54 protein-coding genes, 2 tRNA genes and 2 pseudogenes (1 of these 58 cut by a window edge) are annotated in these 57,088 nt (G+C 64.0%); 11 read left to right on the forward strand and 47 right to left on the reverse strand.

The window, feature by feature from the left end; translation table 11 throughout:
* From GO707_RS02570 to hpf, 3 genes are all read right to left on the reverse strand, one after another.
* A partial coding sequence (locus GO707_RS02570; RefSeq protein ID WP_157011945.1) for an IS3 family transposase occupies positions 1–1,110 on the reverse strand: 1,110 nt, incomplete at its 3' end.
* Between the two features lie 392 nt (positions 1,111–1,502).
* Positions 1,503–1,721 carry an acyl carrier protein gene (locus tag GO707_RS02575; protein WP_016309287.1) on the reverse strand — a complete coding sequence of 73 codons (219 nt, stop codon included), beginning with the start codon at positions 1,719–1,721 and terminating at the stop codon, positions 1,503–1,505.
* Positions 1,722–1,724: 3 nt separating this feature from the next.
* Positions 1,725–2,309 (reverse strand): ribosome hibernation-promoting factor, HPF/YfiA family, encoded by a 585-nt coding sequence (gene hpf, locus GO707_RS02580; RefSeq protein ID WP_157012052.1) that lies wholly within the window; start codon positions 2,307–2,309, stop codon positions 1,725–1,727.
* Between the two features lie 372 nt (positions 2,310–2,681).
* Here hpf and nhaA point away from each other — a divergent pair, with 372 nt between their 5' ends.
* Positions 2,682–4,274, forward strand: a complete 1,593-nt coding sequence (gene nhaA / locus GO707_RS02585; RefSeq protein ID WP_157011947.1) for a Na+/H+ antiporter NhaA — start codon at positions 2,682–2,684, stop codon at positions 4,272–4,274.
* Between the two features lie 99 nt (positions 4,275–4,373).
* Here the strand turns inward: nhaA and GO707_RS02590 are convergent, their stop codons facing one another.
* Positions 4,374–5,687 (reverse strand): bifunctional folylpolyglutamate synthase/dihydrofolate synthase, encoded by a 1,314-nt coding sequence (locus GO707_RS02590; protein ID WP_335878670.1) that lies wholly within the window; start codon positions 5,685–5,687, stop codon positions 4,374–4,376.
* Between the two features lie 125 nt (positions 5,688–5,812).
* Between GO707_RS02590 and GO707_RS02595 the strand changes: the two genes are divergently transcribed.
* The gene (locus GO707_RS02595) at positions 5,813–6,736 is read left to right on the forward strand and encodes a magnesium transporter CorA family protein (RefSeq protein ID WP_117283908.1); all 924 of its coding nucleotides are present in this window, start codon (positions 5,813–5,815) and stop codon (positions 6,734–6,736) included.
* 16 nt (positions 6,737–6,752) lie between these two features.
* On the opposite strand, the gene GO707_RS02600 is transcribed toward GO707_RS02595, so the two are convergent.
* From GO707_RS02600 to GO707_RS02620, 5 genes are all read right to left on the reverse strand, one after another.
* Positions 6,753–7,319 (reverse strand): uracil-DNA glycosylase, encoded by a 567-nt coding sequence (locus tag GO707_RS02600; RefSeq protein ID WP_114548633.1) that lies wholly within the window; start codon positions 7,317–7,319, stop codon positions 6,753–6,755.
* A 223-nt stretch (positions 7,320–7,542) separates the two neighbouring features.
* Positions 7,543–9,021 (reverse strand): alanine racemase, encoded by a 1,479-nt coding sequence (gene alr, locus GO707_RS02605; protein WP_157011949.1) that lies wholly within the window; start codon positions 9,019–9,021, stop codon positions 7,543–7,545.
* Positions 9,022–9,246: 225 nt separating this feature from the next.
* Complete coding sequence (locus GO707_RS02610; protein WP_335878672.1) at positions 9,247–9,780, reverse strand: MogA/MoaB family molybdenum cofactor biosynthesis protein; 534 nt, start codon at positions 9,778–9,780, stop codon at positions 9,247–9,249.
* 179 nt (positions 9,781–9,959) lie between these two features.
* On the reverse strand, positions 9,960–11,213 hold the full coding sequence (locus tag GO707_RS02615) for a molybdopterin molybdotransferase MoeA (RefSeq protein WP_114539675.1): 1,254 nt from the start codon (positions 11,211–11,213) through the stop codon (positions 9,960–9,962).
* 194 nt (positions 11,214–11,407) lie between these two features.
* Entirely contained in the window at positions 11,408–13,204 is a 1,797-nt protein-coding gene (locus tag GO707_RS02620) for an ABC transporter ATP-binding protein (protein WP_157011953.1), read from the reverse strand.
* 280 nt (positions 13,205–13,484) lie between these two features.
* Here GO707_RS02620 and GO707_RS02625 point away from each other — a divergent pair, with 280 nt between their 5' ends.
* Complete coding sequence (locus tag GO707_RS02625; protein ID WP_157011955.1) at positions 13,485–14,621, forward strand: putative NPN-dependent ornithine cyclodeaminase; 1,137 nt, start codon at positions 13,485–13,487, stop codon at positions 14,619–14,621.
* A 4-nt stretch (positions 14,622–14,625) separates the two neighbouring features.
* Entirely contained in the window at positions 14,626–15,153 is a 528-nt protein-coding gene (locus GO707_RS02630) for an FAD-binding protein (protein WP_227070364.1), read from the forward strand.
* Between the two features lie 140 nt (positions 15,154–15,293).
* On the opposite strand, the gene GO707_RS02635 is transcribed toward GO707_RS02630, so the two are convergent.
* The gene (locus GO707_RS02635; RefSeq protein WP_157011957.1) at positions 15,294–16,229 is read right to left on the reverse strand and encodes a LysR family transcriptional regulator; all 936 of its coding nucleotides are present in this window, start codon (positions 16,227–16,229) and stop codon (positions 15,294–15,296) included.
* 221 nt (positions 16,230–16,450) lie between these two features.
* On the opposite strand from GO707_RS02635, the gene GO707_RS12820 reads away from it, so the two are divergent.
* The gene (locus tag GO707_RS12820; RefSeq protein WP_367891215.1) at positions 16,451–16,657 is read left to right on the forward strand and encodes a helix-turn-helix domain-containing protein; all 207 of its coding nucleotides are present in this window, start codon (positions 16,451–16,453) and stop codon (positions 16,655–16,657) included.
* Positions 16,658–17,071: 414 nt separating this feature from the next.
* On the opposite strand, the gene eno is transcribed toward GO707_RS12820, so the two are convergent.
* Together eno and GO707_RS02650 are read right to left on the reverse strand one after the other, a co-directional pair.
* A complete protein-coding gene (eno, locus tag GO707_RS02645) occupies positions 17,072–18,364 on the reverse strand; it encodes a phosphopyruvate hydratase (RefSeq protein ID WP_114539655.1) in 1,293 nt (430 codons plus the stop codon).
* A 207-nt stretch (positions 18,365–18,571) separates the two neighbouring features.
* Positions 18,572–20,497 carry an oleate hydratase gene (locus GO707_RS02650; RefSeq protein ID WP_114539654.1) on the reverse strand — a complete coding sequence of 642 codons (1,926 nt, stop codon included), beginning with the start codon at positions 20,495–20,497 and terminating at the stop codon, positions 18,572–18,574.
* Positions 20,498–20,646: 149 nt separating this feature from the next.
* Here GO707_RS02650 and GO707_RS02655 point away from each other — a divergent pair, with 149 nt between their 5' ends.
* Positions 20,647–21,633, forward strand: coding sequence for a DMT family transporter (locus tag GO707_RS02655; RefSeq protein WP_147272692.1), 987 nt, complete (start codon positions 20,647–20,649; stop codon positions 21,631–21,633).
* On the opposite strand, the gene GO707_RS02660 is transcribed toward GO707_RS02655, so the two are convergent.
* From GO707_RS02660 to GO707_RS02725, 14 genes and pseudogenes are all read right to left on the reverse strand, one after another.
* Positions 21,630–22,511 carry an energy-coupling factor transporter transmembrane component T family protein gene (locus tag GO707_RS02660; protein WP_114539652.1) on the reverse strand — a complete coding sequence of 294 codons (882 nt, stop codon included), beginning with the start codon at positions 22,509–22,511 and terminating at the stop codon, positions 21,630–21,632. The genes GO707_RS02655 and GO707_RS02660 overlap by 4 nt on opposite strands.
* Positions 22,512–22,729: 218 nt before the next feature.
* The gene (locus GO707_RS02665; RefSeq protein ID WP_114539651.1) at positions 22,730–22,954 is read right to left on the reverse strand and encodes a hypothetical protein; all 225 of its coding nucleotides are present in this window, start codon (positions 22,952–22,954) and stop codon (positions 22,730–22,732) included.
* A 664-nt stretch (positions 22,955–23,618) separates the two neighbouring features.
* Positions 23,619–24,053 (reverse strand): annotated as a pseudogene (rplQ, locus tag GO707_RS12825) (50S ribosomal protein L17); the annotation flags it as partial.
* Between the two features lie 13 nt (positions 24,054–24,066).
* Positions 24,067–25,017, reverse strand: coding sequence for a DNA-directed RNA polymerase subunit alpha (locus tag GO707_RS02675; RefSeq protein WP_022740413.1), 951 nt, complete (start codon positions 25,015–25,017; stop codon positions 24,067–24,069).
* A 29-nt stretch (positions 25,018–25,046) separates the two neighbouring features.
* Entirely contained in the window at positions 25,047–25,643 is a 597-nt protein-coding gene (gene rpsD, locus GO707_RS02680; protein ID WP_022740414.1) for a 30S ribosomal protein S4, read from the reverse strand.
* Between the two features lie 18 nt (positions 25,644–25,661).
* Positions 25,662–26,060, reverse strand: a complete 399-nt coding sequence (gene rpsK / locus GO707_RS02685) for a 30S ribosomal protein S11 (RefSeq protein WP_022740415.1) — start codon at positions 26,058–26,060, stop codon at positions 25,662–25,664.
* Positions 26,061–26,075: 15 nt separating this feature from the next.
* Entirely contained in the window at positions 26,076–26,444 is a 369-nt protein-coding gene (gene rpsM, locus GO707_RS02690) for a 30S ribosomal protein S13 (RefSeq protein ID WP_022740416.1), read from the reverse strand.
* A gap of 22 nt (positions 26,445–26,466) precedes the next feature.
* The gene (gene rpmJ, locus GO707_RS02695) at positions 26,467–26,580 is read right to left on the reverse strand and encodes a 50S ribosomal protein L36 (protein ID WP_016309305.1); all 114 of its coding nucleotides are present in this window, start codon (positions 26,578–26,580) and stop codon (positions 26,467–26,469) included.
* 135 nt (positions 26,581–26,715) lie between these two features.
* Positions 26,716–26,934: a translation initiation factor IF-1 gene (gene infA / locus GO707_RS02700; RefSeq protein ID WP_016309306.1), complete on the reverse strand. Its 219-nt coding sequence runs from the start codon at positions 26,932–26,934 to the stop codon at positions 26,716–26,718.
* Between the two features lie 364 nt (positions 26,935–27,298).
* Positions 27,299–28,570, reverse strand: coding sequence for an MFS transporter (locus GO707_RS02705; protein WP_114539649.1), 1,272 nt, complete (start codon positions 28,568–28,570; stop codon positions 27,299–27,301).
* A gap of 51 nt (positions 28,571–28,621) precedes the next feature.
* A complete protein-coding gene (locus GO707_RS02710) occupies positions 28,622–29,554 on the reverse strand; it encodes an alpha/beta hydrolase (RefSeq protein ID WP_198160992.1) in 933 nt (310 codons plus the stop codon).
* 81 nt (positions 29,555–29,635) lie between these two features.
* Positions 29,636–30,934, reverse strand: a complete 1,299-nt coding sequence (locus tag GO707_RS02715) for an MFS transporter (protein WP_114539647.1) — start codon at positions 30,932–30,934, stop codon at positions 29,636–29,638.
* A gap of 62 nt (positions 30,935–30,996) precedes the next feature.
* Entirely contained in the window at positions 30,997–32,079 is a 1,083-nt protein-coding gene (locus GO707_RS02720; RefSeq protein WP_114549675.1) for an ornithine carbamoyltransferase, read from the reverse strand.
* Between the two features lie 45 nt (positions 32,080–32,124).
* Positions 32,125–33,426 carry an agmatine deiminase family protein gene (locus GO707_RS02725; RefSeq protein WP_335878677.1) on the reverse strand — a complete coding sequence of 434 codons (1,302 nt, stop codon included), beginning with the start codon at positions 33,424–33,426 and terminating at the stop codon, positions 32,125–32,127.
* Positions 33,427–33,646: 220 nt separating this feature from the next.
* Between GO707_RS02725 and GO707_RS02730 the strand changes: the two genes are divergently transcribed.
* On the forward strand, positions 33,647–34,213 hold the full coding sequence (locus tag GO707_RS02730; protein WP_114539644.1) for a TetR/AcrR family transcriptional regulator: 567 nt from the start codon (positions 33,647–33,649) through the stop codon (positions 34,211–34,213).
* 9 nt (positions 34,214–34,222) lie between these two features.
* Here GO707_RS02730 and GO707_RS02735 read toward each other — a convergent pair whose 3' ends face one another.
* Positions 34,223–35,515, reverse strand: a complete 1,293-nt coding sequence (locus tag GO707_RS02735; RefSeq protein ID WP_114539643.1) for a hypothetical protein — start codon at positions 35,513–35,515, stop codon at positions 34,223–34,225.
* Between the two features lie 245 nt (positions 35,516–35,760).
* On the opposite strand from GO707_RS02735, the gene GO707_RS02740 reads away from it, so the two are divergent.
* Both GO707_RS02740 and GO707_RS02745 read left to right on the forward strand, forming a co-directional pair.
* Positions 35,761–35,836: transfer RNA gene (locus GO707_RS02740), tRNA-Lys, on the forward strand.
* A gap of 110 nt (positions 35,837–35,946) precedes the next feature.
* Positions 35,947–36,020: transfer RNA gene (locus GO707_RS02745), tRNA-Gln, on the forward strand.
* Positions 36,021–36,103: 83 nt separating this feature from the next.
* Here GO707_RS02745 and GO707_RS02750 read toward each other — a convergent pair.
* From GO707_RS02750 to GO707_RS02835, 18 genes and pseudogenes are all read right to left on the reverse strand, one after another.
* Positions 36,104–37,507 (reverse strand): MFS transporter, encoded by a 1,404-nt coding sequence (locus GO707_RS02750; RefSeq protein ID WP_157011960.1) that lies wholly within the window; start codon positions 37,505–37,507, stop codon positions 36,104–36,106.
* Positions 37,507–37,938, reverse strand: a complete 432-nt coding sequence (locus tag GO707_RS02755) for a universal stress protein (RefSeq protein ID WP_157011962.1) — start codon at positions 37,936–37,938, stop codon at positions 37,507–37,509. The genes GO707_RS02750 and GO707_RS02755 overlap by 1 nt, the downstream gene beginning before the upstream one ends.
* Positions 37,939–38,217: 279 nt before the next feature.
* Positions 38,218–38,820 (reverse strand): HD domain-containing protein, encoded by a 603-nt coding sequence (locus GO707_RS02760; protein ID WP_114539640.1) that lies wholly within the window; start codon positions 38,818–38,820, stop codon positions 38,218–38,220.
* A gap of 476 nt (positions 38,821–39,296) precedes the next feature.
* Complete coding sequence (locus GO707_RS02765) at positions 39,297–41,048, reverse strand: carbon starvation CstA family protein (RefSeq protein WP_157011964.1); 1,752 nt, start codon at positions 41,046–41,048, stop codon at positions 39,297–39,299.
* Entirely contained in the window at positions 41,045–41,743 is a 699-nt protein-coding gene (locus tag GO707_RS02770) for a DUF8052 family protein (RefSeq protein ID WP_157011966.1), read from the reverse strand. Before GO707_RS02770 ends, GO707_RS02765 begins: the two co-directional genes overlap by 4 nt.
* Positions 41,744–41,868: 125 nt before the next feature.
* A complete protein-coding gene (locus tag GO707_RS02775) occupies positions 41,869–42,831 on the reverse strand; it encodes a putative manganese transporter (protein WP_157011968.1) in 963 nt (320 codons plus the stop codon).
* Positions 42,832–42,835: 4 nt separating this feature from the next.
* A pseudogene (locus GO707_RS12830) lies at positions 42,836–44,249 on the reverse strand (uracil-xanthine permease family protein).
* On the reverse strand, positions 44,246–44,824 hold the full coding sequence (locus GO707_RS02785; protein ID WP_022740429.1) for a xanthine phosphoribosyltransferase: 579 nt from the start codon (positions 44,822–44,824) through the stop codon (positions 44,246–44,248). Before GO707_RS02785 ends, GO707_RS12830 begins: the two are co-directional and overlap by 4 nt.
* 373 nt (positions 44,825–45,197) lie before the next feature.
* On the reverse strand, positions 45,198–46,832 hold the full coding sequence (gene groL / locus GO707_RS02790) for a chaperonin GroEL (RefSeq protein ID WP_022740430.1): 1,635 nt from the start codon (positions 46,830–46,832) through the stop codon (positions 45,198–45,200).
* 49 nt (positions 46,833–46,881) lie between these two features.
* Positions 46,882–47,169: a co-chaperone GroES gene (locus GO707_RS02795; RefSeq protein ID WP_114539634.1), complete on the reverse strand. Its 288-nt coding sequence runs from the start codon at positions 47,167–47,169 to the stop codon at positions 46,882–46,884.
* A 247-nt stretch (positions 47,170–47,416) separates the two neighbouring features.
* Positions 47,417–48,118: a response regulator gene (locus GO707_RS02800; protein WP_114548775.1), complete on the reverse strand. Its 702-nt coding sequence runs from the start codon at positions 48,116–48,118 to the stop codon at positions 47,417–47,419.
* A complete protein-coding gene (locus GO707_RS02805) occupies positions 48,111–49,346 on the reverse strand; it encodes a sensor histidine kinase (RefSeq protein ID WP_157011972.1) in 1,236 nt (411 codons plus the stop codon). The genes GO707_RS02800 and GO707_RS02805 overlap by 8 nt, the downstream gene beginning before the upstream one ends.
* A 137-nt stretch (positions 49,347–49,483) precedes the next feature.
* Positions 49,484–50,320, reverse strand: a complete 837-nt coding sequence (gene nadE, locus GO707_RS02810) for an NAD(+) synthase (RefSeq protein WP_157011974.1) — start codon at positions 50,318–50,320, stop codon at positions 49,484–49,486.
* A gap of 98 nt (positions 50,321–50,418) precedes the next feature.
* Positions 50,419–50,775, reverse strand: coding sequence for a hydrogenase maturation nickel metallochaperone HypA/HybF (locus GO707_RS02815; RefSeq protein WP_114548778.1), 357 nt, complete (start codon positions 50,773–50,775; stop codon positions 50,419–50,421).
* Positions 50,776–51,555 carry a twin-arginine translocase subunit TatC gene (gene tatC / locus GO707_RS02820; protein WP_157011976.1) on the reverse strand — a complete coding sequence of 260 codons (780 nt, stop codon included), beginning with the start codon at positions 51,553–51,555 and terminating at the stop codon, positions 50,776–50,778.
* A 2-nt stretch (positions 51,556–51,557) separates the two neighbouring features.
* Complete coding sequence (locus GO707_RS12020) at positions 51,558–52,238, reverse strand: Sec-independent protein translocase subunit TatA/TatB (protein WP_114548780.1); 681 nt, start codon at positions 52,236–52,238, stop codon at positions 51,558–51,560.
* 22 nt (positions 52,239–52,260) lie between these two features.
* Positions 52,261–52,473: a CASC3 protein CASC3 gene (locus GO707_RS02830; protein WP_114548781.1), complete on the reverse strand. Its 213-nt coding sequence runs from the start codon at positions 52,471–52,473 to the stop codon at positions 52,261–52,263.
* Positions 52,474–52,624: 151 nt separating this feature from the next.
* The gene (locus GO707_RS02835) at positions 52,625–53,986 is read right to left on the reverse strand and encodes an amidohydrolase family protein (protein ID WP_157011978.1); all 1,362 of its coding nucleotides are present in this window, start codon (positions 53,984–53,986) and stop codon (positions 52,625–52,627) included.
* 178 nt (positions 53,987–54,164) lie between these two features.
* Here GO707_RS02835 and GO707_RS02840 point away from each other — a divergent pair, with 178 nt between their 5' ends.
* Both GO707_RS02840 and GO707_RS02845 read left to right on the forward strand, forming a co-directional pair.
* Positions 54,165–54,908: a class I SAM-dependent methyltransferase gene (locus GO707_RS02840; RefSeq protein ID WP_157011980.1), complete on the forward strand. Its 744-nt coding sequence runs from the start codon at positions 54,165–54,167 to the stop codon at positions 54,906–54,908.
* An 11-nt stretch (positions 54,909–54,919) separates the two neighbouring features.
* Positions 54,920–55,870, forward strand: coding sequence for a DUF5685 family protein (locus tag GO707_RS02845; RefSeq protein ID WP_157011982.1), 951 nt, complete (start codon positions 54,920–54,922; stop codon positions 55,868–55,870).
* A 24-nt stretch (positions 55,871–55,894) separates the two neighbouring features.
* On the opposite strand, the gene GO707_RS02850 is transcribed toward GO707_RS02845, so the two are convergent.
* Both GO707_RS02850 and GO707_RS02855 read right to left on the reverse strand, forming a co-directional pair.
* Positions 55,895–56,686, reverse strand: a complete 792-nt coding sequence (locus GO707_RS02850; protein WP_157011984.1) for a TorD/DmsD family molecular chaperone — start codon at positions 56,684–56,686, stop codon at positions 55,895–55,897.
* Between the two features lie 115 nt (positions 56,687–56,801).
* A protein-coding gene (locus GO707_RS02855) for a prolyl-tRNA synthetase associated domain-containing protein (RefSeq protein ID WP_237974325.1) crosses the window boundary here: on the reverse strand, positions 56,802–57,088 show its 3' portion. 223 nt of this gene lie beyond the right edge of the window; only the last 287 of its 510 coding nucleotides appear in the window; its start codon lies off the right edge, out of view — the gene reads right to left on this strand; its stop codon occupies positions 56,802–56,804.

The following is a 57,088-nucleotide window of genomic DNA, read 5'->3' on the forward strand; positions in this document are numbered from 1 at the left end:
CGCCATCTCGAGGGACGACTCGGTGAGGCGCGCGTCGGGGCTGGTGCCGACGGCCCAGCCGACGGGCTTGCCGTCGAACAGGTCGACGACGGGCGACAGGTACACCTTGCGGCCGTCGTCGGGCAGGCGGAACTCGGTCACGTCGCTGACCCACGCCTCGTTGGGGCGCCCGGCGGAGAAGTCGTGGGTGCCGTCCGCCCTCAGCAGCAGGTTGGGCGCGGGCGCGTCGATCTCGCCGGCGTAGGAGCTGTAGCGCCCCCTGCGCGCGTAGCACACGCGCAGCCCGAGCCCGCGCATGAGCCGCCGCACCACCTTCTCCGACACCGGCCGGCCGCGCCGGCGCGACACGACCTCGCGCACGAACCGGTAGCCCCTCGACGAGTTGCCGTCGACGCGGAAGGCCCGCTCGACCTCGCCCGCCGTCCCGTCCGGCGGCGCGGAGGGCGAGGTCAGGGCGTCGAGCTGGTAGTAGTAGGTGGAGCGGGCCAGGCCCAGGGCCGCGCAGGCGGCCGCGGCGCCGAAGGCGCCCTCGAGCCTGGAGGCGCAGCCGGCCGCCTCAGCGTTGGTGAGGGCCGGCGCCCCTGCTTTTAGGACGGCCAACACCTCCCTGAGCGCGGCGTTGCTGAGCTCCAGGTCGGCGATGATCGCCTTGAGCGCCGCCGGGTCGTCGGGCAGCTCCTCCGGCAGCCCCGGCGGCTGCTCGCAGGGCATCGGGCGGGCCGGCCGGCTCGCCCGGCGGGTCTTCCCCTCGTCCACGGCCTCTCCCTTCCTCCTCTTCCTCGCGGGCGCCGGCAGCAGCGCCGCCGTGCCCCCTCGGGCGTACCTTCCCACGCTGTAGCGCACCTGCTGGGGGGTCAGCCCCGTCTCCCGGGCCGCCTGGGCGGCGGTCGCCCCCTCGGCCACGCGCCTTATCGCCTCGAGCTTGGGGAGCACGGGCTTGGAGCGGTACTGGCACTTGTCGGGGTCGTGCCTGGGATCCGCCTTGATCCAGTTGCGCAGCGTGCTGCCCGAAGGGTACCCCAGCTCGGCGGCGAAGTCATCCACGGACATCTCGCCGGGCATCGAGAACCACAGATCCAGCGCATCCTGCTTGGCCCTCTTGTCGTACATTCGAACTCCCTTCCGGACACCTGGGTGTCCAACTTGGAGTCCGCACCCCCAAGTTCACTCGAAATTATCAATTATCGTTAATTCTAATCACTATAGCTGCCCTTCAGACGCTCATAACCGTCAATCTCATGCAGCGACAGGAGCCTTCACCGACTGAGCGAGACGAGATGAAGCGCGAAGCGGCCATTACCGGAAAGGCCGATCGGAATCGGTTCCCATAGAAGTGGAGCGCAACCGCTCTTATCGAATGGGGCTCAGACACGTTTCCTCCGGCAGAGCGGCACGAGCCCACACGGGGCCTCTTTCGGCACAGACGCAGGGAACTAGGCAACAAAAAGGCCCCGCAACCTGATGGCTGCGGGGCCCCAGTTCTGCTGAAACGCGACGGGCGCTTACAGCGAGTCGATGTAAGCGACCAGGTCGCCCACGGTGACAAGCCCCTCGGGCTCGCCGAAGTCGACCTCGCAGGCCTCCTCCAAGTCGCAGATGAGCTCGACCATGTCCAGCGAGTCGATGCCGAGGGACTCGAAGGTCGCCTCGGGGGTGACGGTGGCGGGGTCGATGTCGAGGTTGCTCTCGAGAACGCCGGCGATGGTGTCGATAGTGGCCATGAACTAATCCTCCTTTTGGGTGAGCAGACCGTAGCCGCCGTCCTCGCGGCGGTACAGGATGTGCACCAGGTTGGTGTCGCGATCAGTGTACGCGAAAAAGTCGTGACCCAGCAGATCGATCTGGATGAGCGCCTCTTCTTCGGTCATGGGCGTGAACTCCGTCTCCTTGCGGCGGATGATCTCGTCCTCGGACAGCTCGTCCATCAGACGGTCGAGATCCAGCTCGCTCTCCGGACGGGCGTCCTCGTGGGCGTAGTCGACAATGCGCTCGGTGGCGCGAACCTTCTTGTCCAGCACGCGGGTCTTGTACTTGCGCAGCTGGCGGGCGACCTTGGCGGCAGCCACGTCGATGGCGGCGTACATGTCCTCTTCGCTTTCCTCCACGCGCACGATGTGGCCCTTGACGCGGACGGTGACCTCGCAAATAGCCGGCAGCGGGTTGGCCGGGTTCTTCTCGGTGTAAAGAACAATTTCCGTGGAGACGGTGTCGGCGTCCACAGCCTTGATCGCGTTACCGACCTTCTCCTCAGCGTACTGACGAAGGGCGTCGGTGACGGGCATTTTGCGTCCGGACACGGTGATCGTCATGATTTCCACCTCTTTTACCTCGTTGCTTGCACAATCAGCGTGGAAGGTGCGAGCCCGCTGGGGCACCTGAGCGCACCATGCGTAAAACGCACCCTTCCAAACTGGAAGAAACAGCATAGCGCACTTTTCGCGAGATTGACCGAGCAATTTGAGGTTGCAAGAAAACGATTGCCGTCTGAGGACTGTTTTCGGAATGCAGCGCCTTTGAAGTCGAACGGTTCTCGTTTTCGTGTGAAAAAGGCTGCTACGGGGACTTTACAGATAGGGATTTTCGCTGAAGCGAAAGGGAAAGCGGTTACAATTAACGGATATCTGTGAAGCCGTCTTGCTCGCAGGCGGCTGAGTCGGTAAGAGAAATTGAGGATATAAGGCATGGAACCCACTGCGAAGAATCCCGATCCGCATCATATCTTCATTGATGAAGTCCAGGGGCATCAGCGTCGCTGGTTGAAAGTCATCCAATTTACGAGTTCGTCCACGAAGGCGGCGGCCATCATGCTGGCGGCGGCTATTGTGGCCCTCGTTATCGCGAACTCGCCGTTCTTCGAGCCCTTTGAGGAGTTCTGGCACACCCATGTAGTGGTGGGCGTCGGCGGCTTTATCGGCGAGATGTCGCTGGCCCATATCATCAACGACATCTTCATGGCGGTGTTCTTCCTGCTCGTAGGGTTAGAGATCAAATACGAGATGACCGTCGGCGAGCTCACGAACATCCGCCAGGCGGCGCTGCCCATCATCGCGGCCTGCGGCGGCGTTCTGGCCCCTATCGTCATCTACTCCATCTTCAACGCCACCAACCCTGAGACCTCCCACGGCTGGGGTGTGCCCACGGCGACCGATATCGCCTTCGCCTTGGGCATCATGGCGCTGCTCGGCAACCGCGTGCCCAACGGCGTGCGCGTGTTCCTCTCCACCTTGGCCGTGGCCGACGACATCATCGCCATTCTCGTCATTGCCATCTTCTACGGCCAGAGCCCCTCGCTCATGTGGCTTGCCATTGCTGCGGCCATTCTCGTGGTGCTCGTACTGATGAACCGGGCGCACGTGTACGCCCTGACGCCTTACATGCTGGTGGGTTGCCTGTTGTGGTTCGCTGTGTTCATGTCCGGTGTTCATTCCACCATCGCTGGCGTGCTGCTCGCCTTCACGATCCCCACGGGGTCGCGCGTCGATCTGCAGAAGTTCATGACCTGGTCGGGCGACCGGGTTCGCGAGGCGCGCGCCGCCTATGTGGAGACCGAGCCGGTGACGCTTCAGAAGGATTACATGTTCACCGTCACCCGACTCTCCAGTGTTGCTCGTCAGGTGGTACCCCCGGCCACGCGCTTGGAGCATATGCTGTACCCGTGGGTGTACTTTGCCGTGCTGCCCCTGTTCGCGCTGACCAACGCTGATGTGAGCTTCCTTGGCGGCGATGTTCTCGCCATGGTCTCGAGCCCGGTGTTCTTCGGCGTGTTCTTCGGATTGCTTCTGGGCAAGCCCATCGGCATCCTGCTCTTCAGCTTCTTGACGGTGAAGCTGAAGATCGCCAACCTGCCCGATCATGTTAACTGGATCCATATGCTGGGTGCCGGCATCCTGGGCGGCGTGGGCTTCACCATGGCCATCTTCGTGGCGAACCTCGCCTTCCCCGAGGCGGTGCTCATCGCCGATGCGAAGATCGGCATTCTGTCGGCCTCGCTTCTGGCCGGCGTGATCGGCTTCCTCTTTCTGTTCATGCAGGCGAAGGCGGCCGAGCGCCAGGGCATCTCGTACGTGTCCGCCTCGCTGGATGAGGTGGTGCGCCAAACGGCCGGGGAAGAGGCCGCCGACATGGCCGACGACGTGGTGCTCGGCGCTGGCGACGAGGATCTGGTCGACGATGTGCGCGAGGTGCTGGAAGCCGAGGGCGGCGTGGCAGAGTTCGTCGTGCACGAGATCCGCGACGAGGCCGAGGCCGAGGACGTCACCGGCACGCGACCCTAGGGGACGCGTCGGTCCGCGGGCTTTTCGTACTTTCGGAGGGCGCTCTTTCGGGGGCGCCCTTTTTCATGCATCAAGTCGTTTTCGCAAACAGCAAGCTCGCTACAGCGCGCCCATGAGGTCGGCGATGGCGTAAAGGGTGCCGAAGGCGACGACGCAGCCTTCCGGGCCGGCGGCGTCGTGGGCTGCGCGCAGGGCATCGGCGGGAGCGCCGCACGTGCGCACGGGCACGTCATCGGCCCGGCCCTCTTCCACCATAATCTCGCGCACGCAGCCCTCCAGCTCGTCGGCCGCCAGGGCGCGAGGGCTTTTCGGGGCATACACCGAGAAGCTGCGGGCCCACGGCGCCACGGCGCGCACCATGGCCGGGTAGTCCTTGTCGGCCAGCACGCCCAAAGCAAAGTCGACTGAGGCGCGTCCCTCCTCCCCCAGAAGATCGGCGAGCGAGGCGGCCAGGGCCTCGGCCCCCTGAGGGTTGTGACCACCGTCCACAATGGTAAGCGGCGCGGTATCCACCACTTCGAAACGGCCGGGCCAACGGGCGGAGGCGATGCCTGCGAAAGCGGCCTCGGCGGAGATGGCCCACCCGCGCCCGCGCAGCACGTCGACCGCCGCGAGGGCCAGCGCCGCGTTGAAGGGCTGGTAGCTGCCGAGGAGACGCGTCTCGAATCCCCTCCCCTTCCATGAGAACCGGCGCAGGGCCGCTCCCGCGAGCGGCTCCACGGACAAGTCGCCGAAGTCGGGCACGAAAAGTTCGCAACCGCGCTCGGCGGCCACGGCCTCGATGACCGCCATGGCCTCGCTCTCCTGGGGCCAGCTCACCACGGGCGCTCCCGCCTTCACGATGCCGGCCTTCTCGCCGGCGACGGCGCCCAGGGTATCCCCGAGCAAATCGGTATGGTCGAGCCCGATGCGGCAGATCACGCTCACCTCGGGGGCCTCGATGACGTTGGTGGCGTCCAACCGCCCCCCGAGCCCCACTTCCAGCACCACGATATCGCAGCCCACGGCGCGGAAATGCTCGAAGGCCACGGCGCCCATGAGCTCGAACTCCGTAGGATGATCCCCACTCGCCGCCTCCACGGCTTCGGCCGCCGGGCGCACCGCCGCCACGGCCCGGGCGAGCTCCTCGCCCGTGATGTTCTCCCCGTTCACGCGGATGCGCTCCTCGAAGCAGAGGATGAACGGGCTCGTGAACAGGCCCACCTTGTAGCCGGCCGCCTGCAGCACCGAGGCCACATACGCGCACACCGACCCCTTCCCGTTGGTACCCGCCACGTGCACGAAGCGCAACTCGTCCTGGGGGCGCCCCAAGCGCTCCAGCAGATCCACCATGCGCGAGAGCCCCAGGCGCGAGGCCTGCCAGCGCGGGGTGTTTATCCAGGCTACGGGATCGAAGTGGCGCGCATCTTCCACGGCACGTTCTCCTTCAAGGACGCGGCTACCGTTTTCTTACAAACCCGGTAACCGATGGGGCATATCACGGCTCCATTCTATACTAGGTTCCGGGCACGAGAGGCCGCGCGACGAGAGGAGGAGCCATGGCAGCCATTTACGACCTGAACCGGCCGAACCCGCTGGCAGCGCCCTGCGACGAGGAAAACTGCAAGCCGCCCCTGGTCAAGATCCTCACCTCCCACGAGTTCAGCCAGCTCACGCATATCGCGCCGGAGGCGCGGGCAGAGCTGGCGGCGCTCGAGCTGGCGGCGGCCAACTTCGTCGAGCTGTACCCCTCCTACATCATCGGCTCGTTCTCGGTGCCGGACAAATCCGACCCCACGGGCGATCCGGACACCATGTCGTTCTACCTGGAAGCCGACCACCTCATCCTCATCGACGACGGCGACATCGCGCAGAAGACCCTGGACAAAGTGGCCGCAACCGGCATTCTCACGAAGCCCACCACCTCGCATACCCTGTATGCCTTCATGAAGACGCTCATCGCCGACGATTTCAGCTGGTTCTCCTCCATGGAAGACGCCATGGAAAGCCTCGAGGACGCCATGATCGGCCACCATGCCGACATCTCGTCGCAGACCATCATGAGCTACCGGCGCGCCGCCATGCGCATGGGCTCCTACTACCAGCAGATCGGCGTCATGGCCGACCTCATCGCCGACAACGAGAACAAGGTGATGAGCCGCGAGGAGGCCCGCACCTTCGGGCACATCACCACCCACGCGAATCACCTGTCCGACCGCGCCGACATGCTGCGCGAGTACAGCCTGCAGCTTTACGAGCTGCATCAGACGCAGATCGACTTGAAGCAGAACTCCACCATGCAGATTCTCACCATCGTCACGGTGATGTTCGCGCCGCTCACGCTCGTCACCGGCTGGTTCGGCATGAACCTCACCGTGCTGCCGGGACTCGATTGGCCCTATATGGCGGCCACGATCATCACCCTGGCCCTGGTCATGATCGTGGTGATGGTGCTGTTCTTCAAGCGGAAGAGATGGCTCTAGGCGATTTTGGGTCGCCTTAGACCTCGCCGCGCAGCAGCTCGCCTAAGGTGGCGAAGTCGTTTTCCAAGGCCTCGCGCTTCTTGCTGTCGTAGAGCGCGGCCGCCGGGTGGAAGATGGGGAACACCTTGAAGCGCCCCGCCCGCTGCAGCGTGCCGTGCAGGCGCGTGATGCCCACATCGGTTTTCAGGATGAACTTCGTGGAGAAGTTGCCCAGGGTGACGATGTACTCCGGGTTGATGGTGCGCGTCTGCTCGCGCAGAAACGGCGTGCAGGCCTGAATTTCCTCGGGACGCGGATCGCGGTTGGAAGGGGGACGGCACTTCAGCACATTGGCGATGTAGACGTCCTCGCGAGACAGCCCGGCGATGGCCAGAAGCTCGTTGAGGTACTTGCCGGCGGCGCCCACGAAAGGCTCGCCCTGCAAATCCTCGTTCTTGCCCGGAGCCTCGCCGACGATGAGCACCCGGGCCTCGGGATTGCCCACGCCGAACACCGTCTGCGTGCGGCCATCGCACAAGGGGCAGCGGCGGCAGGCGGCCACTTGGACTTGCAGGTCTTCTAGCGGAATGTGGGGGTGCTCCATCGGGCGTCCTTCTTTCTTGAGTTCCTTTTTGGGACTCGCCTCGGGCGAGCGCCGGGAGGGGGTGCCGTGCTCAAACAGCATTCTATGGCATTTCCCGCCGAGAGTCGCGGCATTTTCGTATGCCATAGAATGAACTGCGCGCGGCACCCCCTCCCGGCGCTCGCTGCGCATTGCTTTCGTTTCAACCTGCTGCACGGCCTTGATACTCGCTGACCGCCGCTTTCTACACGTACAGTCTGGGCAGTCTTGAGCAGCCGAAGCCGATGGCCACCTCGTGCTGGATGGTGCCCAAGGTCTCAGCCATCTGGTCGATGGTGACAGACGCTTCGCCCTGCTCTCCCACAATGGTTACCGTATCGCCGATCTGCGGGGCGAGGTCGTTGCGCTGGCGCAGGTTCACTTCGAACATGGACTGGTCCATGCAGATGTTGCCCACCTGGTGGAAGCGGCGGCCGGCCAGCAGCACGTCGGTGCGACCGGAAAGGCCCCGGCGGAAGCCGTCGGCGTAGCCGATGGGCATGGTGCAGATCTTCACGGCGCCGGGGCTGCGGTAGTTCAGGCCGTAGCTGACGCCCTCGCCCACCGGCAGCGTCTTCACATCGGTGATGCGGGCCTTCACGCTCATGGCCGGCTTCAGATCGATCATCGGGTAGGCCTCGGGGCACGGGTAGAATCCGTACAGCGAAATGCCGAGGCGCACCATGTCCAGCTGCACCTCTGGGTAGCGGATGGCGGCCGCGGAGTTCGCCGCGTGCACGATGCCCGGGTTGATGCCGGCCGCGCGCAGGGCGTTCACGGCTTCCGAGAAGCGCTTGACCTGCCGCTCGAAATCGATGGTGCCGGGGCAGTCGGCCGTGGCAAAGTGGGTGAAGGTGCCCACCAGATCGAGCGCCCGATGGAACGATATCTGCCGCGCGAATTCCACGACCTCGTCCCAACGCACGCCGATGCGGTTCATGCCCGTGTTCACCTTCATATGGAAGGGCGCGGACACCCCGAAGGCGTCGGCGGCCTCGGCGTAGCGGATGGCGAACTCGGCGGTGTAGACCGCCGGCATGATCTTGTAGGCCAGAAGCAGCGGGATGGCCATAGCCGGGGGCTCGCCCAGAATGAGGATAGGGGCGTTCACGTAGGCCTCGCGCAGGGCGATGGCCTCGTCCACCGTGGCCACGCCCAAGTACTCGGCCCCGGAGTTCAGCGCCGTTTTGGCGCACTGCACGGCGCCGTGGCCGTAGCCGTCGGCCTTCACCACGGCCATGAGCCGGGTACCCGGATTCAGGCGCTGCTTCACGGCCGAGGCGTTGTGACGGATGGCGTTCAGGTCGATCTCCACCCAGGCCCAGCGCCGATCCACCTCGGGAATGCGGGCGAGCTTGTCCGGATCGAAGCGCGGAGCGCCGGCAGCCGCCGTGCCCTGCTCAGCGAAGCGCAGCACATCGCTGGCCGCCGAGGACAGCTGGGACAGGGGGCGCACTCCGGCCCCGCGAGCGACTGCATCGGAGCCGCCCTCTGCAGCAACGCCCGCGCCGACGCGCTCGGCGCGGGCCGGCGACCAAGCCTCGGCCAGATTGCGGGCCTGGGCCTGCTTGCGCGCCGCGAACGGCGTGTCGTCGTACCGCGAGCCGCGCAAGGCGTCGCCCGCGGACACGAAGTTCGGATCTCGGTGCGAAAACCCCGTGAACCCGTTGGGAAGATCAGTCATAGTGCTACCACCTCAAACAGCCGCGCCCTATCGAGCGCGGCCGCATCTAGAACACGTTCCTCATGAAGTATAGCGCAGACCCGACGCACGGGAACGCGCTCTTTTGGCACGGGACAAAGACTTCCGACCGCGAGAACCCAGTCCCGGAAAGCCATACGGCAAGCACATCCGCAGCCAACCCTCCATCGCGACTTCGAAGCCAAAGGCCCTTGCGCGCCCGCTGCCTTACCCGAGCTCGCCCCGGGCCGCGGCGGCGGCGAGTTTCTCCGAGAGATCCTTCTGCGTGCTATGGCCCTCGCCGGCCATCATCTTCACGGCATGGGGAAGCGCCTCCACGATACCTTCCCAGTTCTCGGTGGCCGCCTTAGTGGAGCCGGGCAGGTTGATGATGAGCGTGTGCCCGCGCTGGGCGCAGATGGCGCGCGAGAGCATGGCGAAGGGCGTGATGGCGACGCTGTGGGCGCGCATGGCCTCGGCGATGCCGGGCACCTCGCGGTCGGCCACGTCGCGGGTAGCCTCGGGGGTCACGTCGCGCAGCGAGAGGCCCGAGCCGCCGCAGGTGAGCACGATATCGGCATCGGTGTTGTCGCAGGCGTCGATGAGTGCGCCGGCGATAAACGGGCGCTCGTCCATTTCCACAACGCGGCGGATGCACTCCCAACCCTGCTCGGCAATGAGCTGCTCCAGTTTCTGCCCCGCCTCGTCGGTTTCCAAAGTGCGGGTGTCGGAACACGTGATGATAGCGAATTTGATGGTCACTTTTACTTCCTTTCTTAGCAGCTCCCTTGAAACCCCCAGGGGCGATGCGGGGGCACAAGTGCCGTGCTCAAACAGCATTCTATGGCATTTCTCGCCGGGGGTCACGGCGTTTTCGCATGCCATAGAATGAACTGCGCGCGGCACCAGCGCCCCCGCCTCGCCATGCACGGTTGCCTCCGCTACAGCACGACTTCCTCGGGAATATCGAGCAGCAGGCAGTCGACGATGGAGCCGGCGGGCTGGGGCGCAGTGCCCTCGGGCATGACGGCCAGGCAGTTGGTTTTCTGGATGGGACCGAACAGCCCCGAGCTCTGGTTCTTGGCCGGCGTCACCTCATAGCCCTCGGCGGTACGCGTCAGGTTCGCCCGCAGATAGATGCGGCGCGGATCGCGGTTCTTCTCGTCGGCGGTAAGGCGCGCCTTCACCACGGGATGATCCATGAAGCGATAGCCCTGCATGGTGCGCAGCGCGGGGCGGATGAGCAGCTGGAAGCCCACGTAGGCCGCCGCCGGGTTACCGGGCAGTCCGAAGACGGGCGTGCCCTCCACCATGCCGAAGGTCTGGGCCTTGCCGGGGCGGATGTTCACGGTGGTCATCATAAGCTCGCCGAGCTCGGCCACCACCGGCTTGATGAAGTCGAAGTCGCCGTTGGCAGCCCCTCCCGTAGTGACGACGAGGTCGTACTCGCGGGCCGCAGCGGCCACGGCGTCGCGCAGGGCCTCGAAGGTGTCCTGGACGATGGGCAGCATCACGGCCTCGGCGCCGGCCTCGCGGGCGCAGGCGGCCATGGCGTAACTGTTGGAGTTGCGGATCTTGCCGGGGCCGGGCACCTCGGAAGGCGGCACGAGCTCGCTGCCCGTGGCGATGACGGCCACGCGCGGACGGCGGTAGACGGGCACCTCCAGCACGCCGCAACCGGCCAAAAAGCCGACGCCGGCGGCGGTGAGCACATCGCCCGCTTCCACGACCACGTCTCCCGCATGGGCCTCCTCGCCGGCGGCGCGGATGTTGGAGCCCACCTTCGTCGGGGCGGCAAACGACACCACCGAGCCCGGCTTGCCGTCGCCTTCCACGACGCCCACGATCTCGTACTTCACTACAGCGTCGGCATCGGCGGGCAGGCAGGCGCCGGTCATGATGCGCACGCATTCGCCGTCGTCTATGGTTCCCTCGAACACATCTCCGGCACCGATCTCGGCAATGACCCGCAGGGTCGCAGGAGCCTCCTCGGTAGCCTCGGCGATCTCGGCAGCGCGCAGGGCGAAGCCGTCCATGGCCGAATGCGCGAAGGGCGCAACATCGATGTCGCTTGTCTGATCGGCCGCCACCACACGCCCGACGGCATCGAGCAGCTCCACCGTTTCCACGGGCAGTTTCTCCACGGCCCCGCACACGAGCGCGCGGGCCTCTTCCAACGGAATCATTTCTCTCACAGGATCGGTCCTTCCCTTCCGCCCCGCCGCGCCATGCTCGGCACCATCGCGCCACAGCAGCACCGCGAGCACGGAATCCAACCGTCGTCGTTTCACTGGGGATCATTATAACTATTGCAGGATAACTACGGTCGAAAAGAGCGACGTTTTCACCGTCGCCGCAGATGCCTTCTCCGAAAAGATTCGCGCAATTCCTAGTCGCCGAACTGCATGCGGTAGTAGCGGGCGTAGACGCCATCGCGGGCCAGCAGCTCCTCGTGGGTTCCCTGCTCGAGCACACGGCCGTCCTCCACCACGGCGATGAGGCTCGCGTTGCGGATGGTGGACAGGCGGTGCGCGATGGTGATGGTGGTGCGCCCGCGGGAGAGCTCCGCCAGCGACGCCTGGATGGCGTGCTCGCTCTCGTTGTCAAGGGCGCTCGTGGCCTCGTCCAGAATGAGGATGCGCGGATCGCGCAGGAACACGCGCGCGATGGAGATGCGCTGCTTCTGGCCGCCGGACAGCCGCGCGCCGCGCTCGCCCACGAGCGTGTCGTAGCCGTCGGGCAGCGAGCAGATGAACTCGTGGATGTTGGCCTTGCGCGCCGCCTCCTCGATTTCGGCCTGGGTGGCGCCGGGGCGGCCGTAGGCGATGTTCTCCCCCACCGTGCCGCCGAACAAATACACGTCCTGCTGCACGATGCCGATGGCGTCGCGCAGGCTTGCCAATGACACGTCGCGCACGTCCACGCCGTCGATGGTCACCGCGCCGCCGGCCACGTCGTAGAAGCGCGGCAGAAGCGAGCAGGTGGTGGTCTTGCCGCCGCCCGAGGGCCCCACGAGCGCCACCGAGGTGCCGGCGGGGATGGAAAGCGTGAGCCCGTCGAGCACCGGATGGGTGCCGTCGTAGGAGAACGTCGCGTCGCGATAATCCACAGCGCCGCGCACCTCGCCGCCGCAGGCCTCGGCCAAAGTGGGCGCGCCGGGCTTGGTGGCCACGTCGGGCCGCTCGGCCAGCACCTCGATGAAGCGGCGGAAACCTGCGTAGCCCTTCTGCAGGGTCTCGGTGAAGTTGATGAGCTGCTCTACCGGTGCCATGAAGATGCCCACATACAGGGCGTAGATGGCCAAATCGGTCACGGCGAGCGTTCCTGCGGCCACGAAGTAGCCGCCGCCCACCACGACGATGGTGTACAAAAGCCCCGTGAACAGCGAGTTCAGCCCATGGAAGGCGCCCATGAACTTGTAGGATCGGTTCTTCGTGTCGAGAAATGCCTCGTTGGCCGCGCGGAACTTCTCGCGCTCGGCGTCCTCGCCGCCGAAGGACTTCACGACGCGGATGCCGCCGAGGGAATCCTGCACCGCCGCGTTGATGCCGGCCATGCGCTCGCGGTTCTCGCGGAATATGCGGCGGCGCCAGTAATTCAGCGCGAAGGACAGCGCCGCCATGACGATGGTGACGACAAGCATGATGGCGGTGAGCGGCCCGTTGATCATGAACAGCAGCACGAAGGAGCCGACGATCTTGAGCGTGCAGATGAACAGGTTCTCCGGCCCGTGGTGCGCGAGCTCCGATATGTCGAACAGATCGGTGGTGATCTTCGACATCATGACACCGGTGTTGTGGCGGTCGTAGTAGCCGAAGGAGAGGCGCTGGTACTGCTCGAACAAATCGCGGCGCATGTCGGCCTCCATGCGCGCGCCCATGACGTGACCCCAATAAGTGATGAACCACTGGCAGCCCGTGCGCGCGGCGTACAGCGCGATGAAGAGCAGCGCGATGAGCCCGAGGCTGCCCAAGATGACCGAGGGCGCCTCCGTGAAGAACTCGCGGGTGAAGAAGTTCAGCAGCTGCGGAAAGGCCAGATCGACCCCGGCCAAGATGCAGGCGGCCACGAGATCGGCAAAGAAGAGCGCCTTGTAGGGCTTGTAGTAGCCGGCGAACCGCCGCAGCACCTCGGCGGCGGCGACGTCGGCGTGTGTTTCCTTGGATGTGTCGACAGCAGTGGCCATAGGCCCATTCTAGCCCTCTGGGATTAATTTCGATGCCGAAGTCATCACGCTTTCACAACCCTTCGACGAATCGTCGCTCCCCGTCCTCCTTCATCTCCGCAACCGGCCCCGCAACCGCCCAAACATCCACTTTGGAACCCGAACCTTCGCTGGCATAACTTCGGTCGACGAACTACCGCTTTTCTGCATGAGATCTCTTGCCTGCAGAGTTTCACATTCCTTGGGAACCGGAGGCCGAAGCGCTACAATGGCCTCAGCCACCCAGAGAAAGAAGGCGACTATGCCGTTTTCGCCCGCGCCGTTTACACCCACGCCCTACACGCCGCCCGACTTCACGCTCCCCCACCTCGCCGCCGCGCCCGATGTGACGCTCGTGCCCGCGCCGAAGGATTTCGTGGCCCCGGAGGGCTACCACGCCATGTCCATTTATCCGGAGTATCTGAAGATCGCAGGGCAATGGACGCTCGCCCGCGATTCCCGCATGGATTGCGTGGCCGTCGTGGAAGGCGGCAACGTGTTCGTGCGCGAGTTCCGCCACATCCGCGCCGGCGATCTCATCGCCTGCGGACGCACGGAAAACGGCGAGGAGGGCATTCTCGTCTACACCGACGGCTTCCGCGGTCTGGCCACATCGGAGGACGGCGCTCCGCACCCGGGCGGCCACGACAACTTCGCCTTCCGCCTGGGCCGCTCTCGCGAGACCGCGTTCTCGCGCGACTATGACGAGCTCTACGAGCTTCTGCGCCACGACCGCGACCACGGCTCCATTGTATGGGTCATGGGGCCGGCCTTCACCTTCAACGGGTACTCCCGCGAGGCCTTCGCGAAAATCATCGACGCCGGCTATGCGGACGCGGTGTTCGCCGGCAATGCTCTCGCCACCCACGATTTGGAAGGGGCCTACTTCCACACGTCCCTCGGTCAGGACATCGACACCCAGGAGAACCGCCCCAACGGCCACTACCACCACCTGGACACCATCAACCGCGTGCGCTATTGGGGATCCATCGAGCGGTTCATCGAAGAAGAGGGCGTGCGCGACGGCATCATGAACGCGCTGGTGCGCAATGGCGTGCCCTACGTGCTGGCCGGATCCATCCGCGACGACGGCCCTCTGCCCGGCGTGTACGGCAACGCCTACGAGGCGCAGGACGCTATGCGCGACCACATTCGCAGCGCCACCACCGTCATCTGCATGGCCACCATGCTGCACACCATCGCCACGGGGAACATGACCCCCTCCTACCGCGTGCTGGCCGACGGCACCATACGTCCCGTGTACTTCTACTGCGTGGACATCGCCGAATTCGCCGTGAACAAGCTGGTGGATCGTGGCAGCCTCGCCAGCCGCGGCATCGTCACCAACGTTCAGGACTTCATCGCCAACATCGCCAAAGGATTGGGGCTTTTGGGTTAGAAGGTTGCGCAACATCGGAAAGGTCATCCCCGACGACGACCCTCTTATCGACCGCGTTCCCGAATGGCAGCGCGATTGGCGCAATGCCTTCCAGATGATGGTCGATGCCGGCGCCGTCAAGGAATGCGACACCATCGAGGAGTTGGAAGAGGCCCTCGGATTGCGCGAAGACGTGCTCGTGCAGGCTGTTAAGGACTGGAACGCCGCCTGCGAGGCCGGAGAGGACACTGTTCCCACCTACAAGTACGATCCCTCGTGGCTCATCCCCATCAGCGAGCCTCCCTATTACGGAGCGAAGCTCGGCGGCAACCTGTTCGCCACCAAGTGCGGACTGCGCATCAACCCCAAGATGCAGGTCATCGATACCGAAGGCGCCGTTATTCCCGGGCTTTACGCTGGCTGGCACACCGCCGGAGGCTCGAACGGCGAGAACAACCTCGCCGGCAAGCCCTTCAACGGCCTGTACGGTGATGTGGGACTATCGTTCCTCGGTGGGTACATGGCCGCAGGCTCTATCATCGGCGAGATCTAGTCAGCCATCTTTCGCCACAACCTATCATTAGCCCTCCCCTGGCGCCCCGTCCAACCGACGGGGCGCCGTCATGTTGCACCGCCGACAGAGGCGCCAGCGCACCCTGCCACCAGCCGAGGCATCATCACCCCCAGAAGACATTATTCCAACGAAGAAATGCTCTCCTTCAGGCAGTCGACGAACAGCTTCCCGTTCTCCCCGATGCGCTCCTCGTTGTAGATCACATAGAGATCGCAGGGCACCGTAAAATCGTCGACCGCGAATATCTTGATGTCGGAGCTCGCCCGCAGACCCGAGCGCACTCCCCCCAGCGCAATGCCGAACGTCTCGCCCGTTCCCGACAGATACAGGTCAAGATAGTTCGAGCAAGGCTGATTGTCGGGCTCCACGGCTACCCCGACCCCTGCAAACCATTCGATGAGCACGCGGCCCGCGCGTTCCATATTCGCGGAATTCCCCAAGAGCATCGTGAAGCCGTCCAAGTCGGCCGCCGTCACGCGATCGCACTCAAACAGAGGACAGGAGCGGTTCATCCAAAAACGACATTCGCCCTCGCTAAAGCGAAAAGCCCCCACTCCGGCAGGCAGCTCATCGGGCAGCGCCTCTTCCCCGCCATCTCGTCGCCTCACTTGAACGAAAATGGAAAGATCCGCCTTGCCGCTCTCCACCGCTTCCATGTTCGCGTAAGCGCCCGACGCCATGAGCATTTCGAGGCATCGGTCAGGATGATCCCGTCGGAAAGCGTGCAGCGCACGCGTCAGCAACTCCTCGAAGGGAGCGTAATCGAGGGTGCCCACCACTATGGACGACGAGGCTTCCGCCAGCGCCCGGCACTCTTCCGCGCTTTCCTCTACCAGCTTCACTATGGCACGAGCACGCTTCAGAAAAAGACGGCCGGCTGGCGATAGCTCCAACTGACCGACGCGCTTGACCGTAAGAGGCGCCCCTACCTCCTCCTCGAGTGCGTGAATATGGGCCCGCAGCGTCGGTGGCGACACGAACAGATCAGCAGCCGCCTGGGCGAAATTGAGAGAGCGCGAGAATTCGATGTACTCGCGCAGATATGCGGTGTCCACGGACAGCTCCTTCCCCACCCCCGAATCGCGGAACGCAACCTGCAACCAGTATACCCCATCAGCTCCTCGCAGCAGGTCAGCAGCCGCTGGGGCCAAACTCAACCGATGTTGCGCAAATACGGCTTTTCTGCTACCGCTCCTTCGGGGTTTCAGGGCTCCTCGACCCTGAATTCGCTGAGGCTAGCCACGAGCTTCAGCCCGAAGCTGCTCTCATGCGCGCTATGATCGAGGCCCGGCAAAGCCAAAATCTCACGCAAAAGGAATTGGCCGAACGATGTGGCATAGCTCAGACCGAAATCAGCCGCATAGAACGCGGAATCCGCAACCCTTCGATACGCGTCCTTCAGAAAATCGCGGAGGGAATGAACATGTATCTGCATATCTCCTTCCTCCCCCGCGACCCGCAACCGGGCACCCGCTCCGCATAGCATAGCAACGCGAAGACGCCGCCGGCGTGCTTTTGGGCTCCCCAAGGCCGTTCTGAAGAAATCTCGGTCAACGAACTACCCGTTTTCTGCATGAGATCTTGAGTTATCAGCGTCTCTGGGGGCACGCCCGCAACCCGATGCCGGGAACTCCCTTACCAAGCGCAACGCTTTGACCAGGCGTTTTGTAAAAGCCGTTCTCAGCCGCGAGCCCTTCTGCGGATTCCGGACGCTTATAACTCGAGATTTCGTGCAGAAACAGAGGGGTTCGTCGACCGAGAACAGGCAAAAGCGATCCCAGCTGGCTGCCGCGAAACAGAAGAAGGGCCGCCTCGTTATGAAGCGGCCCTTCTTTAGTCGTTTGTGCGCTCGCCTTCCAAGGCGAACCTTGTGGACTGCGAGCCCCTGCTCGGCCCTCTAGCGCTTGATGTTGTAGAAAGCTTTCATACCGGCGTACTGGGCCTGGCCCTCAAGCTGCTCCTCGATGCGGATGAGCTGGTTGTACTTGGCCACGCGGTCGGACCGGCAGGGGGCGCCGGTCTTGATCTGGCCGGTGTTGCAGGCCACGGACAGATCGGCGATGGTCACGTCCTCGGTCTCGCCGGAGCGGTGGCTCATGACGCAGGCGTAGCCGGCCTGCTTGGCCATCTCGATGGCCTCGAGCGTCTCGGTGAGGGAGCCGATCTGGTTCACCTTGATGAGAATGGCGTTGGCGCAGCCCAGCTCGATGCCCTTGGCGAGGCGCTTGGAGTTGGTGACGAACAGGTCGTCGCCCACCAGCTGCACGCGATCGCCGATGCGGTCGGTCAGCTTCTTCCAGCCGTCCCAGTCCTCCTCGGCCATGCCGTCCTCGATGGAGACGATGGGGTACTTGTTCACGAGCGCCTCCCAGTAGTCCACCATCTCGTCGCTCGTCAGCTCGCGACCCTCGCCGGCCAGCACGTACTTGCCGGTCTCGGCGTTGTAGAACTCGGTGGAGGCGGGATCCATGGCGAACAGGATGTCGGTGCCCGGCTTGTAACCGGCCTTCTCGCAAGCTTCCACGATATAAGCCAGCGGCTCCTCGTTGGTCTTCAGGTTGGGAGCGAAGCCGCCCTCGTCGCCCACGCCGCCGCCAAGGCCCGCATCATGCAGCACCTTCTTCAGGGTGTGGTAGATCTCGGCGCACCAGCGCAGAGCCTCGGCGAAGGTGGGGGCGCCCACGGGCATGATCATGAACTCCTGGAAGTCCACGTTGTTGTCGGCATGCACGCCGCCGTTCAGGATGTTCATCATGGGCGTCGGCAGAAGATGCGCGTTCGCACCGCCCACGTACTTGTACAGCGGCAGCTCGGCGGCCTCCGCGGCAGCCTTGGCCACGGCCAAAGAAGCGCCCAGGATGGCGTTGGCACCGAACACGCCCTTGTTCTCCGTGCCGTCGGCCTCGATCATGGCGGCGTCCACCATGCGCTGATCCTCGGCCTCGAGGCCGATGAGCACGTCGGCGATCTCGTTGTTCACATGGGCCACGGCATCCAGCGTGCCCTTACCCAGATAGCGGCTCTTGTCGCAGTCGCGCAGCTCCACGGCCTCGAAAGCGCCCGTGGAAGCGCCCGAGGGAACCGCCGCGCGGCCGAAGGCGCCGTCTTCCAGCACGACTTCCACTTCGACGGTGGGGTTGCCGCGAGAATCGAGAACCTCGCGCCCGTACACATCGATGATGACGCTCATGTAGTGCCTCCTTGAAGGTTGGTTGATGCTTCTAATCAGCGTTCACCATCATAGCACGAACGACGCAAGCGCAAGCGCCCCGCGCGGGTTCATTCCGCACGGGGCGCATAAAACAGGGGTCGCTGCCGGGCCCAATCGGGCACCGCAACCAACAAGGACGACGGCTCTCGCCCTCAGACAGAGCCCCAACAACGGCGCAGAGGCGGGTTAATGGATGCCCGGCCACACGGCACCCGTGGCGGGCACGGGCACATCGCGGTTCTCATCGGTGGTCGGAATGACGCCGAACTCCTTCAGAAGGCCGTAGATGTCGGTATGCTCGATCTCCTTCAGGCCGCGCGACAGCAGAAGCTTCTCCAGCACGTTCATGTTCATGTCTGTTGCCGGCTTGCCGTCGCGCAGAAGCACCGTCGCGTTCAGCAGCACGCGCAGGTCGAACACGCTGCCCCACACCTCAGGCACGCCGCGGTCGATGTCGAGCAGCGTATATACCGCCTCCATGCCAGTGCGCATGGAGTACTCAGTGGTGAAGATGGTGTCGCGCGGCGTCTCGGCGAACTGGCCAATGAAGGCGAAGTTCACGGCGCCCTCAGGCACGACGAGCGGACGGTCGCCATCGGCGCGGGGCATGAAGAAGGCCGTGATGTAGGGCATCATGCAGGGCACCGTGTTCGCGGAATGCTCGGCCAGCTCCTCGATTTGCTCCTCGGGCACGCCCAGGTGGTACAGCCACTCCTCGCAGATTTCCTTGCCGGTGCAATCGCGCATGGGCTTCTTCACGTAGTCGCCGGGCACGTCGGTGAACAGGCCGTAGAGCCACACGCACACCTGCCCCTCGGGCTGGGCGCGGAACTGCGGCTGGCGGTTGATGGTCCAGGAGAGCAGCCAGCTGGAGTCCTTCACCGACACGATGCCGCCCGTGACAACGCCGCCGGAAAGCGGGTCGCGCTTGCAGATGGCCTCGATATAAGGCAGGATCTTCTCGTCCAGCGTGGTCACCGTGGCGCTTTCCCAGTTGCTCTTCTCCGGGTCGCCGCAGAACTTCTCGGGACGGCCGAACTCCGGCGACTGGGCCGCGATCCTCTTCCACAGATCCCAGCCATCGCCGGGAGTGAGCTCGGGGGCGAAACGGGCGGGGGCGTCCTGGCTGCCGAAGGAGGAGTGGGCCACCAGGCTGCCGGGCGTGATGAAGACGAGGTCGTTTTCCGTGAGCGGAATGGTCTCCTCGCGCGCGAGGTCGACCGCCGGGGCCGTCTTGCCGTCGGGCTGCACGCCCTCGGCCGCGTCCACCGCCGCCGGGCCGTCCTCGCGCACCAGCCGAATCTCCGTAGCCAGCTTCCGGTCATCGTCCTTAGCGTCATCGCAGCTGAAGCGCACATCAGTCACGTGGGTGTTGAACTGGAAGTCGACGCCGTGGGACTCAAGATAGTTCACCATGGGCAGGATCATGGACTCGTACTGGTTGTACCGGGTGAAGCGCAGAGCCGAGAAGTCGGGCAGGCCGCCCAAATGGTGCACGAAGCGGGTGACGTAGCGCTTCATCTCAAGGGCCGAGTGCCAATTCTCAAAGGCGAACATGGTGCGCCAGTACAGCCAGAAGTTCGAGTTCAGCACCTCATCGGAGAAGTACTCGGTGATGACCTTGTCCTGCAGCTCCTCTTCCGGGGTGAAGAACAGGTTCATGATTTCCATGCAGGCTTTGTCGGACAGGTTGAACTTGTTGTCAGTATGGGCGTCCTGGCCGCGATCCTGCGTGGCGCGGCACAGCGAGTAGTTCGGATCGCGCTTGTTCAACCAATAGTAGTAGTCGAGCACCGATACCGACGGATCCTCGATGGAGGGAATGTCGCGGAACAGATCCCACATCACCTCGAAGTGGTTGTCCATCTCGCGGCCGCCGCGCATGGTGTAGCCCAGCCCCGGGTAATCCCAGCCGTCGCAGCCGCCGCCGGCACGCGGGTCGCGCTCCAGGATGTGGATCTTCTCGCCGGGCATCCGTCCGTCGCGCACGAGAAAGCACGCCGCCGCCAGGCCTGCCAGGCCGCTGCCGATAATGTAGGCCTGCTTGTTTTCCACGCCCTCGGGCGGAAGCGGATGGGCGAAGGCCTCGTAGTTGCCGCTGGAATAGTACATAGCGCACGTCCTCTCTGGTCGGGTTCAATGCTTACCTTCCATCATGCGGCCGCTCCGCGCGCCCGCATCCGTCAACAAGATTCCGTTGCGCCCCCGTTAGCTGGCAGTAACCTGGCGAAACGCGAAAGGCCGTACTATAATGGCTCGCTGTGACTGAGAAGAGACATATCCCGGGCTTCGTGTACAAGCTCATGCTGCTGGCGGCCACCATTATTTGGGGGTTCGCCTTCGTGGTGATGAAGGACGCCGTCGACGTGCTGCCCCCGGCCCAGCTCATCGGCGTGCGCTTCTTCCTGACGGGACTGCTCATGGCCGCTGTGTTCCATCGGTCGCTTAAGGGCGCGCTGAACGGGCCGTGCCTTAAGGCGGGGCTCGTGCTGGCCGTCGTGACCTTCCTCGCGTTCTGGGTGCAGACGGTGGGGCTCGCCGACACCACGCCGGGCAAGAACGCCTTCCTTACGGCCACTTACTGCGTCATTGTTCCCTTCATGCTGTGGGCCGTCGCCGGCAAGCGCCCCACCTTCGCCAACGTGGGCGCCGCCGCTCTCTGCATCACGGGCATCGGGCTCGTGTCGCTCACCGCCGGCTCGCTCGCCTTCGAGTTCGGCGATGCCATGACGCTTCTGTGCGCCGTCTTCTTCGCGGCGCAGATCATCGCCATCGCGCGCTATTCGAAGCGCTTCGACGTGCTCGCGCTCACCGTGTACCAGTTCCTCTTCGGCGGCATTGCGGGACTTGTCGTCGGCGCTCTCACCGAGCCGGCGCCGAACCTGGCGGCCCTCACGCCGGAATTCGCCTTCAACCTGTTCTACCTCGTGGTGTTCGCCTCGGGGCTGTGCTACCTCTTCCAGAACGTGGGGCTCGTCCACGTGTCGCCGGCCCAGGGGTCGCTTCTGCTGTCCCTGGAATCGGTTTTCGGCGTGCTGGCCAGCGTGCTGTTCTACGGCGAGGTGGTCACCGGGCGCATGGCGGTCGGTTTCGTCCTCATTTTCGCCGCCATCCTGATAAGCGAGCTGGCACCGACACGGGCAAAGCGCGAGAAGCACCCGAAGACGAGCGAATCGTCCGATGCCCCTAAGTCGCGCAGCATTCCGATAGTCGACGAGGACGACAGCGACCTTGTCGCAAGCTCCTAGGGAATAAGCGCGAAGGCAGCGCAGGCGACAACGCCGACGAGGAGGGCCGCCCCGTCGCCAAAGGCGAAACGGCGCCCGTCAAGCGACGTCGGCACGCCGGAAGCTCCGTAGCAGCGCGCCTCCATAGCGGATGCCAGGCGATCGGCCCGACGGAAAAGCCCCACGAACAGCGGCACCATGAGGCCCCCATAGGCTCGCAGGCGCCGCACGAGCCCTGCGCCCTCGAAGGCAGCTCCCCGCGAGGCCTGGGCAGCCCTCACGGCCCTCAGCTCCTCGGAAAGCAGCGGCATGAACCGCAGGGCGATGGAAAGCGACATCGTGAAGTCGCGTACGGGCAGCCCCAGACAGCCCAGGGGGGAGAGCAGCCGGCGCAGCGCCTCGGAAAGCTCTGCAGGCGTGGAAAGCGCCGTGAGCAAAAGACTCGCCCATACCAGCAGAAGCAACCGGAGGGCCACCGCGATTCCCGCAAGCCACCCAGAGGCTGCAACATTGTAGACGAGCAGGAAGCCGACAAGGAGGTAGGCGAAGGCCCCTTCGCGCAGCAGACGGGCAACGGGGACGTCCCCGACGGAGGCCACGGCCGCCAGCAGCGCAGCCGCCACACCCAGACCCAGAAGGTTTTCCGTGCAGAAAAGCGCCACGGAATAGGCCACGAGCAGCCCGATCTTCACACGGGCGTCCACGGTGCGCAGTGTCCCTTTCGCACCGATGCGCGTGGCACGGCGAGCTTCGCCGGCGCCGCATCTCGCACCGCCTGCGCGTTTCGCAGCGTCTGCGCGAGCAGCACCGGCGTCCCCCTTCTCGGATGCGACAGAATATATCGAGGCTTTTTCCATGTCGCCAGTATCCCACAGAACCCCCATCGTCACGGATGCCATCCCTCCCCCATCGGCCAGACACCGGTGAGCGCTCGTGTTTTGTGCAGAGGCGCAAAAGAAGGCGCCCCCATGCTCAAGGGGGCGCCTTCTTTCAATTCCGTCAAGCCATCCCGCGGGCTCCTGTTAAGGAAGAGCCCAGGCTTGGTGGAGTCATCATGAAGCCGGCGAGTTAGCGAACCGGCCTCGAATCGGCGAGCCGCACGGCCCGCATGCAGATGTTAGAGCGATTGCTCAGCCGCAATCTCAGCCTGCTCGAACTCAAAGGCAGTCTCCGCATCCTCGGCGGCAGCCTGCTCGTTGCCCAGCGCGTCATCGTACTCGGTGGACATGGTGGCCTCGGCCACAACCTGCTGCTCGACGCGCTCGAGATCCTTGGCGGCATCTTCGGCCTTGGCGGCCTCGGTCGCAACGAACTCCTCCATCAGCGTATCCTTGTCAGCCATGATCCGGCTCCTTTCAATCGGTGCGATACCCATGTACTTACACTGCAGGAGCAAGATCGGTTGCCCTTGCAAGGAGTATTCTATGGGCCTCAGCAGCAAGGTAAACTTGAGCGAGCCGATAGTAATTCAGAGGTTGGACGCGCGTCGCCTTGCCGTCATGAGACCCGCGCCGCAAGTCATACCGCGCTTGCGGCAAGGGGCGACCGAGGTCGCCCCCTACGGGAGGAAACGCAGAGAAGCCGCCCGAGGGCGGCTTCTCCGGTATAGAACGATGCTTCCACGCTCCGCTTTTGCGGCTGGCGGGCGCGCGGCGCACCCGAAGTTCCCAGTCGAACGATTACTCGCTCTTGACGTCGGCCTTCTCTTCCTCAGCCTTCTCCACCTCGGAGGTCTCGACCTCCTTGGCAGCCTCGGCCTCGGCCTTCTCGGCTTCCTCCTTGGCGGCCTCGGCGGGATCACCGGCGGTCTCCTCGGTCTCGCGGAACGCCTCGGCCTCTTCGGCCTTCTTCTCCTCGACGGCCTCGACCTTCTCGGCATCGGTCATCTCGGCGCCGTTCTCGGCAACGGCCTCGGCGGCGTCTACAGCCTCGATCTGCTCGACGGTGCCGTCGGCCTCGAAGCCCAGATCCTCGGCGAGCTCCTCGGACTTGTCGGCCTTCTTGGCGACCTTCTTCGGGGCAGCCTTCTTGGCAGCGGCCTTCTTCTCGGCAGCGGCCTTGCGCTCGGCCTTGGGCACGCAGGGCTCGGTCACGAGCTCCATGATGACCATAGGGGCGTTGTCGCCCTTGCGAGGCCCGAGCTTCATGATGCGGGTGTAGCCGCCGGGACGATCCTGGAACATGCCCTGGGCGACCTTCTCGAAGATCTCGCGGACGAGCTCCTTGTCGTTCAGGTAGGCGATGGCCAGACGGCGGGAATGCAGGTCGCCGCGCTTGGCCCAGGTGATCACCTTGTCGACCTGCGGGCGGATCTCCTTGGCACGGGACTCCACCGTCTTGATGCGGTCGTTCAGGAACAGGGCGGACACCAAGCTGCGCTTCATAGCCTTAGTGTGGCTATAGTCGGTGCCGAGCTTGCGACCCTTCTTGTTGTGTCTCATAACTCTTTGTCTCCTAAAGCTTCAAATTGAGGTCCATGGAAATGAGCTTGTCCTTCACTTCCTCGATGGACTTCGCACCAAAGTTCCGAATGTTGAGCAGGTCGTTCTCGGAGAACTCGACGAGCTGGCGCACGGAATGGATGCCCGCGCGCTTCAGGCAGTTGTAGGAGCGGACGGAAAGGTCCAGATCCTCGATCTGCTTGTCAAGCTCGGCGTTGGACTCCTGACCCTCCGGCGCGAAGATGGAGGGAGCCTCGCCCTCTTCCTCTTCGCCGGTGGAAGCCAAAGCCAAAAACGCGCCCATGTACTGGTTGATGATGTTGGCCGCGCGGCACACTGCCTCAGTGGGAGCAAGCGAGCCGTCGGTCTCCACCTCGAGAACCAGCTTGTCGTAGTCGGTGCGCTGGCCCACGCGGGTGTCCGTCACGTTCATCGTGCAACGGCGCACCGGCGAGAACAGCGAGTCCACATGGATGATGCCGATGGGGTCCTCCGTGCGCTTGTTGCGCTCGGCGGACACGTAGCCGCGGCCGACACCGATGCGGATGGTCATGTCCAGCTGGCCGCCATCGGCCACCGTGGCGATGACGTGATCGGGGTTCACCAGGTTGAACTGGCCAGGCACCTCCAGATCGGCGCCGGTCACCGTGCAGGGGCCCTCGGCGAACACGTGGGCGGTCGCCTCGTCGGCCTCGTCGGACACCTGGGAGAACACCAGGCCCTTCACGTTCAGCACGATGTCGGCGATGTCCTCGATGACGCCTTCCGCGGTAGTGAACTCGTGCTGGACGCCCTCGATCTGGATGGCGGTGGCCTTAGCCCCGTCCAGCGAGGAGAGCAGCACGCGACGCATGGAGTTGCCCAGCGTGTTGCCATAGCCGCGCTCGAGCGGCTCGACGATGTAGCGGGCAACGGTGTCGTTGACTTCCTCCGTGGTAACGGTAGGCCTCATGAACTCTGTCATGTATGGGTAGCCTCCTAAAAAAGTCGCGATTATTTCGAGTACAGTTCGACGATGAGCTGCTCGTTGATGTCCAGATCAATCTGGTCGCGCGTCGGGAGGGACAGCACGCTGCCCTGCAGCTTCTCGATGTCGATCTCCAGCCATGCCGGGACCTGAACGCGCTCGTTGGAGACCAGAGCGCTCTTCACCACGAGAAGCTCCTTGGCCTTGGGGGCCACCGAGACGAGCTCGCCGGGACGCACGCGGAAGGACGGGATGTCTACGCGGCGGCCGTTCACGCAGATGTGGCCGTGGGTCACCATCTGGCGGGCTTCCTTGCGGGTGCGGGCGAAGCCCAGACGGAAGACCACGTTGTCGAGACGGGTCTCCAGGATGGTCATCAGGTTCTCACCGGTCTGACCCTCCATGGACTTGGCGCGCTTGAAGTACCCACGGAACTGCTTCTCGAGCACGCCGTAGATGAACTTGGCCTTCTGCTTCTCGCGCAGCTGCATAGCGTACTCGCTCTCCTTGCGGCGACGCTTGGGCTGGCGGATGGATTCCTTCTTGCTGGAGTAACCGAGCACCACAGGATCGATGCCCAGCTGACGGCAGCGCTTGAGAACCGGAGTTCTGTTGATTGCCATAATGTACGATCCTTTCAGTTACACGCGGCGACGCTTCTTGGGGCGGCAGCCGTTGTGCGGGATGGGGGTGCAGTCCTGGATGCTGGCCACTTCGAGGCCGGCAGCCTGCAGGGAGCGGATGGCGGTCTCGCGACCGGAACCCGGGCCCTTCACGTAGACGGCAACCTTCTTCAGCCCGTGCTCCATGGCCGTCTTCGCGGCGGCCTCGGCGGCCATCTGCGCGGCGAACGGCGTGGACTTGCGCGAGCCCTTGAAGCCCACGGTGCCCGCGGACTGCCAGGAGATCACGTTGCCCTGGGGATCGGTGATGGAGACAATGGTGTTGTTGAACGTAGACTTGATGTGAGCGGCGCCCACGGCAATGTTCTTACGCTCAGAGCGCTTGATGCGCGTAGTACGTACTTGCTTCTTAGCCACGGTTTGCTTACCTCACTACTTCTTCTTGCCGCCGATTTGCTTGCGCGGACCCTTGCGGGTACGGGCATTCGTGTGCGTGCGCTGGCCGCGAACGGGCAGGCCGCGACGATGACGCAGACCGCGATAGCAGCCGATCTCCATCAGGCGCTTCACGTTCTGAGAAACCTCGCGATGCAGGTCGCCTTCGACCTTGAGGTTCTGCTGGATGTAATCGCGCAGCTTCGCGAGGTCTTCCTCGGAAAGGTCCTTCACGCGAATGTCGGGATCGACGCCGGTAGCGGCGATGATCTCTTTGGCCGTAGTGAGGCCAATGCCGTAAATGTAGGTCAAGGCGATCTCAATGCGCTTATTGCGGGGAAGATCGACACCAACGAGACGTGCCATGTTGTTCTAAAGTCCTTTCTTCCTAGCCCTGACGCTGCTTATGGCGCGGATTCTCGCAGATGACGAGAATCTTGCCATGGCGTCGGATGATCTTGCACTTGTCGCACATCTTCTTGACCGAGGGACGTACCTTCATGTCGTTTCCTTTCGGTATGCGGATCGTTCTATACGTGCACGCCCAGCCGCTGGCGAGTGTTTTCTCAGCTGTGACCGCGCGCGAAGGATCCGGGTCTTCACGCGGGGGCTACCCTATGCGGGCCTTGAGGGGGAATTACTTGAAGCGGTAGGTGATGCGGCCGCGGTTCAAGTCGTACACCGACAGCTCCACGGTCACGCGGTCGCCGGGCAGGATCTTGATGTAGTGCATGCGCATCTTGCCGGAAATGTGGGCGAGGATGGTGTGCCCATTCTCGAGTTCCACCTTGAACATCGCGTTGGGCAAAGCTTCGAGCACCGTGCCCTCGAGTTCGATTACATCTTCCTTAGCCAAAAGTTGCTCCTCCAAAACGGACTGATAAAGCAGCAACGCAAGATAGTACCAAAAAGGCAAGAGGATTTGAAGAAAAAATCGCACAAGGGCGTAAAAAACCAAAAAGCGGATTTGGCTTTGAAAATGACCTGCTTGTCAGGCCTGCGGTCGAGCCGCGCAGCTCTCGTTCGCGAAACGGAGCCGCCAGGTATTGTTCGCGCTGCCTCGCGCGGCCGCCTTGTCGGCAATTGGGTATGCTAGCACAGGTGCGCCCCTCGATGCAAGCGGGAGGCGCACCTTGGCAGATAAAACAAGGGGGCGGCGCGCCCAGATGAGACAACAGGGAACCCAGGCGCGCACCCCTACACGAAAAGATGGTCGACGGCTACTCGCTCAACCAGCGCAGGGTGCGGCTGCTTTTCTTCGCGAGGATGACCAGGGCGATGATGACGATATCGACGATGAAGCCGAACACGAACACATTCTGGAACACGCCGGTGGCCTCGTAGATGGACATCATCAGCGGAATGCCCAGGCTAGCAACCAGGTAGCCGCAGCTGGTGATGCGCGAGAAGATCTTCTCGAAGTCCCTCATGCCGAAGATGGAGAGCGCGAAGGTGGAATAGCCCACGCCGGTGATGGCGTACATGGCGTCGTTCAAACCAGCGCCTACGCACGAGCCTACCACCGACTCGCTGCTGAAGTACAGCACCACGAATGACACCATGGTGATGCCCGTCCACAGCACCATGGCGCGCGTCGAGCCGAATTTATCGCTGGTGGCACCCGCCAGGGGGTTGAAGACAATGTCGCAGAGGCTCGCCGAGGACACCATCAGTCCGCCCACCACCGCGCCAAGTCCCACCACTTCGGCGTAGGTTGGAAAAATGGCGTTCATACAGGCCGTCCCTTGGCACAGCATCACCACGCCCACGCAGAGGAGGAACGGCACGCTGCGGAACGCTGCGGCTGCCGGCACGCCGGGCGCGGTGCTGGGAGCCAGGGTTTTAGCGCGCCCAGCCGCTTCCTCGTACCCGTAAGGCAGAAGCCCCTTATCTTCAGGGCGATAGCGGATAACGAAGACGATGGCAGGCAGCGCCAGGCATGCGGATGCCGCGGCGAGCACGAAATATGAGGAGCGCCAGCCAATGGCCTCGATAATGGTGGCGAACAAAGGGCTTGCCACGGCGCAGTACAGCGCCTGGATGGCCCACACCACGCCGATGGCGAAGCCGGTCTTCTTCGCGAACCAATTACCCATGGTGGGCGTGACGGTAACGGTGCTGGTGGCCGCCAGCCCGAGACCGACGAACACACCGGAGACATACCACATCCAGGGCTCATCGTAGAAGGCCATGGCCACAGTGGCCAGCACCTCCATGGCCACGGCCGCGATCAGGATGACCGGCAGTTTCACGCGCGTGAGCAAATTGCCCACCAGGGGCATGGCCAGGCCCATGCACACCATTTCTATGGTGGTATAGAGCGTCAGGGTAGAGAGTTCGCAGCCGATGTCCGTGCTGACAGGATAGAACCACTGCGCGCCCACCACCGAGAACGAGCCGATGGTGCCGCTCATCATCAGACCATAGGCAATCATCACAAGCCATGCATAGTGGGGCTTATTCCCCTGTTCAACGGTTTTCGCAGATGTCATTGCATCCAACTCCGTTTCTAAGCTCGAAGATTCGTTTCCAAAGTCGATCTCTCACAGCTGCGAGATTACATAGGACCGGTACTCGAAGGCCTTGTCGGCAATGGGCAGCGGGAACGTGTCGAAGGTGTGCGTGAGGCCCGTGAGCACATGGAGCTCGGCGGGAACGTGAGCCGCCATCAGGCGCTTCGCGTACTCGATGGTTTCGTCGCGGAACAGGTCGAGCTCGCCCACCTCCAGGAAAGCCGGCGCCAGGCCCTCGAAGCTCTCGTTGCGCGCCGGGGCCTCGCAGGGCAGCACTTCATCGGTTCCCCGGCGCTCGCCCAGCACGGCCTCCCAGGCCATCTTGTTGTTCTCCGCGAACCACACGTGTGCAAGGCCGTCGAGCTCATCGTCGCAGGCCACGGTTCGGTCGTCCAGCATGGGGTAGATGAGAATCTGCTTGGCCAGCGGCACGCCTCTGTCGCGCGCGAGGATAGCGGCCCCCGCCGCAATGCCCGCGCCGCCGCTGTCGCCCATGATGGCAACGCGGTGCGCATCGATGCCCAGCTCGTCCGCATGGCCGATGAGCCACAGGTACCCGTCGAGGGCATCCTCGGCCTGGGGGCGCGGATGCTCGGGCGCCAGGCGGTAGCCGATGGACAGAAACGGCACGCCGCTTAGGGCCACATAGCGCGAGATATCCGCGTCCATCTCGTCGATGCCCATGAGGATCATGCCGCCCCCGTGGACGTACATCACCGCCGAGCGCGCATCCGACCCCTCCTTCCGGTACCAGCGGGCCCGCATGGGATAGCCGTCGGCCGTCTCAATCTCCACATCACGCGCCACGACCCCCTCCGCCAGCGGCAAGTCCCGCATCTCGGCGTAGAGGGGGTCGGCGAACGCGCGCATTTCCTCAAGGGTTCCCACGAACTTCTCCGCAGGCGGGAAGCCCGCGGAGTCGTCTACGAGCTCCTGGAGCTCGGGATGGTAGCGATAGGTCATTCCCCTCATCCTCTCCTTTTCTCGAGAATCGGAAAACGCGAAAAGCCACCTGCCCGGCACAAGGGCAGGTGGCTTTGGGGCTTACTCCTGCGGGGCGGCCTCGGCGGCAACCTCGACGGTTTCCTGGGGCAGCTTCGCGGACTGCTTCTCGCCCACCAGCAGGCATACGATGATGATGGCGCAGACGATGAACCCGAAGACGAACACGTTCTCGAAGGCACCGGTAACCTCGTAGATCTTCATCATGATGGGCACGCCCAGGCTGGCAACAAGATAGCCGAACATCATGACCGTGGAGAAGATGCGCTCATAGTCCTTCTTGCCGAACCAGGCCATGGTGAAGGTGGCTAGGCCCACGCCGCAGAGCGCGTACATGACATCGTTGATGCCCGCGCCCACGATGGCCAGAATGGGGCTGTTCACGCTGAAGTACAGGATGACGAACGACACCATGGTGACCACGGTCCAGCCGATGAACGACTTGGTGGGGCCGAACTTGTCGGCCGTGGTGCCCAGGATGGGATTGAGAGCGATATCGGCAAGGCTTGCCGCCGTCACCATGAAGCCGCCCACAATGGCGCCAAGGCCAACTACCTCGGCATAGGTGGGGAACACCACGTTCATGTTCGAGATGGTCATGGACATCATGACCACGAGGACGGCCATCACGAAGGGCACCGAGCGCAGGGCCAGTTTGTAGGGCACGCCGGTCTCGGCGACCGCGCCACCCTCTTCCTCAACGGCGTTCGGGTCGTAGCCGTAGGGCAGCATGCCCTTGTCCTCGGGACGATAGCGAATGACGAAGATGGTGAAGGGCAGGGCCATGACCGCGGCGATGATGGCCAGCACCACGTAGCTCATGCGCCAACCGAGCATCTCGATCATGTTGCTGAAAATGGGGCTCGCCACCGCCACAAAGATACTCTGGATGGTGAAGATCATGCCAATGGCGAAACCGGTCTTCTTGTGGAACCAGTTGCCCAGGGTGGGCGCAGCGGTCACGGTGCTGGTGGCCGACAGGCCGAAGCCGATGGGCACAGCCGCCACAAACCACATCCACATCTCGGTGAACATGGACATGCAGGCGAAGGGAACGAGCTCCAGCAGCACGGCCACGGTCATGAGCACCGACAGCTTGATTTTGCCCGATGCCATGATCTTGCCGCAGATGGGCATGCCCAGCGCCATGAACACCATGGACAGCGTCACGTACAGGGTGAACGATGACAGATCGAAGCCCAGCTCCTCGCACACCGGATAGTAGAACAGGCCGCCCATGACGGTGATGGCGCCGATAGTGGCGCACATGACCATGCCAAAGCCGACCATGACGAGCCAGGCGTAGCCGCTTCCGCTTTTCTTTGCTACTTCAGTAGACATGCTTTCTCCTTACGGGAACGGCGGGCAGCCGCGCGGGCCGCCCGCCCGTGGTGAGTCGACGACTAGATGCCCAGAACAGCGGCCAGGCAGGCCTTGATGGTGGGCTGGCGGTTGCCGGCCTCGCGGAAGATCTCGCTGGCGTGCTTCTCGAAGCACTCGTCGGAGATGCAGATGCCCTCGGTGAGGATGCGGCGGTCGCGCTCGTTCTTGGCCTCGGCCAGGAACTTCTGCATCAGCTTCATGTCGGCGTTGTGGTAGGCCGGCAGCATATGCATGACCAGGCAGTCGGGGTTCTTCACGTAATCTTCCATCAGGTCGCTCGTCACGCGGTAGGGCTCCATGATATCGGAGTGGCGCAGCCACGCGTCGTAAGAGTACTCCAAGCTCGTCCAGTCGCCGGTGGCGGCCAGGTCCTCGTCGTGCACGTCGGGGTTCTGGTAGATCCAGCACTCGGTGGTCACCACGTCCATGCCCTTCAGCTTCTCCTTGTCGGAGGTGAGCACGATCTCGTTGTTCGGTGCCCACTTGTTGAACAGGTCCTCGATGTTCTCCTTGAAGGAGTCGCACAGCTGGTAGCGCTCGTCGTCGGGGCCCACGGCGTAGAAGTCCATGCCCAGAAGCGCGCACAGGCGGCCGTACCACATGGCGGTGGTGGCGCAGTTGCCCACGAAGGCCAGCTTGCGGCCCTTCAGGTTGCCCAAAAGCTCCTGCATGGTGAGGGCGTCGGCCAGCATCTGGGTGGGATGGTCGCCCTCGCAGCAGGCGTTGATGACTGGAATGGTGGCGATGTCGGCCACCTCGCGCACGTAGGCCTCCTCGCGCTGGGCGCGCAGCACGATGGCGTCGTACATCTCGCTGAACACGCGGATGGAGTCCTTCACCGTCTCCTTGTTGCCGAAGTGCGAGTTGGACAGGTAGGTGAAGCCCAGGCCCAGGTCATGGCAGGAGGTCTCGAAGGCGCAGCGGGTGCGGGTCGACTCCCACTCGAAGTGGGCCACCACGTTCTTGTTGTGGAAGCGGGCGTGATCGACGCCGGTCATCTTCTCGGCCTTCAGCATCTTGGACAGATCCAGCAGGTACTGGAACTGGTCGGGGGTCATGTCGCCGATGTTGATGATGTCCTTTCCTACGAAGTTGTTAAGCATGGGTGAGATTCCTTTCCTCTTGTTTTCTTCCCTTGCGAACTCACGTTATTGGGGCATTGCCACGTTCTTGGTCCAGCAGTGCACGCCGCCGCCGAACAGGTTCAGGTAGTAGGTGTCCAGCATGACGACCTCGCGGTCGGGGAACACGCTCTTGAGCACCGCCTTAGCGCGCTCGTCCTTCTCCTTGATCCTCGGATCCATGCCCTCGTGCCAGTAGCGCTGGCCCAACACCACGTCGTTGCACACGAGGAAGTTGCAGTAGCTGCAGGAGTTGACGAAGCAGCAGTCGCCCTCGGGCCACGGGGTGCCGTCGAAGGCCACGCCGCCGTTCTCGTCGAAGAACTGCTTCCAGCCCATGACCGTGGGGTTGTCCTGGCTACCGCGGAAGATGAGATGCTCCGGAAAGGGCATGCGCACGATCTTCAGCGGGCGGCCGTCGGGCAGCGTCTCGTTCTTGAGGATCTCGTAGGCGGCGTCGATGCGGCGCTTGTTCTCGGCGCTGATGGGGCCCTCGGCGGCTTCCTCCTCGGTCACCTCGGCCAGAAGCACCGTGTCCTCGTCCACGAAGCGGCAGTACTCATCAGCATGGGCGGCGAAGGAGCCAGGCCAAATCAGCGTGCCGTCCTCCATCTTGTCGATGGGGCCCTTGCGGATGTCGTCGTCTTCCAGCATCGGCTTGGGAATCCAGATGATCTTGTCCAGGTTCCAGACGCGCTTGTACTCGTCCTCGATTTCTTCCTTGGTGTACTCGGGGTTGCGCTTGACCACCTCGGTGTCCTCAACGGCGATCATGACGCCCTTGCCATTGAACTCGCGGTTGCCGCCTTCGGACACCATGTCGGAGTTCACCATGTCGAAAACGTCAAGGTCGATGGCCATGTTCGCGCCGGCGCGACGGGCCAGCTGCTGGGCAGGCTCCATCTTGTCGTTGTTGGAGTAGTTGCTCCAGCGCATGTTCACAGCCAGCGTGTTGCCCTCGTCGTCGATCATGACATCGGGGCCGTTGTCGCGGATGGACACGCTCCAGTCGTCGAACTGGGTGAAGCGGATGAAGGGGCTGAACTTCTCATCCCCGTTGTCAGCGGCGGTGTTGCGCTGACCCTCGGTATCGGGGTCGGACACATCCACACCCGCATCGGCCAGCATCTGCTTGCAGGCCTCAAGGGAGGTCTCGCAGCCGCAGTTCACATGAACGTTCACGTGACCCAGCAGATTCTTCACCACCTCGACGAGCACCTCACGACCCTTGTCGCCGTCCTCACCGGCGCAATAGTCGGGAAGCCAGTTGATGAACACGTCGGTCTGCGGTTCGAACTCTCCCGGGAATCGGAACTTCTCAATTTCCACTTGCTGCTCCTTTCGTCCTGCCCGCGCTCTTGCGAACGCCCCTCTTGTTCCTTACTTACTGTAAGTAAGGCAAACTATAGTGACCTTCCCGCTCAAAGTCAATGGATTTTTTTACAATGTGTAAGTTTTTTTACACGCTGTAAAGATTTCAGGTAATATATAGGCGATCGAAAAAGCATCGAGCGAACGAGTCTATTGGTTGCAGAGCGAGGAAAACCCCATGTCAACACGAGATCAAATACTGGAAATCGCCTATCGGGCCTTCGCGGAGAAGGGCTACAACCACACCTCCATGGGAGCCATCGCCGAAGAGCTCGGCATCACGAGGCCGGCCCTCTACTACCACTTCTCTTCCAAAGAGGACCTGCTGCTGGCCACCTACGAGATGATCGACCCGCTCATCAACGTGAGCGCCGACGAAGCGCTCGGCTGCACGGAGCCCGCCGAGTTCAAGCAGGCCTTCGCGGCCCTCATTGCGAGCATCACCAGCAATTTGCGCAACGATGAGCAGCGGGCCCGGTTCGTTGCCACCGTCGAATCGACGTCGGGGCAGATTCCGGCCATCACCGAGAGCGCCCAGGCCCAGTACGACGAGACCTGCGCCATATTCGCAACTGCGCTGGAGCATGGAAAGGCAATCGGCGCCGTTTCGGCCGATATGGACATCGATGCGGCCAAGCAGTACTTGGGCATCTTCATCTACGGCATCGGCGACATCATGCTCCGCGGCTGCAAGATCAACATGAAAGCCACCCGTGACATGGCCTTGAAAGCCATCTTCGGATAGGGTCCTTCCCTACTCCACGTACCCTTTCTGGAGCTTGCGGGCCAGTTGCAGGCCGCGGGCTACGAAGCCCTGGCCGTATTCCTCGCGGATCTTCCAGGCGTAGCGAGTGTGAGGGTCCTCGAACTTCAGGCGCTGGAAGGCCAGGCATTCGTGGACCGAGGTGCCGAAGTCATCGAAGAACGCTTCCATGGCATCGATGATACGCTTGGCAGCCTTCACCACCGAGCAGGCGGTGCCGTCGGGCATGACGATCTTCACGGTCTTCAAATCGTAGTGGGCGGCGTTCTTGAAGTTTTGCACGGCCTGCACCTGGTCCTTCACCGTGAGGTTCGCCGGCGCTTGGGCGGCGGCCCATACCAAAAACAGCTGGCTGAACAGCACGTCGCGCTCGTCGATACCGGAACGGACGAGCGGGTTCAAGTCCACCATGCGCAGCTCGATGTGGCTGATGCCCTCTTTTAAGCCCTCCAGGCTGTAGGGGCCGAAGTTTTTCAGCCGGATGGGGTAATAGAGCTCGGAGGGGTAGCGAATCATGCCGCTGTCGATGTAGGACTGGATGGAATCGGCGTAGGCCGCCGCACTCGTATAATCGAGAATGGGCGCGAAGAAGTTCCAGTAACCGAGCTCCGAACAGCGTACGGTGGCCAGGCCCTGGAAGAGGTCGCCGCCGATGCGGCCCTTCTCCACGAAGGAGGAGTCGCACACCGGGCTCGCGGCCATGACCGCGGTGAGAATCCAACTGTAGGCCACGCAGTTCTCGGCCAGGCGCACGTAGAACTGGTCGCGGTAGGCCTCGAAAATGGCGGGGGCGTCGGGACTCTCCGCGCGGGCGAGCTCGTAGTCGGCACGCAGCAGCGCCTCGCCGAAAGAGTAGTTCAGGTGAATGCCGGAAAAGGCCATCTTGTAGCGGCCGTAGCGGTCGGAGAGGTACTCGCGGTATTCCGTCTTGCCGGCATCGTCGCCGAAGTACTGGGCGATGGGGATGTCCTTCTCGTTCAGGATATAGGGCGGGTTCGAGAAGGGCCACAAAAGCTCGCGCTCGGGCAAATTCGCGATGGCCCGCTGCACGAGGCCGTTGTAGTGCTCCAGCGATTGGATCGCCTCGGCCGGCGTGGCGCACACCGGCGTGTTCACTTCCACCTGGTTCTCGGAGAAATCGCGCACGATGTGCACGTCGTCGGCGAAGTCGGCCGGCGTATGGGCGAGAAAGCCGCCGCCGTCGATGCGCAGCGACTCTTTCTCCAGGCCGAAGCCGCCCTCCAGCAAGTGGGCGCGAACTGATTCATCGTGGGCGTGCAGCATGATGGCCTCCCGAAATGCGTCGGGCGTCGACGCGGCGCCCTGAAGCGGCGGCCATGCGGTCCCGCTTTCCCTGATGTTCGCGGTTAAGTTTACCAGTTGCGACTTCTCTCTCGCGAAATACCATCGCATCGCTACGAATCTGCAATCTGCAATCTGGACATCGAATGCAGCCCCGTTTCCGCATCCCGATTGCTCATTGACCGAAATCGTCCGGAACGGTAAACTAAGCGCTTGCGTGAAGAAGTGGGCCTTTAGCTCAGTTGGTAGAGCAGGGGACTTTTAATCCCAAGGTCGCGGGTTCGATCCCCGCAGGGCCCACCACTTTTCGCCTGGTCGCGCAAAGCAACCGTTGCGCATAACGCCAAGCTCTAAAGAGAAGCGTTCCCGCAGCTTCCCACGACCGGAAGGCGCGCGACCTTACGTTCTGGCACTGGGGTATCGTCCAACGGCAGGACTCTGGTTTTTGGTACCAGCTACCTAGGTTCGAATCCTAGTACCCCAGCCATTTTCCGCACAAGCAAGCCGCTCTCCGGAGCGGCTTTTTCATTGCCTGCTGAGAGACGGAGACGCAACCGCGAGAACCCTCCCCTACCGTGCGCCCTTTTCGGTTTTGGCGACAACGAGGAACAGGGCCAGGGCGAGCACACCCACGACGGCCATGCAGAGGTACAGGTTCGCATACCCAATGAGCGGGGCCACGATGCCGAGCAGGATGGGGCCGATGCCCACGCCCACGTCGAGCAGCATGTAGAAGGTGGCGTTGGCGACCGACAGGCGCGCATCGCTCGTCACGCGCACGGCCATGGCCAACCCGCACGACTGCACGGTGCCCACGCCGAAGCCGAGCAGGGCCGCAGCCCCCAGGATCATCCAGTCGTTGGCCGCGAAGGCGAGCACCACCATGCCCGCTGCGAAGGACACGAACGCCGGCACCATGACGGGATGCGGCCCCACGCGGTCGAAGGCGCGGCCGGTGAAGGGGCGCGTGACGAACATGGCCAGCGCGTACACGACGAAGAACATGCTGGCGGCCCGGGCCAGGCCGATCTCAGTGGCGTAGGGCGTGAGGAACGTGAGCAGGCTGGAATAGCCGAAGAACAGAAGGCCGCACACCACCGAGATGGGCAGTACGCCGGCTTCCACGAAACGGGCGAGCGGCGAATGCTCCACCTTGGCGGCGACCTTCTCTTCCAAATGAGTGGAAGGCACGCGCGTTGAGACGGCGGCATGCAGCGACTCTACTAGGACCTCGTCGCGGTTGGCGGCGGCGTCCTCGCGACCCTCTTCGGCGGGGGCATCCGTAACCGCACCGGCCACGGCATCGGCGGCCGCTTCCACCTCGGCCTCGGCGGCCGCTTCGCTCCCCTTCACCTTCGTGGAAGATGCGGGGCGCAGAAGCAGCGCCGCCGGAATGGAAAGAGCCACGAGCACGCTCGCCACAACGAACACCACCGGATAGCCGAAGTTGTTCGCCAGGAAAATGCCCGCAAAGGGCCCGATGGCGCTGCCAAGGGTGATGGACAGCATAAAGTACCCGATGCCCTCGCCCTTGCGCTCCGGGGGCACCACGCTCGTGATCACCGTGGCGATGGTGGTGGAGCACACGCCGTAGGAGAACCCGTGGGCGAGGCGCACGCCGATAAGGGCGCCCACCGGCTCGTTCAGCAAGTACAGCGCCGAGAGCGCCACCTCCGCGATGCATCCGGCAACGAGCAGGGGCATGCGCCCAAAGCGCTCCATCATCGGCGCGGCGGCAAAGCGCGAGAACAGCGTGCCCACGATGAAGGCGCTGGCGCAGAAGGCGGCCACGGCGGCCGGCGCTTGGTGCACCGTGAGTGCATAGGCGGTCATGACCACCATGAGCATGAAGTAGTTGCCGGCAATAAAGAAGTTCAGGAAGGTGCCGGCGACGAAGTTCCGCGTCCAAAGGGGCGCAGGTGCGGGCCTTTCGCAACGAGACGCGGGGACGACCTTGGCAGCAGACGAGACCATTAGCGGCAATCGCCCTCTTTCGCGATGAGCACCGTCATGGGCGACTCCTTGGTGACGGCATAGCTCACGGAACCCAAAAAGCCCTTCACGCCGCCTTGGCCGCGACTGCCCATGATGATGAGATCGCAGCCCTCCTCCTTCGCGCAATTCACGATGAGGTCGGCCGGGGACGTGCCCTTGAGCACCTTCACCTCCGTGGGGTTCACCATGTCGGCGGCGATGGCCTCCAACTCCTCGCGGATGGCCATGGCGTCGTCCACCATGACGGTATCCATGCCGGCAGCGGCCGAGCCCGAGGAGAACAGGCGCATCACATGGACGAGCACCACTTCCACCGCCGGGTTCTGGGCGGCGATCTCGCGCATCACCTCCAACGCGCGATGAGAGGGAGCGCTGCCGTCATAGGCTACGAGAATCTTCTTGCACCACATGGGCGTCCTTTCTGCTCACGTATCCGCCCCACACCTCCGCCAGGTGCCAGCGCGGCCGAATGAAGTCCACTTGCCATTGTAGACCCGCCAGCCTGCCGCCACCGATTCTTTGCAAAGTTGTTGCAATAGAAAAAGCCGCCCCCGTCTGACAGCGGAAGCGGCCCCACAACACAATTATTCGAAAGCATTGCGAGGCGGGCCGCCGTGGCCGCGGCGGCTCGCCTGTTCTTTACCATAGAAGGCGTCCGGCGAAAGCCAACGACCTTCCTCGGAAGGCCCCTACTCTGGCTCGACGAACGTGTCGCGGTCGGGGGCGAAGGACTGCATGGCCTCGATGGTGCGGGCGAACAGCTCGTCCAGCTCCCAACCGAGCATATCGGCGCCCGAGGCGATGACCTCACGGCTCACACCAGCGGCGAAGCGCTTGTCCTTGTACTTCTTCTTGAGCGACTTCACGTTGAAGTCCATGACCGACTTGCTCGGCCGCATGACGATGGCCGCCCCAATGAGCCCGGTCAGCTCCTCGGTGGCGAAGAGAATCTTCTCCATCTGAAGCTCCGGCTTGGGCAGATCGGTGTTGTAGTCGGAGGTGTGCGACTGAATAGCGCGAATGAGCTCCGGCGTACCACCCGCCTCCTCGATGAGCGGCGCGGCGTACAGCGTGTGCTTCTCCGGCTCGTCGTCGTGCTCTTCCCAATCCAAGTCGTGCAGAAGGCCCACGATGCCCCAGAACTCCTCGTTTTCCGGATCGTACTCGCGGGCGAAGTAGCGCATGGTCTGCTCGACGGTCTCGCCGTGCTCGATATGGAACGGATCCTTGTTGTGGGCAGCGAGCAGTTCAGCCGCTTGCTCGCGGGTCATGCCGGCGGAAAGTGCGGTCATGGGCGTCTCCTCTCGTCTTGCTTGTCGCTTCCTGACACTATAACGGGGATGCACCCCCTTGCGCTATGGGGTGCGAAACAAAATTCCCTATGCCCACTTTAGTGCTCGAACAATCCACGTCCTTGTTTCGGGCAAGAATTTCGAGTTGTTAGACTCTCACTGTCGAGCAAAATGATCGTTCCGCCGTAGCATGATCCTGCTGCAGAGCAGCGACAAGGTTGCGACCTGGCCTTTTGCCCAGTTGCCTCGAGATGCGCAGTCGCCAAACCGATCGACAGACCTGTTAGCGCGCTCCCTTATGTCTAACAACTCGAAATTATGCCCCGAAACGAGCCCCCAGGATTCCCGGGTGCCCGTTCTGGGGCAGCAATGCGAAGAGACCAGCAGCAGGATGCTTGCAGCTACGCGACCCGCTTCTACGCGACCCGCTTCTACGCGACCCGCTTCTACGCGACCCGATTCTACGCGACCCGATTCTACGCGACCCGATTCTTTCCGAAGATGGTCTTGCAGCCCTTGACGGCCAAGATGACGGCGAACACCATGAGCAGCACGCCAATGACCAGCTGCAGCACCGTAGCGGCATCCATCGTGCCGGCCGCCAGAAGGCCGATCTTGGCCCACACCGTCAGCGCCAGCGAGGTCAGCGTCACCACCATCATGAACGCCATGGGGAAGTAGAACATCTTGTTGTTGCGGCCGGCGTTACCCAGCCACGCGCACACAGCGAGCAACCCGAGCGCGGCCAGCAGCTGGTTGGCGGCGCCGAACAGCGGCCACACGAGCTGGTAGCCGGTCATGCCCAGCCCCACGCCGAGCACCACCGTGATGATGGTGGCGACCCAGGGGTTCACGAGCACCGCGCGCCAACCGGTAAGGTCGCTTGCCTCCATGCCGTGGGGCGTGAAAAGCTCCTGGAACATGTAGCGGCCCAGGCGCGTCGCGGTGTCGAGCGAGGTCAAGCAGAACACCGACACCGCCAAGACAAGCAGAGCGTAGACGACCGACTCCGCGCCGGCGAGCCCGGGCACGCAGGCGAGCATCTGGGAGAGGCCCGCGGCGAAGACCTGGGTCGGCGAGGCGTAGGTGCCGTCCATGTAGCCCGAGAACACGAAGGCCACCGCGCACAGCGAGATGACCGCCACCAAGCACTCGAGCAGCATGCCGCCGTAGGCGATGGGCTGCGCCTCGGCCTCGCGGTCGAGCTGCTTGGAGGTAGTGCCCGAGGCCACGAGGCTGTGGAAGCCGGAGATGGCGCCGCAGGCGATGGTGATGAACAGCGCCGGGAACAGAAAGCCCGAGGCAGCCACCTTGGATGTGCCAGCCGCAGCGGAAAAGCCGGTGAATGCGGGAATGTCCAGCGAGGCGGCGTTGCCCATGACGCCGGCGCCGATGATACCGACAAGCGCCAGGGCGATCATGCCGTAGAGCAGATAGCTCGACAGGTAGTCGCGCGGCTGCAGAAGGATCCACACCGGGGCCACGGAGGCCACGAGGATATACAGGCCCACAAGGATCATCCAGGTGGTGTTGTCCAGCGCGATCACCGGCAGATTGTAGCCGAGGGCCACGACGACCACGATGATGGCCAGAGCTGAGACGATGTTCGCGGCCGCGGGGATCTTGCGACCACGGGTGATAACGCCGTAGATGACGGCTACCACGATGAACAGCACCGAGATCATGGCCGTGCGCATGTTGGCCAAATTCCCCGTCTCGACTGCCACGGCCTTGGCGGCGTCGTCAGTGGGCACCGGTGCCACAGCAAAGGTGCTCGCCACGATGGAGGCGAAGGCGGCCACCACCAAAATGAGCGTCAGGTACGAGAAGATGCAGAACAGCTTCTTGGCCGTGTCGTCGATGTTCTCGGCAATGACCGTCGCGAGCGTCTGCCCCTTGTGGCGAATGGAGGCGAACAGCGCGCCGAAATCGTGCATGGCGCCGAAGAAGATGCCGCCGATGAGCACCCACAGAAGCACCGGCACCCAGCCGAAGATGGCCGCCTGGATGGGGCCGTTGATGGGGCCGGCGCCGGCGATGGACGAGAAATGGTGGCCGAGCACCACGTAGGGCGCGGCGGGCACGTAGTCCTTGCCGTCCTCGAACTCGTGGGCCGGCGTGGGGCGGTTGGGGTCGATGCCCCACTGCTTGGCGAGCCAGCCGCCGTAGAAGACGTAGCCGCACACGAGAACCGCGATGGCTACCAGAAGAATGATCAGGGCATTCATAACGTACTTCCTCTCTTCTCGCCCTGGGCTTCAAAGAGAGGGCGCGCGCCATCGCAGGCTCGGCCCTCCCGATCTTGCGGAAACGCCGGGGCGGACGCGTCAAGCCGATGCCCATCGCGCACGGCGTCGCGAACAGCGCTGCTCGCGTTGCCGCAACGAGCGTCGCGCACAACAACGCCGCCGTCGATGAACGCATTGGCCTGGAGCGTTTCCCCCAGCGGTTTTCCCTGTGAATTGGTCGTCACGCGCCCGCGCGACAAGTCGGCCACCGCCAGACGCAGATCGGCCCACCCCCGCCAGCCGAGCGCGAAGTTCTTGCGGAAGCGGGTGCGCCGCACGCGCTCCCACGCGAGATCGTCCACGGCATCGGCGACGATGGCGAGCGACAAGTACGTCGTCATGTGATCGGGCGCAGGCCGCACGAGGGAGAGCCCCTCGCCGGTAACGCAGCCGACCAAGTCGTCCAGCTCGCCTGTGGTCAGGCGGGGCGTGCCCCAGAAGAACAGGTGCTCGTGGCTGGCCGCCTCCCACAACTTCGCGCGCTTGACGAGCACGTACTGAGAGACCGAGGAATGGAACTCGGCGTAACCCGGGAAGGTGCGGCCGGCGAAGTCGTGGTCGCGCTCGACGTCGAACCACGCTTCATGGGCGGCAAGAAGTCGCTCGATGACTTCTCCACGGCCTGCCAACGCCATCGCCTTCTTCCCATTGATGACCGAAAAAGTTAACTTTGCGAGCGTAGTACTTACGACTGGGCGATGCAAGAACTTTTTTGACGGCTCGTCAGGTTTTTACGGAGTGGAAACGCTCGGCGATGCCGCTAGAACACGACCCCCAGGCCATTGCAGATAAGGCCCCAGAACACGCCTATGGCGTACAGCACCGCGATGATGGCGACGTTCTGCTTCCAGTGGCGATTGGCCCGGGCCAGCACGAGCAGCCCCACGCCAGCGGAAACGAGCAGTCCCGCGAGCATGGCCCCAGCACCCAGGACGCCCTCCACATACAGCTGGGCGATGACCACGCTGGCGGCGCAGTTCGGAATAAGGCCCACAAGCGCGGTCGCGAACACCGAGAAGCTCGGGTTGTCGCCGAGAAACTGGGCGAGCGCGTCCTCCCCCACCGTTTCCAGCACGACGTTCAGCGCAATGGTGATGAGGAAGATGAACAACGTCACCTGCACCGTATGCTTCGTGGCGCTCTTCAGGATGCCCTTCCAACCGTGCCCGTGCTCATGGGTGTGCTCCACGTCATCGTGGTGCTCGTAGGCGCGCTCGGGGGCCTGCTCGCAGGTGTGACAGTCGTGGTTGCAGCCGCACTGATCCTGCTCGCACAGCTCGTGGATGCGCAGGCGCTCTTTGTCGCGGCGCGCCAGGCGCAGCACGGCATCCACGATGAAGCCCATGACCATGCCGATGACCACCTTCGCCCCCATGATGGACAAGATGGTATTGCCGGGCACCGCCTCGGCCAGGAAAATGGGCAGCATCTCGTCGGAGGTGGAGAGGAACACGGCAAAGAGCGTCCCCAGCGTTATCACGCGACCCGCGTACAGCGTGGCCGCCACGGCCGAGAAGCCGCACTGGGGCACCACGCCCAGAAACGCGCCCACGATGGGCCCGGCCGCACCGGCGTGGCGAATGGCCTCCTGGGTCTTGCCGCCGGTCTTGTGCTCGAGCCACTCCATGGCCAGGTAGGTGACGAACAGAAACGGGATGAGGTACAGGGTGTCGGCCAGAGAATGCTCCAGCACGTGTTCGGCTATGTGCGCGATGGTTTCCATGGATCTAAGATTCTAACGCGTCTGTGGCGATATCCACCGAATCGTTGCCCTCCTCCACGATCAGCGGGCCCTCCACCTTCTGATCTTTGGGCAAAAGCAAGCTCGCCAGAATGGCCACGACGAAGACCACGGCCACGCAGTTGTCGGCAAAGACGCTCTGCACGAGCTCCGGGAAGATAGCGAAGATGTCGCCCATCTGCGTAAACCCGATGCCGACAGCCAGCGACAGCGCGGCGATGGTGATGTTGCGCTGCGAGAAGCCGGCGTTGGCGATCATCTGGAAGCCGCTGACGATGATGTTGCCGAACATCATGATGGTGCAGCCGCCGAGCACCGCCTCGGGCAGCGATGCGAACACGAGGCTCACCACGGGCACGAAGCCGGCGAGCACGAGCACGACCGCTCCCGTGGCGATGGCGCGACGGTTCACCACGCCGGTCATGGCGATGAGGCCGACGTTCTGCGAGAACGAGGTGACCGGCGAGCAGCCGAACACGCCGGCGAGCGAGCTGACGAGGCCATCGGCCGTCACGGCGCCGGAGAGCTCCTTGTCCGTGGGGTTGCGGCGCAGCGCGGCGGCCGTGAGCGCCGAGCAGTCGCCCACGGTCTCGGTGGCGGAGACGAGGAAGATGAGCGTGACGGTGATGATGGCGCCGAGGTTGAACTCCGGCGTCACAGGCAGCACGCCCGGCAGCGAGAAGAGCTGCGCCGAAGCGAAGCCGGAGAAGTCCACTTTGCCCAGCGGAATGGCCACCAGATACCCCACGACAAGGCCGAAGAGCACCGAAAGCTTTAGTGGCGCCCTTGGCGAGGCCCTGGAACACAAGGCACGCCAGAAGCGAGACGGTGCCGAGGATGAGGTTCGTGGCGCTGCCGAAATCCTCCGCGCCGGAGCCGCCGCCGAAGGAGGCCGCCCCCACGCCGAGCAGCGAGAACCCGATAGAGGTCACCACCACGGCCGCCACGATGGGTGTGATGATACGCCGCCACCAGCGGGCGAACAAACCCAGCAGCCCCTCGATGAGGCCGCCGACGATGACCGCTCCCACGAGCGCCCCGTAGCCCTGGGTCGCCGCAATGGTGCAGGCCACGGAAACGAACGTGAAGCTGATGCCCATGACGATGGGAAGCCCGCTGCCCACCCGCCACAGCGGGAACAGCTGCACGAAGGTGCCGATGCCGGCGATGAACATGGCGTTCTGGATGAGCGTGGCCCGCAAGTCTTCGGGAAGGCCCGCCGCTGCCGCAATGATCGCGATGGGCGCCAAGTTCGCCACGAACATGGCCAGCACGTGCTGCAGGCCGTAGGGGAAGGCCGCCAGCCAGCCGATCTCGCCATCAAGGGACGAGAGCGCCTTCATCTTCGGGTCGATGAAAACCACGCCGCCCTCGCTTTCCACGTTTCTCTTGCGGCTCATGAGCGGAACTCGATGGCGCCGGTAGCGGGATCCATGGCCTCGACGATGGCGAGCGACTGCAGGTCGTAACCTGCCTCGCGCAGCTCGTCGCCACCGGGCTGGAAACCTTTCTCAATGGCGATGCCGATGCCCTCCACAGTGGCCCCGGCACTCTCGCAGATCTCGAGCAGCCCGCGCAGAGCGCAGCCGTTGGCGAGGAAGTCGTCGATGATGAGCACGTGATCGTCGGGCCCCAGGAAACGGGTGGAGACGATGACGTCGTAGATGCGGTTGTGGGTGAAGGACTGGATGCGCGTGGAATACATGGTGCCGTCCAAGTTGATGGACTGGGTCTTCTTCGCGAACACCACGGGCACGCCGAAATGATGCGCCACCACGGCGGCGATGCCGATGCCCGAGGCCTCGATGGTGAGGATCTTGTTAATGGGCTTGCCCGCGAACAGGCGCTTCCATTCCTCGGCCATCTGGGAGAACAGCTCAATGTCCATCTGGTGGTTCAAGAAGGCGTCCACCTTCAGCACACCGCCCGCCTTCACCACGCCATCGCGGCGAATGCGCTCTTCCAACAATTCCACGGAAACCTCCTTGGGCTTCGGGGCCATTTTCGCGTATCGCACTATCTTAGGAGATCGCGCCCCTCTTGGGAACGACTGCCGAAAACACCCATAGAAAAGGATGTGACCGCGAATTGGCTGTTAGCACAGCTTGGAAAATGTGCTTTTTTGAATAGGGATTTGACCTGGTATTTTTTGAGTTTTACCAGGTCAAAATGGGTGTTTTCCGAAAACAAAAAAGCACATTTTCCAAGCTGAGCGATCCAAAAAAGCACGATTTCCAAGATGCACAGCAAAAACCTGCGCGCAACAGGAAGGGCGCCCCGGAGGGCGCCCTTCTGCGAGTTAGTAGGTTACGCGGTTAGGCCGCGCGCAAGTTTTCCCTGCTTGGGGCCTAGTACATTCCGCCGCCGCCCTGCATGCCGGCAGCCAGAGCGCTCAGATCGGGACCCTCCTTGGGGATCTCGTTGATGGTGGCCTCGGTGATGAGGATGAGGGCCGCCACGGAGGCCGCGGACTGCAGCGCCGTGCGGGTCACCTTCACCGGGTCGTTCACGCCCATCTCGATCATGTTGCCGTACTCGCCGTTGGCGCAGTTCAGGCCCTCGCCCTTCGGCAGGCTCTTGACCTTCTCCACCACGACGGAGCCCTCGAAGCCAGCGTTCTGGGCGATGGCGCGCATCGGGGCCTCGATGGCCTTGCGGATGATGTCGATGCCGACTTCCTCGTCCTTGTCGTCGGCCTTGACGGCGTCCAGGGCGCCGATGGCGTCCACGAGCGCCACGCCGCCGCCGGCGACGATGCCCTCTTCCACAGCCGCACGGGTCGCCTGCAGGGCGTCCTCGATGCGGGACTTCTTCTCCTTCAGCTCGGACTCGGTGGCAGCGCCCACCTTCAGCACGGCCACGCCGCCGGAGAGCTTCGCCAGGCGCTCCTGGGCCTTCTCGCGGTCGAAGTCGGAATCGACGCGCTCGAGCTCGGCACGGATGATCTGGATGCGGTTCTCAATGTCTTCCTTCTTGCCCGCGCCGTCCACGATAAGGGCGGTGTCCTTGGTGACCTTCACGGTCTTGGCGGTACCGAGCATCTCCATCGTGGCGTCGGCCATGGTCATGCCAAAGTCCTTGTCGATGACCTGGGCGCCGGTGACCACGGCGATGTCCTCGAGGATGCGCTTGCGGCGGTCGCCGAAGCCGGGAGCCTTGATGGCCACGACGTTCAGGGTGCCGCGCAGACGGTTCAGCAGGATGGTGGACAGGGCCTCGCCCTCGACGTCCTCAGCCACGATGAACAGCGGGCGCTGGGCGCGCATGACTTCCTCCAGCAGCGGAACCATGTCCTGGATGGAGTTGATCTTCATGTCGGTCAGCAGGATGAAGGGGTCCTTCAGCACCGCTTCCATCTTCTCCATATCGGTGGCCATATAGGGGGAGATGTAGCCGCGCTCGTACTGCATGCCCTCGACGATGTCCATGTCGATGCCGAAGATGGTCTGGGACTCCTCCACGGAGATGGCGCCGTCGTTGCCCACGGCGTCCATGGCCTCGGCGATCTTGTCGCCGATGGCGGCGTCGCCGGCGGAGATGCGGCCGACGTTGGCGATCTGCTCCTTGGTGGACACCGGGGTGGCGTCGGCCTTGATGGCGGCCACGATGGCGTCGGTGGCCTTCTCGATGCCGCGGCGAATGCCCAGCGCGTCGGCGCCAGCGGTCACGTTCTTCAGGCCCTCGGAGACGATGACGTCGGCGAGGAGGGTGGCGGTGGTGGTGCCGTCGCCGGCCACGTCGTTGGTCTTCACGGCCACCTCGCGCACCAGCTGGGCGCCCATGTTCTCGACCGGGTTCTCCAGCTCGACTTCCTTGGCGACAGTCACGCCATCGTTGGTGATGAGCGGGGCGCCGTAGGACTTCTCCAGAGCCACGTAGCGGCCCTTGGGGCCGAGCGTCACCTTGACGGCATCGGCCAGCTTGGAGACGCCCGCGGCCAAGCCGGAGCGGGCATCGGTATCGAACTTGATTTCCTTAGCCATAAGTTCGCGTTCCTTTCAGTGGATCTATCTTCTCGGTTTATCTTCTCAGTTATTCAACTACGGCGTAAATGTCGTCGGCGCGCAGAATCAGCACGTTCTCGCCGTCCAGCGTCACCTCAGTGCCGCCGAACTTGCCGTAGATGACCTTGTCGCCGACCTTAATAGGCATAGGAAGCAGCTTGCCGTCCTTGTCCATCTTGCCCTCGCCCACGGCGATGATGGTACCGGTCTGGGGCTTCTCCTTGGCATCGGAGGCCAGGAACAGGCCGGACGCGGTGGTAACCTCGGCCTCGTCCTGCTTCAGGATGACGCGGTCGCCCAGAGGCTTCAAATTCATAGCTTGCCGTCCTTTCAATGGTTGTTGTAGCGCCTTCGCGCAACTTCCAATTTAACCACTCGGTTAGGTTAAGTGCTAGCACTCGGTAGCAACGAGTGCTAAACAGTTACGCATCATAACAGCTACGGGAAGGAATGCAAGAGGGGACGGAGAAAAACTTGAGTTTTTTTCACTCAAGTTTCCTGTGATTATAATCTTGATCAGGGATTACTTTTCAAGTTGGAATTTGTGCAGGTGAACAGTCTCCCTAGGGGGCAGGCGTCACCAAACCCGTCTCGTAGGCAAAGACGACGAGCTGGGCGCGGTCGTGAGCATCAGTCTTAGCCATGACGCGGGCCAGATGCGTCTTCACCGTGGCCGGCGAGATGAACAGCTCTTCGGCGATCTCGTCGTTGGAAAGGCCCCGGGCCACCAGCACGAGAATCTCGCGCTCACGGTCGGTGAGGCTCGTCAGCGCGGCGCGGCGAGTCTCGGCCACATCGGCGGCGCCCCAGCCGCCCCGCGGGCGCGCGGCCACGAAGGTCTCCACCAGCCGGCGCATCACCGAGGGCTGGATGAGCGCGTCGCCTCGGGCCACGACGCGGATGGCCGCCACGATCTCGTCGGGGTCGGCGTCCTTCAGCAAAAAGCCGCTCGCCCCGGCGCCCAGAGCATCGTAAACGTACTCGTCCACGTCGAAGGTGGTGAGCACGAGCACCCGGGTTTTTGCGAGCAGCGGGTTGCCCGTAATGGCGCGGGTGGCCTCGATGCCGTTCATTTCAGGCATGCGGATGTCCATGAGTACCACGTCGGGCCGAAGGCGCTGCGCCTCCTGTACCGCATCGGCCCCGTTTCGGGCCTCGCCGACGATCTCGATGCCCTCGTAGGTGCCGAGAATGGCCTTGAAGCCGCCGCGCACGAGATCCTGGTCGTCCACGACGAGCACGCGGATGGGATCGGCCTCACTCATGGGTCTCCTCCTTCTGGCTGAGGGGAACGCTCACGGCAATGCGCACGCCGCCGAGCGGACTTGGGAACGCGGAGAACGTGCCCTGTAGAAGCCGCGCGCGCTCGCGCATGCCGAGCAGGCCGTGGTGACCGGCCGCGGCGGCCGGGGCAGCGAGCCCCTTCCCGTCGTCGTCGACGACAAGCTCGGCGAAGCCCTCCCGCTTCGTGGACAGTGCCAGCGTCGCACGGCGCGCCCCGGCGTGGCGCACGATATTCGTGGCCGCCTCACGCGCGATGCCGAAGAGGGCCACGTCGATGAACGCCGGCACGCAGGCGCGGTCGTAGGCGGTCTCGTCCAGCGTGACCTCGATATCGGCACCTTCCAAATAGGACACCAAATCGCCCATGCGATCGGTGCCCTGGGTGGGCGTCGTCTCGGCCGGCCCCTCCCCCGCGCGCAGCACGCCGATCATGGCGCGGATTTCCTCCAGAGCGCCCTTGGCGGTGCGACGCACCTCGGCGATGGCCTCCTTGGCGGCGGCGGGATCGCGATCGACCAGGCGCTCGGCGGCCGCGGCCTGGATACTCACAGCCGACAGCGAATGGGCCGTGATGTCGTGCACCTCCCGGGCGATGGAGACGCGCTCGGCCTCCACCCGGCGGCGCGCCTCGGCGTCGCGGCCGCGCTCGGCGGCAATCGCGCGCTCCTCGATGGCGCGGGTGCGCTCCTGGTGCTCGTGCAGGGCGTAGCCGGCGAAGGCGGCGGCCAGGGCCAGGGCCATGTTCTGGAACACGGTGAGCTGCGTCAAGATGCGCGACTGCTCCGGAGGCGCCGGAGCGAACAGCAGCACGAGGCACATGACCACGCACGCGATAGCCGCCTCGGCCCGCGATCGCGCCGAGGCCAGGGTGAACAGCGCGATGAGGGGCCCGGCCACGGAAAGGGCGATGCCGTTCAGCTCCGCTTGAAGCAGACCCCAGCTGACCAGGCACCACACGAACACGGCCCAGGGGAACTTGCGCCGCAGCACGAGCGGCAGCGTGGTGAGCGCGATGGCCAGAAGCGAGAGGCCCGAGGGCACCATAGCCTGGATGCCCATGAGCCGGCGCATGAACTCGTCGGGGATGAGCAGGTTAACGGCCACGGTGAGCTGCAGGCAGCAGAACCCGAAGGCCCCCGCCGCGATGACGGCGTCGATGAGCCAGTCGGTGGCCGTAAACTTCGGGGTATTTCGAAAGATCTTATCCATGACCGCTATGGTAAACGACCGGACGCCCACGCGCCATACACCGCGGGGTGTATGAAACGAGCCTGTTGAACAACGCCGACCCCAGACGGGGCTCGTTCGCCAGCAGGACGCGGGATCGCCAGCGGGACGCAGCTTCGCTAACGGGACGCGGGATCGCCGTAGAACGGCGCGTCAGGGTACGGAGGCTCCAACGCACGCTTGAAGGCGTTGGCGTCGGTACGGGCGATGACGTAATCCACCAAATCGCGGCTCAGGCCGCTCTCGGCGACGATAGCCGCCGCATCCTTCCCCTCTTCCACATAGGCGACGAGAATTCGATCCAGCGTGGCGTAATCGACGCCGAGGGACTTCTCGTCCTCCTGATCGGGCGCGAGTTCCGCGCTCGGCGGCTTCACGAACACGTTCACGGGAATGGGGCCAGTACCGCCCTCTTCCACGGCCCGGCGGTTGCGCCAGCGCGCCATGGCGAAGACGTCGGTCTTGTACACGCCGCCCAAGGGCGCGAAGGCCCCGGCCGTGTCGCCGTAGAGCGTGGAGTAGCCCATGGCCGCCTCGGACTTGTTGCCCGTGTTCAGCATGAGCCAGCCGTGGGCGTTCGAAAGCGCCATGAGGCACACCATACGGCAGCGGGCCTGGGTATTCTCCGCGGCAAGCCCGGTGAGCGCCCCGCCGCAAGCGCGGGCGAGCACCGCCTCGAAGGCCTCGAAGGGCTCGCAGATGGGCACCGTGATGTTGGAGATGCCGAGGGCTAAGGCCAGCGCCTCGGCGTCGTCGATGGACGACTCGCTAGAATAGGGGCCCGGCAGCATGACCCCGTGCACGTGATCGGCCCCCAGGGCGTCGGCAGCCATGACGGCGACGAGCGTGGAATCCATGCCGCCGGACAGCCCGATGACCACATCGGTAAAGCCGGCGCCGCGCACGAAGGCGCCCAAGGCGTCGGTGCAGGCCACGTACATCTGCTGGGGGTTCATAGGCGTCCTTTCTATAGCAAAAGCGCTGCCACGAGTATGGCAGCGCTTTGTTTCGGGTCGGTTGCCGACGTGCGTCGTTCCGGTGGCGCCCGCAGCCGTCACTCTTCCGGCAGATCCACCTCGATGGAGTCGATCTGCAGCTCGCGCCCGGCCAGAAGCTCCGTCGCGAACGAGTCGCAGACGGGGCAGAAGCGGTTGTAGAGGTCGTGCTCGAACTCGTGGCCGCATTCCAAGCAGACGCTGCGCGGGCGGATCATCGTCAGATCCAGCGTGGCGCCCTGGGTGAACGGGTCGGCCTCGGCCAGGGCCTCGAAGGCGAACACGAGGGCATCCTCCACCGCCTCCGTGGCCTCGCCGATGGAGACCCTCACACCCAGAAGCCGCGTCGCGCCGGCCTCGCGGGCCGCCTCCACGGCGGCGTCCATGACGCCGGTCATCAGTCCCAGCTCGTGCACTTACTCGTCCTCTTCCTTCGCCAGCTCCTCGTTCTGGCGCTTGATACGGCGGCCCAGCACCACGCGCGCGATGAGCAAACTGCCCTCGTAGAGCATGATCATGGCGGCGAACATGAGCAGCATGGTGACCGGCGAGGCGTCGGGGGTGACCACGGCGCAGATGACCATGAGCACCACGTAGACCGTCCGCCAGCTGCCGCGCAGCTTCTTATAGGGGATGACGTCGAAGATGACGAGGTAGAACACGATGAGCGGCAGCTCGAAGGCGAAGCCGAAGCCGAGCTCGAACTTGATGATGATGTCGATGTAGGAGCTCATGCGCGGCGCCACATAGCCGAGGCCCATGGCCTGGTCGGTGAGCCACTGGAACGCCGGGTTCAAGATGATGAGGTAGCAGAACACCGTGCCGATGATGAACAGGGCCACGGCGGCGGCGAAGGTGGGCATGAACCACTTGCGCTCGCTGGGCTTCAGCGCCGGCAGGAAGAACGCGAGCAGCTGCCACAGGATGACGGGGGACGTGGCCACGATGCCCGCCCACAGCGAGATTTGGAAGCGCACGGAGAACGCCTCGAAGGGGTCGATGGCCTGAAGCGAGGCCATGCCGTCGACGTTGGGCAGAAACTCCGCGATGGGCATGAGGAGGAACTGGCCCATGGTAGGGGTGGCCATGTAGAACACGACCACGGCCACGGCGAGGCAGGCGACGATGCGCACAAGGCGCATGCGCAGCTCGCCGAGATGGTCGAATAGCGGCATGCGTGCCGGTCCGATAGGCATCGTTACGCCTCCTTCTTCTCGTCGGCAGCGGCGGGGGCAGCCGCATCGGCGGCCTCGGTCACGGCCTTGGCCTCTTCGGCGGCCTTCTTGGCCTCCGCCTCGGCCTTCCGCTTGGCGGCCGCTTCCTCGCGCTTCTTGGCCGCTTCGGCCTTGCGCTTCTCAGCTGCGGCCTTGCGCTCCTCTTCTTCCTTCTTCTTCAGCTCCGCTTCCTCGGCGGCCTTGCGCTCGGCGCGCTCGCGGTCGTAGCGAGCCTTGCGCTCGGCGAAGCTCTCGGGCTTGGCCGGGGCCTCCTCGGCCTTATCGGCTGTGCCCTCGCCGTCCTGCTCGGCCTTGGCCGCAGCAGCTGCGGCGGCGCCGGCGGCAGCGGTGGAAGTGCTCTTCTTGGTGGTTGCGCTCGCCTTCTTCGACACAGCGCTCGCGGCCTTCTTGGCGCCCTCGGCGCCCTTCTTGGCCTTGGCCGCCGCCTCGTCCAGGGCGTCGAGCGGATTCTTGAAGGGATCCTCGGCGTCCTTGTCGAACACCATCTCCCCCTTCAGCACCCCGCTCATTTCCTCCTGGGCGTTGCGGAACTTCGCGATGGCCTTGCCGAGGGTCTTCGCCATGGCCGGCAGCTTATCGGGCCCGAAGATGAGGAACCCGAACAGCAGAATGAGGAAAAGCTCGAATCCGCCGATTCCAAACACGACTGATATCCTTTCAACAGCTCTACAGCGAGAGCACGGTCAACGCCATAGTGGGAATGCCCAAGGCGAGTACGAGAATGATGCACACGACCACGGTGAAGATCTTCTTGGTGCGCGCCTTGGCCTCGGCGGCCTCCTTGGCACGGCGCTCGCGTTCCTCGGCCTGCTTGATGCGCTCAGCCTGCTGCTTGCGCGTGGGGTTCTTCGCGCCGGTCTTGTTCTTCTTGCTCGACATCGCGGGTACTCCTCAGGTTCCCAACTTCAAGTATACGCAAATATGGCATTATCGCAGAAGCGGGCGCGCCGCGCCAGCGAAAATGCCTGCCGCGGCGCGCCCTCCACGAATTCACAACTGCGCCGAGCACCCCGCTCAGCGATTGCGCCCGCTAGGCCTCGGGGCGCAGCTTGGAGCGGATCTCGATGACCCGCGCGATGCTCTTCGCCACTTCCACCTTCACGTGCCAGCGGTTCTTCTCGTACAGAACGTTGCCGTCGACCATGGTCATGAGCACGTCGGCCGTGGTGCAGGTGTTCACCACGGCGGCCACCGGATCGGTCGTGAAGGACTGATGCGAGCTGGACAGATCCACGGCGATCATGTCGGCGCATTTGCCGATCTCCAGCGACCCCACCTTATCAGCAATGCCGAGTGCCCGCGCGCCGCCGAGCGTGGCCACCTCGAGCATCGTATGGGAGTCGAGGAAGCGCCCGGGGTTCACGGCGCGCTGCAGCAGCATGCCCAGGCGCATCTCCGAGAGCATGTCGGTGGATTCCGTGGCCGCCGGCGAGTCGGTGCCGAGGCCCACGCGCAGGCCGGCGCGGATGTACTCGTCCAGCGGCGCGACGCCCATGCCCAGCTGGGCCGAGGTGCGCGGGCACACGCAAACGGCCACGTTGTGGGAGCGCAGCTTCTTCAAATCCTCGTCGTCCACGTAGACCGCGCCGATGATCATGACGTTGTCGGCGTCGAAGGCGTTCCAGTTGAGAGCATAGCGCACCGGGCTCACACCCGTGGGCAACCAGGGCGGAATCTCCACGTAACCGCGCTTCACATCGCCGCCGTGCACTTGGAAGGGCGACGAGCCGTAGCGCACGAAATCGGACTCCTCACGGCTGCCGGCGAGCCACAGGGCCACGGGCAGATCCTCCTTCTGGGCGAATTTCGAGATAGCGGAAAGCATGGCCGGGTGGTTGGTGAACAGGGGCGCCGCGGCAATGCCGATGGCGACGCGGTCGGAGTCGACCTCCTCGCGCCAGTGCAGGATGTCCTTCTGGGCGAACTGCATGGCCGCGTCGATGCGGTTCTTGTCCATGGCGCCCACCTGGCGGTAGATCACCGAGCGCAGGCCGAGCTTGTTCACGGCCGTGCAGGAGGCGCCGGTCAGCGTGATGTCGGCCACCGTGGTGATGCCGCTGGAGAGAGCGTCCAGGCCGCCCAGAATAGCGGAGTCGAACCAATCTGAAGCTTCCATGCGCCCGCTTTTCTGGGCCACTTCCGCGAGCCACTGCACATAGGGCGCGTCGTTCACCACGCCGCGCAGCACCGATTGCTCGAGGCGCGTATGCAGGTCAACCAGGCCGGGCATGACGGCGGCCAGACCCTGGTCGACGACCTCTTCCTCGGGGTAGCGCAGGCGCAATTGCTCGGCCTTCCCGATGTCGCGAATGACGCCGTCGCGCACGAGGACCGCGCCATCGATGATGGGCTCGGAAGAAACCGGCAGGATATACTGGGCACACAGAAGCATGGTACCTCCCAATTCATGAGGGGCGTGTTCAATTAGCCACCCATGATAGCACGGCGCCGCGCCGCCTAGGGATATGCGCCCTCGATTTGCGGGCGAGTGCCCTATACTGGGGCCAAACGACGATACGAAGGGCGCGATCTTGCGGGATCGGCGCGCCGCACGAGGGAGTTTTACGCCTATGACCATCGACACCGCCACCGGGCTCGAGGCCCCGGCCGAGCTTTCCAGCGAGCGCGTGCGCGACATCTTCTCGCATATCGCCCGGAAATACGAGCGGTTCAACGCCCTCTCCAGCTTCGGCGCCTACAAGCTGTGGCTCGCGGGCATGATGCGCCAGGCCCCCATCGATGAGAGCCACGACGTGCTGGACATCGCGGGGGGCACCGGAGACGTCACCTTCACCGTGGCCCGCACCAAGCACCCGAGCCATATCCAGTGCACCGATTTGGTACCCGAGATGCTGGACGTGGCGCGCATGCACATCGATGAGGGGGACGGCGCCGGCGTGCCCATCGATTTCGAGGTCGTGGACGCCCAGGACATCCCCTACGCGGACGCCTCCTACGACGTCATCACCATGGCCTACGGCATCCGTAACATGCCCGACCGGCCCCGGGCGCTTTCCGAGATGTTCCGCGTATTGAAGCCGGGCGGCTCGCTCGTGTGCCTGGAGTTCTCCACGCCGCCCAACGGCGCGTGGCGGGCGCTGTACCACTTCTACCTGCGCCACCTCATCCCGTTTTGGGGCGGCCTGGTCACCGGCGACAAGGACGGCTTCGTGTACTTGGCGAAATCGATCCGCGCCTTCCCCGACCAGGAAGGCCTGGCGGAGATGATGCGCGAGGCCGGCTTTACCGACGTCACCTGGAAGAACTACACCGGCGGCATCGCGGCCGTGCATGTCGCGAAGAAGCCGGAGTAAACGAGCAGCCCATGTTCGGGTTCGTGGTGGCGGATGCGGGAGCACTTTCCGAGGAGGAGAAAGAGCGCTACCGGGCGGTGTACTGCGGGCTGTGCCTCGCGCTGCGAGACCGGTACGGGCAGCTGTCGCGGGCGTGCCTGACCTACGACCTCACCTTCTTCGTGCTGCTGTGCAACTCCCTGCATGAGCCTGCCGAGACGCAGGGCACGAGCCATTGCGTGATGCACCCGGCACCGGCCGCCCCGCGGGCATGGGCGCGCTCGGCGTGGACCGACTATGCCGCCGACCTTTCCGTGGCACTCGCCTACCACAAGGTGCTCGACGACGTGGCCGACGACGGCGATCTTGCGGCACGGGCGGCCGAGCGCCTGCTCGCCGGCGCCTACGAGCGGGCCCGGGCGCGCATCCCCGAGCAGTGCGCCGAGATTGAGCGAGCCATGGCGGCGATTCGGGCTATCGAAGGCGCTGAACGCAACAACACACCGGCACTTTCGGACAGCACTGAAACCGCTTGCGTCTCTCCTCTTAGCGCAGACGCAACCGATACCGCCCTCGCGTTCGACCCCGATGCCGCAGCCCGCGAGTTCGGGCGCATGCTCGGGCGGCTGTTCGCCCACAACCAGGGCTTCTGGGCCGAGGCCATGGAGGCTTTGGGCAACGGCTTGGGGCGCTTCATTTACCTGATGGACGCCACCGTGGACTTCGCCAACGACGCGCGTACCGGCAGCTACAACCCCTTCGTAACGCTCGGCTCTGACGCCGATGCCATGCGCGCCACGCTGGCCCTCGCCGCCGCCGATGCGGCCGCCCCCTACGAGCGCCTGCCGCTGGTGCAAGACGCGCACCTCATGGACGCCATTCTGTACTCCGGTGTCTGGGCCCAGTTCAACAAGGCCTATCCGCCCCAAGACGCCCTCGCGCAAAATGAAGGGAGCCCGCAGAGCGAACCCCCTCGAAACTGACCGACGCGCGCAACCGCGCTGACGCTACTTGATGAAGGCGCCAAGCAGGCTGGCGGCCTGCTTGTAGAACGGCACGCGGGAATCCTTCTCGCAGGCCTCGGCGAACTGGGGCATCCACACCTTCGCGTGCTCGGTCATGAACTCGTCCCAGGCCGCCTCCGGAGAGCCGCCGGGCAAATCGGCCGAGGCCACCACGTCGCCGGGCTCGGAACCGTCGTCCTCCGCGTCGAACTCGTCAATCTCCTCGCCGATCTCCTTGTACTGCGCAGCCTGCTCCTCGGTGGGAGCGCCGTCGCCACCGGCTTCCACATCGGCCTCGGCCGCCTCGTCCATAACGTCGGCCGCCGCGCGCAGGGCTAGGTACTCCAGCAGCTCCAGCTCGGTCCACACCGCGTCGAGCGGCTCGTTGGTGCCCTCGGGACGACCCAGGCCGCAAGCCTTGCAAAAGCGCTCCACGGCCATGGAGTGCGGGTTCACGAACAAGAGCGGCTGCACGCCCTCGGCCTTGGCCCGCCACACGCCCTCGTACGGGCTGCACGCCGCCTCGGGAGCGCCCACGAACAGGCGCGTAGCCTCGGGGCGCAGCTCCTTCTGGATGTCGTCCGGGTCGGGCAGCGCAGCGGCCTCAGCGGCACCGGGGGCCGTAGCGACCGTCCAGTCGAGCCCCAGCACACCGGCAATCTCGTCGGCGGCCTCGCCCCACTCCCCCGAGGCGATGGCCTCGGCGAGCACTTTGTCCTCCGGATAGCGGAACGACAGCGCCAAAAGCTCGCACATCGCCGCGCGAGCCTGCCAAATGTTTGCGGATACGGTCATGGAAGTTCCTCCTTTGCGGATGGGTTTTATCAACGAGAAGCATAGCATTGTGCGGCCCCGTTGTCGGCGTAGCTTCGCGACCAGCGTCGCAACTCCATGGCTGACGCCGAGCGCCCTACTGCGCAGAAGCCTCGCTTGTGGCGACGAACCGATAGGGCACGGCGCGATCTTCGAACAGCGCCAGCAAGTCGGACAGAGGAACGCGCAGCGTGGCCGTGTTGTCGTTGGGATGCACGCCCACGGCCGGCCAATCGCGCAAAGCCGCATCCAACACCACCTGCACTTTCCCTTCCGTATCGTTCAGCACGCCGAAAGGAGAGACCGCCCCACCGCGCAGACCGAGAATTCCCTGCAAGTCCTCTTCCGAGGCAAAACGCAAGGGCCGCGCTCCGAGAGCCGCCC

The organism is Adlercreutzia rubneri (assembly GCF_009755265.1).
Classification (GTDB): Bacteria; Actinomycetota; Coriobacteriia; order Coriobacteriales; family Eggerthellaceae; genus Adlercreutzia; species Adlercreutzia rubneri.

Excerpts from the sequence above, each read along its gene's own strand:
- GO707_RS02575 (WP_016309287.1), bottom strand. The coding sequence starts at position 1,721 with ATGGCCACTATCGACACCATCGCCGGCGTTCTCGAGAGCAACCTCGAC.
- hpf (WP_157012052.1), bottom strand. The coding sequence starts at position 2,309 with ATGACGATCACCGTGTCCGGACGCAAAATGCCCGTCACCGACGCCCTT.
- nhaA (WP_157011947.1), top strand. The coding sequence starts at position 2,682 with ATGGAACCCACTGCGAAGAATCCCGATCCGCATCATATCTTCATTGAT.
- GO707_RS02595 (WP_117283908.1), top strand. The coding sequence starts at position 5,813 with ATGGCAGCCATTTACGACCTGAACCGGCCGAACCCGCTGGCAGCGCCC.
- GO707_RS02600 (WP_114548633.1), bottom strand. The coding sequence starts at position 7,319 with ATGGAGCACCCCCACATTCCGCTAGAAGACCTGCAAGTCCAAGTGGCC.
- alr (WP_157011949.1), bottom strand. The coding sequence starts at position 9,021 with ATGACTGATCTTCCCAACGGGTTCACGGGGTTTTCGCACCGAGATCCG.
- GO707_RS02620 (WP_157011953.1), bottom strand. The coding sequence starts at position 13,204 with ATGGCCACTGCTGTCGACACATCCAAGGAAACACACGCCGACGTCGCC.
- GO707_RS02625 (WP_157011955.1), top strand. The coding sequence starts at position 13,485 with ATGCCGTTTTCGCCCGCGCCGTTTACACCCACGCCCTACACGCCGCCC.
- GO707_RS12820 (WP_367891215.1), top strand. The coding sequence starts at position 16,451 with ATGATCGAGGCCCGGCAAAGCCAAAATCTCACGCAAAAGGAATTGGCC.
- eno (WP_114539655.1), bottom strand. The coding sequence starts at position 18,364 with ATGAGCGTCATCATCGATGTGTACGGGCGCGAGGTTCTCGATTCTCGC.
- GO707_RS02650 (WP_114539654.1), bottom strand. The coding sequence starts at position 20,497 with ATGTACTATTCCAGCGGCAACTACGAGGCCTTCGCCCATCCGCTTCCG.
- GO707_RS02660 (WP_114539652.1), bottom strand. The coding sequence starts at position 22,511 with ATGGCATCCGTGACGATGGGGGTTCTGTGGGATACTGGCGACATGGAA.
- GO707_RS02665 (WP_114539651.1), bottom strand. The coding sequence starts at position 22,954 with ATGGCTGACAAGGATACGCTGATGGAGGAGTTCGTTGCGACCGAGGCC.
- GO707_RS02675 (WP_022740413.1), bottom strand. The coding sequence starts at position 25,017 with ATGACAGAGTTCATGAGGCCTACCGTTACCACGGAGGAAGTCAACGAC.
- rpsD (WP_022740414.1), bottom strand. The coding sequence starts at position 25,643 with ATGGCAATCAACAGAACTCCGGTTCTCAAGCGCTGCCGTCAGCTGGGC.
- rpsM (WP_022740416.1), bottom strand. The coding sequence starts at position 26,444 with ATGGCACGTCTCGTTGGTGTCGATCTTCCCCGCAATAAGCGCATTGAG.
- rpmJ (WP_016309305.1), bottom strand. The coding sequence starts at position 26,580 with ATGAAGGTACGTCCCTCGGTCAAGAAGATGTGCGACAAGTGCAAGATC.
- GO707_RS02705 (WP_114539649.1), bottom strand. The coding sequence starts at position 28,570 with ATGACATCTGCGAAAACCGTTGAACAGGGGAATAAGCCCCACTATGCA.
- GO707_RS02710 (WP_198160992.1), bottom strand. The coding sequence starts at position 29,554 with ATGACCTATCGCTACCATCCCGAGCTCCAGGAGCTCGTAGACGACTCC.
- GO707_RS02715 (WP_114539647.1), bottom strand. The coding sequence starts at position 30,934 with ATGTCTACTGAAGTAGCAAAGAAAAGCGGAAGCGGCTACGCCTGGCTC.
- GO707_RS02720 (WP_114549675.1), bottom strand. The coding sequence starts at position 32,079 with ATGCTTAACAACTTCGTAGGAAAGGACATCATCAACATCGGCGACATG.
- GO707_RS02730 (WP_114539644.1), top strand. The coding sequence starts at position 33,647 with ATGTCAACACGAGATCAAATACTGGAAATCGCCTATCGGGCCTTCGCG.
- GO707_RS02735 (WP_114539643.1), bottom strand. The coding sequence starts at position 35,515 with ATGCTGCACGCCCACGATGAATCAGTTCGCGCCCACTTGCTGGAGGGC.
- GO707_RS02750 (WP_157011960.1), bottom strand. The coding sequence starts at position 37,507 with ATGGTCTCGTCTGCTGCCAAGGTCGTCCCCGCGTCTCGTTGCGAAAGG.
- GO707_RS02755 (WP_157011962.1), bottom strand. The coding sequence starts at position 37,938 with ATGTGGTGCAAGAAGATTCTCGTAGCCTATGACGGCAGCGCTCCCTCT.
- GO707_RS02760 (WP_114539640.1), bottom strand. The coding sequence starts at position 38,820 with ATGACCGCACTTTCCGCCGGCATGACCCGCGAGCAAGCGGCTGAACTG.
- GO707_RS02765 (WP_157011964.1), bottom strand. The coding sequence starts at position 41,048 with ATGAATGCCCTGATCATTCTTCTGGTAGCCATCGCGGTTCTCGTGTGC.
- GO707_RS02770 (WP_157011966.1), bottom strand. The coding sequence starts at position 41,743 with ATGGCGTTGGCAGGCCGTGGAGAAGTCATCGAGCGACTTCTTGCCGCC.
- GO707_RS02775 (WP_157011968.1), bottom strand. The coding sequence starts at position 42,831 with ATGGAAACCATCGCGCACATAGCCGAACACGTGCTGGAGCATTCTCTG.
- groL (WP_022740430.1), bottom strand. The coding sequence starts at position 46,832 with ATGGCTAAGGAAATCAAGTTCGATACCGATGCCCGCTCCGGCTTGGCC.
- GO707_RS02795 (WP_114539634.1), bottom strand. The coding sequence starts at position 47,169 with ATGAATTTGAAGCCTCTGGGCGACCGCGTCATCCTGAAGCAGGACGAG.
- GO707_RS02800 (WP_114548775.1), bottom strand. The coding sequence starts at position 48,118 with ATGAGTGAGGCCGATCCCATCCGCGTGCTCGTCGTGGACGACCAGGAT.
- GO707_RS02805 (WP_157011972.1), bottom strand. The coding sequence starts at position 49,346 with ATGGATAAGATCTTTCGAAATACCCCGAAGTTTACGGCCACCGACTGG.
- nadE (WP_157011974.1), bottom strand. The coding sequence starts at position 50,320 with ATGAACCCCCAGCAGATGTACGTGGCCTGCACCGACGCCTTGGGCGCC.
- tatC (WP_157011976.1), bottom strand. The coding sequence starts at position 51,555 with ATGCCTATCGGACCGGCACGCATGCCGCTATTCGACCATCTCGGCGAG.
- GO707_RS02830 (WP_114548781.1), bottom strand. The coding sequence starts at position 52,473 with ATGTCGAGCAAGAAGAACAAGACCGGCGCGAAGAACCCCACGCGCAAG.
- GO707_RS02835 (WP_157011978.1), bottom strand. The coding sequence starts at position 53,986 with ATGCTTCTGTGTGCCCAGTATATCCTGCCGGTTTCTTCCGAGCCCATC.
- GO707_RS02840 (WP_157011980.1), top strand. The coding sequence starts at position 54,165 with ATGACCATCGACACCGCCACCGGGCTCGAGGCCCCGGCCGAGCTTTCC.
- GO707_RS02845 (WP_157011982.1), top strand. The coding sequence starts at position 54,920 with ATGTTCGGGTTCGTGGTGGCGGATGCGGGAGCACTTTCCGAGGAGGAG.
- GO707_RS02850 (WP_157011984.1), bottom strand. The coding sequence starts at position 56,686 with ATGACCGTATCCGCAAACATTTGGCAGGCTCGCGCGGCGATGTGCGAG.